Source organism: Planomonospora alba, assembly GCF_039534085.1.
GTDB classification, from domain to species: domain Bacteria; phylum Actinomycetota; class Actinomycetes; order Streptosporangiales; family Streptosporangiaceae; genus Planomonospora_B; species Planomonospora_B alba.
Genome location: NZ_BAAAUT010000004.1, coordinates 120,375 through 178,045, shown reverse-complemented (window position 1 = coordinate 178,045; position 57,671 = coordinate 120,375). Strand labels below are relative to the sequence as shown.

Here is a 57,671-nt window from a genome sequence, read left to right as displayed (position 1 = left end):
GCCGCCGGGTGAGGTGCCCGGCCCAGCCGCCTGACCGGCTTGATCGACAGCAGTGCCGCCACCACGCCGGCCGTCACCAGGGCCGACCCCGACATGAAGGCGCGCGGTTCGACCAGCGCGGTGACCGGACCGGCCAGTGCCTGCCCGACCGCCATGCCCGCGACCGACCCGGCCACCTGGTAGGCGTTGACCCGGTTCACCACGTCCGGCGCGACCTGCGTCTGCACGCTGGTCGACCACATCACCGACCAGAACGCCGACGCGCACCCCCCGAGCAGGTGCCCGGCCATCAGCAGCGGCAGCGGCAGCCCGAGCGCGACCGTCAGCGGCACCGCCGCGTACCCGCTCAGCCCCACCGCTCCGGCCGCCAGCGGCCTGCGCGGCCTGAGCCTGACCGCCACCAGCCCGCCCAGCACGGTGCCGAGGCCGAGCGCCGCCATCACCCAGCCGTAGTCGGCCCCGATGAGCTGCGACGACAGCGGCACGTACGGTCCGATCACCAGAACGCCCCAGAACACCCAGACCAGGATGACCGACCACATCCAGCTCCTGGCCGTGAACTCCTCCCAGCCCCTGCGCAGGTCGTTCAGCACGTCGGAGGGCTCCGCCCTGGGCGCGGCGACCCGGACCAGCAGCAGGCACACTCCGCTGACCAGGAACGTCGCGGCGTCCACCGTGTAGACGACGACCGGTCCGGCGGTGACGACGAGGACCCCGGCCAGTGCCGGGCCCGCCAGATGGGTGACCGCCTCAGCGATCTTCAGCGTCGCGTTGGCCCGCTGCGGATCGTCGGCGACCAGGGGGACCATGCCGTTGACGCCCGGTTCGAACACCCCTGCGGCCATGCCCGACACGGACGCCGTCGCCAGCAGCAGGGCGTACGGCGGAGCGCCGTCCAGGAAGGCGACGGCCACGACTCCCTGGGTGACGACCCTGACCGCGTCCGCGCCGATCATCAGGCGCCGGGCGCCGATCCGGTCGGCGACGACCCCGCCGAACAGCATGACCAGCACGGCCGACGCGGTCCAGAGCGCCAGCACGTAGCCGACGCCCGCGATCCCATGGGCCTTCCCGATGGCCAACGCCGAGGCGACGGGCATCATCGCGTCACCGAGCAGCGAGATCGTGCGCGCCCCGAAGTAGAGGGTGAAGTTCTTCGTCCGCATGGGCCCCGATTCTGGTTTTCCCCAGATCAGAGCACCGGTGTCTCAAATGACATCATTAGGTACATTTACGCCATGCTCCTGGAATGCCCGCAGACGCCCCCGACGCCTCCGGGTCCGCATCGCGTGATCGCCCTGGTCGCCCCGGACCAGGAGCTCTACCCGGTCACCTCCGCCGCGGCGGTCTTCGGCTACCACGGCCCCGACATCACCCAGCACTACAGCTTCAGCCTGTGCGCCGAGCGCCCCGGTTCCCTCACCACCACCCTCGGTGTCCCCGTCCAGGTGGACAGCGGCCTCGAAGCCCTCGACGACGCCGACACCGTGGTCATCGAGGGCTGGACCGTCACCCCCTCGCCCGCCGTCCTGCACGCGGTCTCCCGCGCCCACGCCCGGGGCGCCCGCATCGTCGCCGTCTGCGCCGGGATCTTCATCCCCGCCGCCCTCGGTCTCCTGGACGGCCGCCGGGCCTCCGTGCACTGGGAGCTCTCCGGCGAGCTCGCCGCCCGTCACCCCCGCGTCATCCCCGACGACACCGTCATCTACGTCGATCACGGCGACGTCGCCACCGCCGGAGCCTCGGCCGCCACCCTCGACCTCTGCCTCCACCAGGTCCTCCAGGAGCACGGCGCGGCCCACGCCATGCGCATCGGCCGCCAGCTCGCGGCCGGCCCGCACCGCGAGGGCTGCCAGCGCCAGTACCCTCCCCTCCCCACCACCGGCCCCATGCCGGACTCCCTGGCCCCCCTGCTCGAATGGCTCCTGTCGCGCCTGCCCGACCAGATCACCGTCGAGGACATGGCCGCCTACTCGGGCGTCTCCTCGCGCACGCTGACCCGCCAGTTCACCGAGCAGCTCGGAGTGCCGCCCGCCCGCTGGCTGCTGGAACGCCGCCTGGCCGCCACCCGCGCCCTGCTGGAGGAGACCGACCTGCCCGTCGAGACCATCGCCACCCGCGTCGGCCTCTCCTCGGCGGTCAACCTCCGCCGCCGTTTCCACACCGCCCTGAACACCACCCCGGCGGCCTACCGCCGTTCCTTCCGCTGAAGGTCCCGGGCGGTCCGGCCGTTCGGGTGGCCCAGGGAGAACCCGCTGCGGGGCATCGCCGGATCACCGGGGAACGGCCGCGTCCATGGACGTGGTGTCCGATCGGTGCCGAAGCCGCAGGACCCCTGCCCGGACAGGCTCCACTCCGCGTCGTCCCGGGCGCAGCCGCAGGGCGGCCCCGCTGACGGCGTCGACAGCGAAAGGGAAAGCCCGATCGCGTCATACCCAGGTCTGAGGCGGAAGAGCAGGCCACGGTCCGACGCGCCGGGCGGGTCCTCCGCGAGAGGGTCGCAGACATGACATCCGGCTTTCCCGGCCGCTGGGCCGGCGGCGCGACCACGGTGGTGGCACCGCTCCTCCTCCTGGCAGGAGCCCTGCTGCGTGTGCCGTACGACTTCTTCTACCCCGCTCAGCTCGCCGCGCACGAGAGCGCGCCCGCGCTGCTGGCCACCTCCTACGCCCTGATCGCGGTCGGCACGTTCCTGCTCTGGCCTGCCGTGGCTCTGCTCGCCGCCGGGACCGGCCCGGGATGGGGGCCGGTGGGCGGGCTTCTCGCCATGTCGGGGCTGTTCGCCCGCGTCTTCCACGCAGGCGCCGACCACATGGCGTTCCGGCTGACCGACGCCGTGGGCGCGGACCTCGCCACGGAGGTGGTGTCCGAGACGTACGGCGCCTTCCAGCCGCTGTCGTTCCTGAACGTCGCCGCCCTGGCGGGCTGGCCGATCCTGGCGTTCGGCGCCTGGCGCGCCCGGGTACTCGGCCCGGTCCGTGCGCTGGCCCTGGCGTCGGCGGCGGCGCTGCCGCTCGGCGTGCTGAAGGGCACCACACCGCTGTCCCTGATGGCCTTGGCCGGACTCGCGATCGCGTTCGTTCCGTACGGCTTCACCGTGCTGACCGCCCACCCGCGGCCGAGCAGGGCGGCCGTGCTGCGGTGGGTGCCCGTTACGCTGGCCGCGGTGGGGCTGATGGTCGTACTGGGGCAGGCGGGATGACATGGAACGATACGGCCGGCACATGAAACGGTTGCCGTATGCCGCCGATCTGGTGGCAGCCGTCGCCGTGACCGCGATCTACCTGGATTTCGCCCGCACGCCCGCCACGGACGGCCTGCCCTCCTACAGCGGTCCGGCGTGGCCGGCCTGGGTCGTCGCGGCGGCGGCCGGCCTGCCCATCGCGGTGCGCCGCCACCGGCCGTTGCCGGTCTTCGGCGTCGTGCTCGCCGCCCTCACCAGCGCGTCGATCCTCGACCTGACGCGCGAGCCGTACATCTCAGGAGGGCTGGCCGCCTACCTGGTGGGGCTCGCGGAACCCGCGCGCCGTTCCGTGCCCGCCCTGGCCGTCGCGCTTGCGGTGGCGGCGGCAGGGGTGTACCTCGGTGAGGCGGTGATCACCCCGTCGGGCGGCGCGCAGGACGCGGCCGGACCGGTCGCCCTGGTACTGGTGGTGGTCGGCGGCGCGTGGGCGGCCGGGTCAGCCGTCCGCTTCCGCCGGGCGGAAAGCCACCGGAAGACCCAGCACGCGCTGGTGGCCGAGCGCCTGCGCATCGCGCGCGAGATGCACGACATCGTCTCGCACAACCTCAGCCTCATCGCCGTCAAGGCGGGTGTCGCGGCGCATGTGGCAGCGGACGACCCGCAGGAGGCCGTCACGGCGCTCAAGGACATCGAGGAGACCAGCAGGTCGGCGCTGACGGAGATGCGCCGCACGCTCGGCGTCCTGCGCACCGACGGCACCCCGATGGGACCGGCGCCCGGCACCGCGGGCCTGGACGGGCTCGTGGAGGAGGCGCGCCGGGCGGGAATCGAGGTCGTCTCGGAGGTGCGTGGCCTGTCGGGCCTCAGCGAGGGAACGCAGCTGACGGTCTACCGGATCGTGCAGGAGGCGCTCACGAACGTCGTCAAGCACGCCGCCCCGACGCGCTGCGGTGTCACCGTGACGGCCCGCGAAGGGAGCGTCGCCATCGACGTCGTGGACGACGGGCCTGCAGGCCCGCGCCGCAGGCTGCCGGGCGGGCACGGTCTGCTGGGCATGCGGGAGCGGGCCCTCATGCACGGCGGGACCTTCACCGCCGGTCCGCGTGAGGAGGGCGGCTTCGCGGTGTCCGTACGGCTCCCGTCCGAGGGGGAGGGCAGCCCGTGAGCGGTGTCCGCGTTCTGATCGCCGACGACCAGGCCATGGTGCGCGGCAGCTTCCGTGTCCTCGTCGAGCACACACCCGGCCTGCAGGCCGTGGGTGAGGCGGCCACCGGAGCCGAGGCCGTCGAACTGGCCCGCGCGCACAAGCCGGACGTCGTCCTGATGGACATCCGGATGCCGGACGTGGACGGTATCGAAGCCACGCGCCGCATCTGCGGCGATCCGGCGACGGCAGGCGTCCGCGTGCTCATCCTGACCACGTTCGACCTCGATGACTACGTCTACGCGGCTCTCCGGGTGGGAGCCGCGGGTTTCCTGCTCAAGGACACCCCTCCGGCGGAGGTGCTCAACGCCATCCGCGTGGTCGCCGGCGGGGACGCGCTGCTCGCGCCCTCGATCACCCGGCGGCTCATCGCGGAGTTCACCGGCCGCCCGCGCCCGGGACGTCCGCCGGCCACGAGCCTCGACGGCCTCACCGCCCGCGAGCGGGAGGTGCTCACGCTGATCGCCCGCGGCTTGTCCAACGCCGAACTGGCCGCGCACCTGCAGCTGAGCATGGCCACGGTCAAGACGCACATCGGCCGGCTGCTGGCCAAACTCCAGGCGCGCGACCGCGCTCAGCTGGTGATCGTCGCTTACGAGACCGGCCTCGTCTGACATGTCGGAGCATCGCCGCGCTGGTCCCGCGGCAGGACTCGCCGGCCAGCCGGCGGAGTGGTTCCCGCACGCTCAGCGGCCTCAGCCGCCTCAGCCGCCGGTTCAGGCCGCATCGGCAGGGCTACCGGTTCGGCGGGGAGGTGCCCGGCGAGCAGCCGGGGCGGGAGCGCGCCGTCGCCGACGCCGCCGGGAGCGGCGGGCGGCTCGACCTTCTCGCAGGGCGGGGGCAGCTTCCTCACCGCACCGGTCGTGAGGTCCCAGAGGCTCTGGCTCTGCCCGGCGGTGACCAGGAGCCGGTCCTCGGCCTGACCGAAATGGACGACGAAGTCGGTGTCGGCCGCTCCCGGGAAGTCCCGGGCCCGGCCCACCGCCTTGCCCGTCGCCACGTCCCAGACCTGCACCCGCGCCGTGCCGGCCAGGGCCAGCAGCGCGCCGCTCGGGCTCAACGCCGCCGAGCGCAGCCCGTCACCGACTCCGGTGAAGCCGCCCAGCTTCTTACCGGTGCGCATGTCCCAGAGCCGGACCCGGCCTCCGCCGGCGTTGACGAGTCGGCACCTGCGTCGCCGTGCAGCACCTTGATCGCCACGCGCCGGCCGTGGAGGTCGTAGGCTTCGTAGACCACTTCCTGCCCTCCGGCGCCCAGCCGTCCGGCGAGCCAGTAGCCGCCCGGCCGTCGGGGGTCTCCGTCGATCAGTTCCGTGCTCATGCCCCGTCCTCCGCCGGTGCCCCGGCGCGCAGTGTGATCCGTCCGGTGCCGGGCCGTTGCCGGCGCTCAGGGAGTGGAGTCGCAGATCAGGTCCGTTCGCTTCCAGAGCCGCAGCAGCTTCTTGGGTACGGCGGGGCAGCCGCCGCTGTCTCCGAGGTGCTTCCACGGGCCGCCCGCGCGCTTGCGCCACACGTGCGGCCCGTCCTGGTAGCTGACGGGGTTGCCCTTGATGCCGATGGAGCCGATGGCCCAGTAGACGTCCTTGCCCCGTGTCGCGCCGGTGATCTTCCCGTAGTAGACCTTCCTGGGGCCGTCGACCTTGCCGCGCGGGAAGTCCGCCGCGCGGTTCCAGTAGGCGTCGGCGAGGGCGGTGCGGATCGTGCCGGTGATCCGCAGGTTGACGGCCTTGCCCGGTGCCTGGGCGTCAGCGGCCAGGGCGCTGCCCGCACCGCCCGTGATGGTCAAGCGCGGTGAGAACGATGAGTGAAGTACGACGCATATCGGCTCTGACAGCCCGCCGGAAGGAAAGGTTCGCAGCATTTCTGCTGAGATCGCTGACCGGATACGGCGCGTCGAGCCGTTGATGGCGAGACGGCAGGCGTATCCACCGGTGAGCTCGCCGGAATCCGGTGGATACGCAGGCGACCGCGGACGCGGTGGTGGCACCGGCCCGGACCGTGGCAGGGACGGGACGCGGCCGCATGCCACGGGGGCGGGTGAGGGGCGGGCCGGCCGCTCAGTCGCGCGGGCGGACGTGGATGTCCAGCCCGGTCGCCCCCGGCGCCTCCACCCCCGGCAGCAGTCGCATGTCGCGGTCGTAGCCGCCGCCGACGAGTGACCGGAACGGGACCGGCTCGTCGGTGAAGAGCCGGTCGAGCCGTCGCCCGTACTCCTGCGTCACCGCCGTGAACCGGTCCTTCGACACGTCGATCGAGTCGTATACCGCGAACGGCTCGAGCGGCGCCATGCCGGTGAACCAGAACAGGCCGTGCTGGAGGGGGTAGAGGAGATCCGCCAGCCGTCCGTGGATGCCCCGGTCGGAGAACGCCGACTCCCGGGCGCCGATCGTCACCGCGACCAGTGCCCGCCGCCCGGCCAGGGCGCCCTCGCTGTAGGGCGGGGGAACGGACGGACCGTGGGCGAACTCGTAGGTGAACACCCGGTCGATCCAGCCTTTCAGGATCGCGGGCACCGAGAACCACCACATCGGAAACTGCAGGATCACCGCGTCCGACCAGCGCAGCTTCTCCTGCTCGCCCGCTATGTCCGGCGACAGCCGCCCGGCCAGCGTCGCCTGCCCCGAGACGGCCAGCACATCCAGTCGCCGGTCCGCGGTGTGGTCAGGGAAGTCGTCGGCGTCCACCGCAGCCTTCCACTTCATCCCGTACAGGTCGGACAGCCGCACCTCGTGCCCTGCCGCGCGCAGTTTCCCGGCGGCGAAGGCGGCCAGGGCGGCGTTGAGCGAACGGGACTCGGGGTGAGCGGTGACAATGAGGATCTTCTTCCGCTGCTGCGGCGTGGTGTCAGTCATGCCACCACGTTCTCGGCGGCGCGCCCCGGTAGCCAGCACCCGGTTCAACCGGCGGAACGGCAGTCATGGTAATGCGAGGATCACCCATACTTGAGACATGGACACCGTGGACCGTGTCGGATACGCGAACGGAGTCGGCGGCCGCAGCGAGGACAGGGAGGAGACCGGTCGCACCGGCGGGATCGGCGACACCCGGCGGGCGCTCGGCGTCTTTCTGCGCGCCCGCCGCGAGCGCGTCACGCCGGATCGGGCCGGGCTCGTCGGCGGTCGCCGCCGCAGGGTGCCGGGGCTGCGCCGCGAGGAACTGGCCCAGCTCGCCGGGATCAGCGTGGACTACTACGTCCGCCTGGAACAGGGGCGGGCCACCCAGCCGTCCCCTGAGGTGCTCGACGCGCTGGCCAGGGCGCTCGGCCTCGACGCGGCCGAGCGCGGGCACCTCACCACCTTGGCCGGTGCCAGGCGTGGATCCGCGCCGACGGCCCGGGTCAGCCCTCTGTTGCAGCGGATTCTGGACGCCATGTCCGGCTTGCCGGCTTTCGCGACGAACCACCGCCTCGACGTGGTGGCCTGGAACAGCCTGGGCGCCGAGCTGATCGGCGGCCTGGGCGACCCGGGCCGCCGTGATCGGAACCAGGCCAGGTACCTGTTCCTCGACCCCGCCTCCCGGGTCATCCACCCCGAGTGGCAGGACAGGGCGGGGGAGGCCGTGGGGCAGCTGCAGGTCTCCGCGGGGCGTTACCCCGGTGACGCGGAACTGACCGCGCTGATCACCGAGCTGTCCGAGCGCAGCGCCGAATTCCAGCGGATCTGGGCCACCGGCGAGGTCGTGATGTGCGGGGCGGGACGCAAGCGGCTGTGGCACCCGGTGGCTGGACTGCTGCACCTGGATTACGAGACGCTGCACGTTCCGGCCGCGCCCGGCGAGACCGGCCTGGTGGTGCACGTGTTCAGCGGCGAAGAGGGGAGCCGGGAGGCGGCCGAGCTCGCACGGCTGGCCGCCGCCTGACGGAGGCGCCGGAGCCGTGTACCGGCCTCGGAGGCGCATTTGCCCTGGCGGGGCCGTTGCCGGACGCCGTGGGACGCCCGTGAGGCGTCGGGACGCACTCCGGCGCCGCGCCTGTGATGAGGACCGGTTCGGGGGGACGGCGTCGCCGGGCCGTCCTCGGACAAACCGGAGCGCATCGTCCACGGGTCCCACGCCGGAGCGTGGCGAGCCGTGCCGCGTGACGCGAGCCGTACCGTCTGGTGATCGCTGAGGAGCGGTGAGAGCGGCCCTGCCTGAAGGAAGACGATCCGCGGCGCCTGAAGGAAGACGATCCGCGGCGCCTGAAGGAAGACGATCCGCGGCGAAGAAAGGGCGGGAAAAGGCCTACGACCATGGCGGCCACCGCGACGGCCGCGGTGTTCGGCCTGGTGGCGACGGTGGCCGCGCTGCTTCCGGAACCGGCCGGGAACGGCGTGGCCACTCCGCGGCGGGCGGACGACACGGCGCCCGGCCTGCCCGACGGCAAGGTGGGATCGCTGAGTCACGCCTACCGGACCCGCTGCGAGGCCGATTCGGAGGACCGGCGGCCCGGACTGCAGCGCCGTCAAGTGGCGGGTGGTCACCAGCAGGGTAGGACCTATGGAACTTCCCCCTGTTGGCGGAGACGCCAACCAGGGTCGTTCATGTTTTCGTAGGACGTGACCACTGCCGGGTGACGCTGTTGTGCAAAACGACCGGTGCGCGCTGACGACGCGTTCACGAGGTGTTCTGACCTGGAGGTCAGGCTTTGTGGGTGAGTGCGCGGCGGCCGCACCGCATCGCTCCGCGGGCACCGTCGTCTTCGCGCGGACAGCGCTCACGCCAGAAGGGCGAGCAGGCTCTTGGGCGCGACGGTCCGGTAGGCGTCGGTGACGAGCTCGGTGATCTCGGTCCAGTCCCGGGGGACGTCGAGGTAGACGCCGAGCCAGCCGCGGTGGCCGACGTAGGGAGGGCGGAAGAAGCGCTCGGGGCTCTCGGCCACCAGGGCCTCCTGGACGCCGGGTGGTGCCGCGCACCAGAAGGCGAGCCGGTCGTCGTGGTGGTGGTCGGCGTACATGACGAACGCCTTCCTGCCGCGGACGAACCAGGTCGGCTCGCCGTGGCTGAGGCGTTCGGTGGTCTCGGGGAGCGCGAGGCAGAGCCGGCGCAGCGACTCCAGCGGATCATCGACCATGGCCGGACGATACTCCGTGGATGATGACCGTGACCGGCAACCGTGTTCCCTCCGAGTGCTTTCACTCCGTGTGGCGCCGGTATCGGGTGGTCGGTGCGTGGACTGTCACCGCAGCGCTAGTTTCTGTCAATTTGACAAAAAGCTAGTGTCGCCGCATGACCGACGATCGATGGGAACCGCCCGTCGTCCTGCTCACCGTCGACCTCGTGATCCTGACGTTGCGTGAATCACGTCTGCACGTACTGCTCATCGAGCGCGGCATCGAGCCGTACCAAGGTGCCATGGCCCTGCCGGGAGGCTTCCTCCAGCACCCCGAGGAGGACCTCGTCACCGCGGCTCACCGGGAGCTGTCGGAGGAGACCGACCTGGACGCCGAGACTCTGCGCCTGGAGCAGCTGGGGGTGTACGGCGACCCCGGGCGTGATCCGCGCGGCCGGGTGGTGACTGTGGCGTATCTAGCGATCGCCCCGCGCCTGCCGGAACCGGCCGCCGGAACGGATGCGGCCGACGCCAGGTGGCAGAGGGTCGATCGAGTGCTCTCCGGAGACCTGGAACTCGCCTTCGACCATCGGCGAATCATCGCGGACGCCGTTGAGCGCGCTCGCGTCAAGCTCGAGCACTCCGCACTCGCGACGGCCTTCTGCGGACCGACTTTCACGATCACCGAGCTGCAGGAGGTGTACGAGGCGGTATGGGGGATCCCGCTCGATCCCAGGAACTTCTACCGCAAGGTCCAGAAGACCGACGGATTCATCGTCCCGGCCGGACCGACGCGCAAGACCACGGCCGGACGACCGGCCCGGCTGTTCAGAGCCGGACCGCGCGAGGTCCTGCATCCGCCGATGGCCCGTCCCACCGAATCACCGAGCGTACAAGGAGCAGCACCATGAGCCGCACGATCGTGGTCCTCACCGCGCTGGACCTGGAGTATCAGGCGATCCGCGCGATGCTGGCCGACCCCCGCCTGCATCGGCATCCTCAGGGCACCCGTTTTGAGATCGGCCGGCTCGCGGAACGCCGGTGCCGGGTGGCTCTGGCCCACGTCGGCAAAGGCAACCACTCCGCGGCGGTTCTGGCCGAACGAGCCATCGCCGAGTTCGCTCCAGCCGCGCTCCTCTTCGTGGGGGTGGCGGGCGCCCTGCACTCCCATCTCTCCCTCGGAGACGTGGTGGTGGCGACGAACGTCTACGCCTACCACGGCGGAACAAGCGAGGACGACGGGCTCAAGAGTCGCCCCCGCAGTTGGGAGACCTCGCACGCCGCCGATCAGATCGCCCGGCACATCGCCCGCAACGGCTCCTGGACGCAGGACCTTCCTCCCGGTCGGCAGGCCCCCAGCGTGCACTTCGGACCGATCGCCGCCGGCGAAGTGGTCCTGAACTCCAGGATCTCCGCACACGCCCAATGGATCCGGAAGCACTACAACGACGCACTGGCGATCGAAATGGAAGGCGCCGGTGTAGCCCAGGCCGGACATCTGAACAAGGCACTGCCGGTGGTCGTGATACGCGGCATGAGCGACCGGGCCGACGGAACCAAGGAAGTCACCGACCGCGAACAGTGGCAGCAACGAGCAGTGGCCAACGCGGCGGCGTTCGCCGCGGCACTGGCCGAAGGACTGGCCGTCGAAGGACAGGACGACGACCAGCCCGTGGCAACGGCGACGATGAGGAGCCTGGCGATGCGTGAGACGACCCGGAACATCGCTAAAGGAAACGCGCGGGTAGGGGTGCAGGCAGGCACCGTGTACGGAGGCGTCAGGATCACCTCCGAGTCGGACTCGCCCACCGACCTGGCGGAGGCCCTCACCGGCTTCCGCACCCGGCTCCAGCAGGCGCGAGCAGCCGGCCACCTCGACGAAGACACCTACACGGCAGCGCAGGCGGAACTCGCCGTGGCCGACGAGGCGCTGCAGGAGAACACGCCGCAGAGCAGGAGCACGCTGACGCTGGCGCTCAAGAAGCTACGAGGACTCATCAGCGACGTGGCTGAATTGGCCTCGGGACTGGCGGCCGTCATCGCCCTGGCTCAGGGTCTGTCATGACGGATCCGGGTGCCACCACGACGAACGTCGCGGGTGATTCCGCATACGTCGGGATGCAAGCGGGGACCGTACACGGCAACGTCCACATCTACACGGTGTCCGCGGACGCCTCTCCCGAGGAGAAGTTCCGGACGGGCGTTCGGGTCCTCAACGGCGGTATGCCGAGACGGGCGTGGCAGCTCATCCACGAAGCCTTCGAAGCCCGATACGTCACCAACGAAGTCTGTTTCTACTGGCTGCTCGCCCTGGTGAGCGGAAGAACTCGGCATGAGTTGTCCGAGGAAGAAGCAGCCAGGCTGCGGCACTCGAAGAGGATGCTTCATCTGGTCGGTGACGATGCATGGTCCGACGGCGTGAAAGCCGTTCACCGATTGCTGGAATCCGTGGAGAAACCCGGGGAGGACATCCGTGTCCTGCTGAAGGAATTCAACGAGCTCGGTGACACCCAGCGCACTCTGATCGTGCGGCATCTGGACTCGTTCCTGGACGGGCCGATCGAGGACCAGATGTGGCACCATGCCCTGACACGGGCCAAGCTGGAGCAGATGGCCAGGGATCGGGCCGATCGCGTCTGGAAGTTCTTCGAACCGATCCCTGCGAAGCCTCGGGTGCGTCCACCGCAGCCGGTCGACGTTCCCTTCGCTGTTTGGGCTCAGGCCGTGGCGGCAACTGTCGTCTTCGTCATCGCGACACTCCACATCGGCTATCTGCTGGCACAGGCAGGCCGGGTCGTCGAGTTGCTCGCCTACCTGCTGAGTGTCATCGGGGGTTACTTCGGTGCGCGCAACGGTGCGGAGTGGCGCTTCAGAACAGTACGCCGCCATGCGAAAGACATGGAGTACGGAACGCTGCAGCGCAGGAGCAGCGCGCCTGCCGGCGGTTTCGCCAGCAAAGTGGATGAGCGATTCGGCTACTACTTCGCCAAATACGTTCCGCATGGTGTGGGCCGTGACATCTGGCTGGCCAGAACAGCGGGAATCCGCAACAGCCTGCGAAACGAGATCGTCGATGCCTACCGGGAGAGGAGGATCGGAGCCGAGGAGATCCATTGGCTGATCCGGCATCGTGTCCAGGACGTCAGAGATCAGTGGAGGAAGGGCACGCTGTGGAACTACCGTGAGGAGCTGGCGACACCTCTGGCGACAAAAGCAGTGACCATCCTCGGGGTGACCGTCCTCCTAGTCGGTGGAACCTGGGCAGCAGGTGGTGCAGTGCAGACCGCCCCTCTGAGTGCGGCTCGCTCGATGGCCCTTGTCCTGGCAGGCGGATGGATCGCCTGCCGTGCCTGGCTGTACATCACCCTTGAACATCGACGGCATACCGCCGACAAGTGCGAAGCCGATCAAAGATCGAAGAAGAGCTGGGCGGCCTTCGACCGATGGAAAGAGAAACTGGCCGACAAACCTGACGACCGGGAGATATCCGCCTGGCTGGACTGCGATCGGAAAGTGCTGCTGGACGAGGCGTTGCAACACTACAAGCTGACTATGAGCAACGTCATTGCTCACGCCTTCATCGAAGCACCCGCTCCCTCGACTAAGAATGCCCGGGTGCTGAATGGGCCTTGGCGCTATAAGAAATACCAGCTTCTGGTCTTCCTTCTCACCGTGGACGGAGTGCGCCAGCTCGCCGTCGCCCTCGACTTCGAGCGGGGTACGTTCCACGACCGGCAGCGGATGAACTACCGCTTCGAAGCGGTCGCGGCCGTACGAGTAAAGCAGACAGATAGCGATGAACGGACTTTCGAGCTCGCGCTCGTCGACGGGCAGAAGATCGCTGTCCAGGTGACAGGTCCGGAAATGGAGAAACTCCAGCAGGATGAGAAGCCTGGAACGGTGTCCGAGGTGACGCTGGATGCTGCAGGTCTTAGCCATACTCTGCACATTTTGGAGGGGATCGCTGCGGAAGGGAAAGAGTGGATTTCGCATGAGCGCAGGCGTGGAGAGGAGCGGGCGGGAAAACTTGCATCCGCCATGCAGGACTCCGAGTCCTGACTGCGAATGATACAGCCGCCGCATTGTCTTTCAGGATCCAGATGTTCGGGTGGGTGATACCGCCGGGACGAAGCAGAACAATCAAGAATGCCGAGATCGCGGCACTCCGTCGTGATGCGACGGCGTTGCGGTATCAGACCCTTGTTCCGTGCCGAACCAGGCTGCGGCACAGGACCTGAGCGGTTCGACCACCTGGTTGCTTTCAGCGTTGAGAGGCCGGCGGGGTCCCTCTCTGTCGCCGAGGGCATGAGAGAACAGGCGTGCTCGCAGAAGCACTGCGGACCCGGAAGGTGCTGTGACGGACGAGAGCGGAGGGTCGCACTCCTGTCGATCATGGTATGTGCACGCCACGAGCACGCAGGGACCGGAACTTCATTCCAGAAGAGGCCTGTCCTTCGAGTTTTCGCAGGTCAGGCCATGATCAAAAGCGCGCCCTGCAGGATTCGAACCTGCGACCGTCGGATTAGAAGGCGGTTGCCCGGTGCGGTGATCAGGGTTCCCGGATGCCGGTTGGTGGTGTTTCGTCCGCACTCTCCCCGGATCCAATGCCGGGGTGTGGCGGGCCCTGACGGCGCGTTCCGGGGCATGCGAGCACGCCGCGAGCACGCGTGATCGGGACCGTCGGCGGCACGGCGGGGCCGCGGCGGGCGGAAAAGGGATGGATCAGGGTTTTCCCGCTCCGTAGTCTGCCGTCATGGATCGTCTGGAGCGTGCCGCCGGTGCGGTGATCGGTTCGGCGGTGGGCGACGCCCTCGGTGCCCCGTTCGAGTTCGGCCCGGCGGGGGCGTTCTCCGCGCGGTTCCCGGCGCCGGGTGTCGGGGAGATGCGTGCGGGTGGCGGCTGGGAGGCGGGGGAGGCCACCGACGACACGCAGATGGCCGTGCACGTGGCCGAGTCGCTGCTGGAACGCGGCGGCCTGGACTTGCCGGACGTCTTCGCCCGTTTCCAGCGGTGGGCGGCCGACGACCCCAAGGACATCGGGCTGCAGACCGAGGACGTGCTGAGCCGCGGCCTGCCTTGGGATCAGGCCGCTGACGCCCACTACCGCAGCAGCAACCGTGCCGCCGGCAACGGCGCGCTGATGCGGGCGACGACCTCGGCGGTGTACTTCGCCCGCGATGGACGGCAGGTCACGATGCAGGCCGGTCGCCGCCTGGCCGCGCTCACCCACGGCGATTCCGCGGCGTGGGAGGGCACCGCGGTCTTCCACGAGCTGGTGCGCCTCGCCCTGGACGGCGCCGACCCGCTGGCGGCGCTGCCGGAGATCCTCGCCGCCGTCGATCCGGAGCACCGGGAGCGGTACGCCGTCGTCCTGGGCCCCGCCTGGCACCCCGATCAGGCGACCGAGTTCAACGGCGCCGTCTGGCCCTGCCTGGGCTCGGCGGTGTGGGCGCTGCGCACCACCTCTGCCTTCGAGGAGGCACTCCGTACGGCAATCGATCTGGGCGGGGACACTGACACCGTCGCGGCGGTCACCGGCGGCCTGGCCGGCGCCGTGTACGGGCTCGGCGCGATCCCGGCCCGCTGGACGGAACTGCTGCACGTCCCGTTACCAGGCGGAGGCGGCCAGATCCTACGCCTGCCGCACCTGCTCGATCTCGCCCGTCGTCTGGTGAAGCGGATCCCTGGATCGAGGTGACCTGGTCGGCTGACAGGATCCCGGGGAAGGCGGGATACGTCGACGTGGTTCGCGCTGGGCTCCATGCAGGCCGGAGCGCAATTCGACTGCGGTGCTCAAGGAGGAAGTCCTCTGGTGGTCGAGGCCAGGCTGCTCGTGACCTCCATGCACAGCCGGGTTTCGTTGCCGTAACCATCTTCGGGAATGGACCGTTTTACGGCGCTCCTGCCTGCCATCCTGTTCCCTCTGAAGGGAACCCGATGGAGGTGCCGCGATGATCGCCTATGGTCAGCTCACCCGCAGACAGGGGATCGACCCGCGGAGCTTGACCTTCGCGGTGGTGGACCTGGAGACCACCGGCCTTCACCCCGCCAAGGGCTCGCGGATCTGCGAGATCGGAATCGTCCGCATGCGCGGCGACGGCACCGTCCTCGACGAGTACTCCACGCTCGTCGACCCGGGGCTTCGGATCACCAATGACGAGTACCACGGCATCACCAACGCCGACGTCAAAGGCGCTCCCGCTTTCGAGCACGTTGCCGGCGACGTGCTCGCCTACCTGAGCGGTACGGTCGTGGTGGGGCACAACGTGGAGTTCGAGGACGCGTTCCTGACCGCCGAGTTCGGCCGCCTTGGGATCAACCTGTCCGGCGTCCCCGGCCTGTGCACGTTGGTGACCTCACGCAGTCAGCTCGACCGGTACGGCTATCGCCTGGGTGACATCGCCAGTCTGATCACGGGGGAGTGGCCGCGTGCCTCGCACTCCGCGCTCGGTGACGCCCGGACGCTCGCCTGGACCCTGTCGAAGCTCATCGCCGAGGCTCCGCAGCCCTTGGCATGGGCGGGGCCGGCGCCGGTGGTGCTGCCGCCGTACCCGCGTACCGGGTTCATCGCCCCGCGTGCCGCCGGGCTGAGGAAGGGCACCGACGGCTGGCTGGCCATGTTGACCGCGAGACTGCCGCTCATGGTCCAGCCTCCGACACCGCGCCTCGACGCCGTGGCCGACTACCAGGCCATGCTTGCGCATACGCTCGCCGACGGCCGCATCGTGGGGGAGGAGGCCGGGCAGCTCGCCGTTCTGGCGGCGCGTGCTGGCCTGACGCAGTCGACGGCCCGCCAGGTGCACGAGCGATTTCTCGCCGATGTCCGCGCCCGTGCCGAGGCGGACGGCGTGGTGACCGCGGCTGAGCTGAAGGAACTGCAGCGGGCGGCTAGGGAACTCGCCTCCTCCCATCTGATCAGTGACCTTGAGGAGGCATCCGCTGCGGATCGCGCGAGGCGGAACGGGCCGCTCAAGGGCTGGCGCCTACTGCCGGTGGGCGATGCCTCCGGCGTTGTGGACGTGATGGATTTCGCCGTCTCCCACGGAGCCACGGTCGCGGTGAACGTAACCAAGACCGTCCGCCTGGTCGTCGCCACCGACGACGCTGAAGACGATCCCCGGCTCGGGAAAGCAGCGGCTGCCGGCATTCGGGTCCTTCCTCCTGAGGAGGCGCTGCGCCTGCTGGAGAAGGAGGTCGAGGACGCCCGCGGTGGACTGTTCGCCAGCGCGGAAGGGCAGGCGTTGTCGGAGCAACTGGCCGCCGAGCGCGAACAGCAGGCGAGGACGGGCCGTCCGGAATGGCATCAGTTCTGGCGGCGAACGGAGTTGAGTCCGGCCGAGTACAAGGCGCAGTTCGTCGACCGCTACAGCGACTGGGAGGTGGGAGGCAACGGCAGAACCGCGATCTACGTGTCCGTGCCGGTGCCGCCTCGTCCAGTCGCATCTCCTGAACGGGGGAAGCGAGGAGCGGCCAAGCAGGGTAGCGGCTGCGCAGGCGCCCTGCTGATCTTTGGAGGACTGGCGGCAGGTCTTGCGGAGGCTCTCCGTCAGATTCTCGTGTAGCTGACCTTGAAAGGTTAAGTTACCTCGCCGAGGCGTGACGATCGCCCCAGAGCGGTCATACTGGGAACACGAGGTATCCCAAAGGTGGTGGGCTGACCGCCGCCGCACGCGCCAGATGAGAGCAGCTGCGCTTCGAGACGGCGAACTTGTTCGCCCACGGAGTGCCGCCACCGGAGGTGGCCCACCGGTCCTGGGGCAGCCGGATCTCGACCAACCACTGGTACCGGGCCTGGCGAGCCGACGGCATCGAGGCCCTGGACTCCAAAGGCCTGGGTGGAAAAGAGCCTCGGAGTACCATTCCCGCTGGTCAGAAGCTCTTTCGTGTTTACGTGGCTTCAGGATCAACGATGCGGACGATCGCGCGAGCAGGTTCTCCCATATATGTATCGATATCTTCTCCGGTGCTTACGGTCCATCGCGGCTGGCGACTCGGCAATTTCCCTGATGCATTCACCGGGATGCAGCTATATAGACCGACTTCATGAGTTTCGAGGAAGAAGTCTTCGTCGTCAAGGATGTCGATCGAGATTTTCGGTACTTCTATCTCGAAAGGATGATTATCATTGAGCGTCAAGCCTGGATTGTGCCAGTCCTCTTCGAGGAGTTCGTCAACGGAACCGAACTCAAGGATTCCTTGAGCGTGAACGCGGAGTTCCTCTTTGTATTTGTCGCGGAGAATGTATGCTAGTACATTTTCTGGCTTCAATAGAACGGATCTAAGGGTAGTCTCGTCCACTATTTCAACTGGTAGAATTGAAGACTTTTTGGGGGGCAGGCTGAAATCAGAACCTGTCGTCTGAATTATGTCATAGGCCGTGATCCTTAGGTCAAGGTCGTGCGGCGTGTAGGGCTTCTTGCATTCCCATGGATAACTCGACTCTATTATCCGTACAGGCGTATTCTTTGCGGTCTTAATGCTTTCGAGGGTGGTTAGCTTATAACTTGGAGGTGTGACAGAGTCGCGCCGGTTGAACGTTATAACTATTGGAGGGACGAAAGGGCTCCTACTGAATCTGTCAAGCCAATCCTCTGAATGGAAGCGAGCGGTTCCGGAGACGTCGACATACTGGACGTAATTGTTCTTCCCGTCGGGTATGGTTACCAGGCGGGCTCGGATATCTTCGATCCTCCAACCCACAAGCGAAAGGGCTGGATCGTCTACTTCGACATTAAGGGCCTCTGTAGTCCTCTTGGCCATCACTACAATCCTTTCATGATCATTTTTGTGTCTCAGGTAAATGTCACCCGGGGTCGGCTTTGAGAAGACGGAATCCGTATGGAAAGATAGCGATCAGTAATTCTAGATCGAAATCGCAACGGTCGGATCGTCGCATGTATGCTAACAGTAGGCGGTGAATGCTCTGGACGGTCTCAGGCAGTCACACGGGGCGCCCAAGAATTCATGATCGAGTTTTGCTGGAACAGTCCGGCAGTAGCTGGGGCTGAAGGGCTGACGTTACGGCGGCTCGAGGATGAAGCCAGGCTGAGCGGATGAAGTCGTCCAGCAGGCCGAAGCAGTATTGAGCCACGTACGTGGAGCGTCGATCTGCTCGCTGTCGTGTCGACAATGTGTGCATCGCCGTACGGAAGGACTCCTGCCCGGCTATACCGTCCTCGACGGCACGCTCGTTCCGATCGACCAGCTGGCAGACGATCCGCTTCCAGCGCATGCCGTTGGAGACGTTCCTGGGTGGACTGCTGACCGCCGGATTCGTCCTGGAACGGCTGATTGAGCCACGGCCGATTCCTGAGCTGTGAGACATCAACGAGGCCGCACACAACAAGTTGCACCAGGCGCCGTGTTTTCCCACTGTCAGGCTGGCGCGTCCTTGATCATACGAGATGAAAATAGCTCAGAGATCCGGCACGGATCGCCGTTCTGAACATACGCCGGCGGGATCGGCTCAGTGAAGCCTTCTACGGGTACTTGCGTACTGCATGAGCTGTGTCGAAGCAATTTTCGGCAGGCGCAGGAGAGATCTAATGGGCTGTGGTCTCGGACCATAGTGGCAAGTTTGATGCTGTTAAATCGTTGAGGAGTTCGGGATCGAGACCGAGTGCTGCAACGATGACATGGGCGGCAAGCAGCGGTGGGATGGCGTTTCCTATCTGCTGAGAGACGTCGCTGCCGCCCCATGGGTAATCAGGAGGGAAGGTCTGCAATAACCCTGCCTCGGCGTTGCTGAAGCGGGAAAATGTGCCATCGGTTAACACCCGATTGCGGGAGATTTTTCCGGTGACGGTGGCAGACGGCTCGGTGGAATTGCGCTGCCCCCGAACTTTGGGATCGCCGCCGGTGCCGTAATTGGATATGACAACGAAAGGCTTCGGTCGCCGGAGGACCTCACCCATCGCAACCCAAGGCTTGATACCTTCGGCTTCCTCGGGCCGGGGGGCTCCCTTGCGGTAAGGATGATGGGTCGCCGTGGGTAGCGTCACGCTGCCCTTGTCTCTACGGCGGGCGATGAGGACTGCACGACGGCGAGTCTGCGGCACTCCGTATTGCTCCGTGCGCAGCACGCCATGGTCCACGGAGTAGTCCAAGCCCACGAGGATCTCGTCCATCACTGCCCAGACGGGCATGACGGCCGGTACTTGTTCCAGGATGATCGCGTCGTATGGGCGTCCGATTTCTATCGCCTCGAGCACCCATCGGAGAGGTTCCAACACCAAAGCCGTCCGCGGGTCCGACAGCTTCGCCAGGTCTGCGGTGACGTCTTCGCCGTTAGCCATGCGCTTGGCAAAGCTGAGTACGTTGTCCAGGTCCTGACGCCCGGTACCGGATCCTGCCACGGTATACGTCTGACATGGGGGCCCGGCCGCAAGAATGTTGGCTTCTGGGAACTTTTCCGGTCCCCAGTCCCGCACGTCCCCTTGCTCGGTGCGTAGCCCAGCTGCTCTACGGGTGGTGCACGCGTTGTCATCCAGCTCGATGCCGATCGCGGGGATACCCAGCCAGGTAGCCGCCACATCCAGTCCACCGGGTCCGGCGAACAGATCCACAATTCCGTGGGCGTGCACGTGCTCTCCTGGCTTCGAGGGGGTCAGAGGCGGCAGGGTCTGCATGCGCTGACTACCGATGCACCTTTGAAGCTCCCCATGACCGGGTAAGCATACTCTCTGTTCCCGGTGGCCGGCCACCGTGACATGGTGGATCCATGCCCAACAAGCACAAGTACGCTTCCGCGGTGTACCGACCGGATCCGGAGCTCCACAGGCGAGCGAAGGAGGCCGTCGCCGCGGTGGGCTCCAACATGAACGCCCACATCATCGGCTTCCTGTCCTGGCTTGTCGGGGATACCGATGAACTCCCTCCCCGCCCGACTCCGATCTGCTCAGATCCTTCGTGCGCTGCAGAAGCAGGTGGCGACAGACCTTGAGGGCTTTCGGCGGTCCAGGCGGGAGCTCGACCTCATGCGGATATCCATCGTGGGAGCCGGATCAAGCCCGGGAACTCCGAGGGGTGTCGTCGCTTCTTCCGCTGATGCGGCGAGAAACGGAGATCTCCCTGCCCGTCGGTGCGGTCGACCGACGGACTCCCAGGTCGCAGAGAGCGCCCGTATAGCAGGTGATCTGTGAGATGGCTGGGTAGATGGATCTACTCCAATTTGTGTCTGCTCTATCACATATAGTGATGATTGGGCTGGAGTCGTCATCGCTGTGCATGTCCAGGTGATGATGCTGAGTGTCGGGGGCGTCGCTCGAGCGCCTGCGGTGGGCCCGGTGCTCGTAGTGCATGCACCTGACGAACGACGACTGGTCCGGATGCTCGCCTCAACAAGACTCATCTCGGTGCCGGCGGAACCGTCTCATGATCTGATCACTGTGCTGTTGTACGTGTTCTGAACGAGACCGCCTCAGATGAGCCGCAGAAGTTTGTCGGTGCGGAACCTTAAGCTGCCGTGGACTAAGCGCATAGGGCACGATTGAGAGTCGCGGGAGAAAATATGGGCAGGACGCTGAAGGTCGGAGACGTGCTGCGCTATACCAGTGCGAAGGACGAGAGCCTTCCGGTGATCGATGGTTACCCGAACTTCCACTTCGTCACGCACTGTCCTGGCCAGAAGCGAGCGTTGCTTGAGGCGGGCATCAATGGGATGGCGCGTGTTCAGAGTGCTGCCGGTGCGCGACGGCCCGCTGTACTGATTCGTTCGAGCCCGTGGAAGGCCGGCAGTGAGCAGACACCATGGCATGACGTCTTCGACCTCGACAACGGGCATGTCCGGTACTTCGGAGACAGCAAGGCGGGTGTCTCGACACTGCCGGGAGAAGTGAAGGGTAACGCTACGCTGCTCGAGGCATTCGACGGTCACCAGGCTCCCACTGCGGAACAGCGCATCGCGACCACCCCGCTCATGTTGTTCCGTGCGGTGTCGAGGAACGGCAAGGTCAAAGGGTATGTCGAATTCTGCGGCGTAGGCCTCATCGAGCGAACCGAAAGGATCGTTCAATGGGCGGGTCGTGAGAGGACCACCTTCACGAACTACGTCTACGACATAGCGGTCATAGATCTTGTGGCCGAGGGCGATCGGGTTGATTGGGACTGGATCAACGCACGTAGAGATCCGTCGGTTTCGGATGAAGAGGCACTTTCCTTGGCTCCCCAAGCATGGCGGGAGTGGGTTGAGCGCGGGCATTCGGCGTTGCCGCGGGTGCGCCGGAGAGTCGCCCGTAACCGTGTAGTCAAGGTGCGCGATCAGCGCCCGGAACCCAGGAGTCGGGACGAGTCAGACCTGCACCTGATATACAAGTTCTTCGATGGTCGCAAGCATGATTTCGAAGCCCTCGCTTCGGCTGTGGCGGCCCGTGTGCTCGGTGGAGGCGGCCGGAACTACCGCGAAGGTTGGCTGACCCGTAGATCCGGAGACGGTGGGGCGGACTTCGTCGGCAGGCTGGACATCGGCAGTGGCCTGGCCGGCACCGGCTTGGTGGTTCTCGGACAAGCTAAGTGCATCAAACCCGATAGCACTGTTTCCGCTGAACAGATCGCTCGAGTCGTGGCGAGGCTCCGTCGGGGCTGGATCGGCGTCTACGTCACCACTGGGGCTTACTCCGAAGCGGCTCAGCTCGAGATGGTCGAGGATCAGTACCCGGTCCTGCTCATCAACGGCATGGACCTCGTCCGCGAACTGCGAGGCATGGCTCGCGATGATCATGGCGGCGACCTGCAGTCCTGTATTGAACACATAATCGATACGGGAACGGTCGAGGTGACCAGTCGGCGGCCGGAAGAAATCCTGCTGGCGTGACGAGGCGAGATCGCGCGTCTGATCCGAAACGTTTCCTTCCGCTTCCGCTGTTGATGCACACATAGGTGATCATGCGGCGCGGCCTCTAGGGGAATGACCGATGCCCGTGGCCGACTGGAAGGGGTGCTTATCTCCAGGATTGCTGGAGCCTTATACGTATGGTTTCCGGAGGGAGTCGCATGCGACTGGCGGCTCCCTCTCCTCCTCGCTGACCGATGATCTCGTTCGCCGAGATGCTTGTGGAAACCGCGGTTGGCACCTGCTTATGCATACCTCCGGTGCTCTGCCGCCGTACCTTGGATCTCATGGGTTCGAGAGCGGAGTCGTGGGCTTCAAGCGATGCTGTCCGGGCGAGTATGAAGTCCAACAAGGGGCGTGATACCAAACCGGAGCTTGCCTTGCGACGAGCCGTGCATGCTCTCGGCTTGCGTTACCGGGTCGCCGTTCGTCCTCTTCCTGGACGTCGCCGGACGGCCGACCTCGTCTTCCCGAGGCTCCGCATCGCGGTCTTCCTCGACGGCTGTTTCTGGCACGGATGCCCCGAGCATCACAGCGTGGCCAAGACCAATTCCACTTATTGGGCGGAGAAGGTCCGCGTCAACCGGGAACGGGACGCGGACACCGACCGCCTGCTCAAGGAAGCAGGCTGGTCGGTCATCAGGATCTGGGAACACGAGGACCCCACGGAAGCGGCGCAGCGCGTCGCGGCGGCAGTCCATACCGCCCGAGCCGCACAGACGGCGAGACGGGATCAGTGATCGCCGTCTCGCTGGAGCTCTCCGCACGGGCCAAACCGGACCACCGGTGCCGGTGATCCGTTCCTCACCGCTCGACGACGGAGACGGACGAGGGGCGGCGCGGCGACCGCCGAGCTTCAGCGCCCGGCTGCAGGCACCTCGGCGGGAGGCATCCCCGCTACGCCGTCTACGAGCTCCTGCTCAAGCCGCAGATCCGGGACCAGTCGCAGGTGACGCAGCGATGCCCGCCGTTCTTGTCCGGCTTGTGAGGACCTGAGCGGAACTGGCGGCGCTGAATGCCGCCCGCGAGGGCTTTCACCGTCGCCAGGCTGTCGTCGATGGTCTTCTGGTCGAGGGGGACGTCCAGCTCCTTGCGTGAACGGTCCTTCTCGCCCAGGTAGCGGACCAACCCCCGCTCGGGTTCGTACTCGAGCTCCTGACGGGCCGCTACGGCGTAGAGGGAGACCTGGAGCTTCATTTCGTCCTCGTCGAGGGCGTCGTGCTTGTCGGTCTCGCGCTCCCCGGACTTGAAGTCGATGATCGTGACTCGAGGCGGGGAGTCGAGGCGTACGACGTCGATGGCGCCGGAGACGAGCACGTCCTCGCCGGGGACGAGCACCTCGAACTCCCGCTCGGGCTCGAAGGTGAGACGGCGGAGCTCGTCGACGTAGGTCTGCACGTAGTCGGTGACGATCTCGACCCCGCGACGGCGCATGTTCTCGGCCGGCTCGCCCGTGGTGTGCCGCAGGTAGAAGAGGCCTCGATCGATGAGGTCCTGGACGGCTTGCCGGAGGGCGGCTGGGTCCCGGGCGAGTTCGGCCCAGTGCCCGGGGTCGGCGTGGACGGCGCGCATGAGGTTGTGGACGCCGCGCCCGTAGCCGAATGCCTGATCGATGGTGGGGGTGAATCCGAGGACCTTGCGCAGGTAGAAGTCGTGCGGGCACTCCAGGTAGTAGCGGAGGTCGGAGAACGAGGTGATCAGGCGGTCCTCGCGGCTGCGCTCGCCGGTGATCGGACGGATGTTGGGGATGGCGTGCGGGACCTCGTCCGCGGAGTCCCAGGCGTGGGAGCCGGCGTCCTCGATGATCCGCTTGAGCTCCTTGAAGAACTTCGAGGGCTTGGACGCGGAGACGTAGAGGAACCGCTCGGCCCGGGTGATCGCGACGTACATCAACCGTCGTTCGTCGTCGTTGTCGTCGTTGTCCGCGAGCGAGGCGGGGTCGATGACCTGAGCCAGCGGGCCGTTGAAGGGGAGCTTCGGCGCCTTCTTGGCGTTGTTGCTCGGGAAGCGGGCGGAGCACACGTCTGCCACGAACACGGCGGCGTACTGCAGGCCCTTGACGCTGTGGATGGTGGTGACGGTGACCGCGTCGGGTGTGGAGAGGAGCGGCGCCTCCTGCGGGCGGGCGGACTCGGTCCCCCACAGCAGCAGGCTGGTGATCTGGTGCTTATAGGACTTTGCCCGCGTCCATCCGGGCGTCTCGATGCCCGTGATGAGGGAGCTGAGCTGACCGAGGTGGTACATCGCGGCGACGGCGCGGTCGTGCTGTGTGTCCCACGCGGACACGCCGGCTTCCGACATCAACCACTGAAGCATCGTCTGCGGGAAGACTCTGCGGACCGGGTCACGGCCGGACAACCACTTCCGGAGCTCAGGGGTCTCGAGGGCGACGATGTCCGCTCGGTCGACGGGGGTTCCGGCGAGCCGGGCCTCCATGCTCTTGGCGGCGCGGATGACCCTGTCGGCGGAGCCCGGGGCGACGGTCAGCCCTTCGCCGACGAGGGCGTTGAAGGCGGCACGGACGGCGCGTTCGGCGGCACCCGGAAGATCTGCGTCTGTGACGCCCAGGACGTCCCTGAGCCGGCTGGGCAGCGAGCGGTTGTTCCAGGCGGCGCCCACGAAGGTGTCGCGTCCGCCGGAGAGGGACAGCGCTGCGGCGAACAGGAGGACTTCGGGCTGGGCGAAGAGATCCGGTCCGGCTTTCACGACCGCCGGGATGCCGGCGTCCCGGAGAGCCTGCAGGTAGGTCCGGGCGTCGGTGCTGCTGCGGACGAGTACGGCGACGTCCGAGTAGGTGATGCCGCGCTCGCCGTCGGGAGTGTCGTGAGCGGCGCCGAGGTTGTGGGAGGGGACCAGTTCCTTGACGGTCGCGGCGATCCACGCGGCCTCTTCCCCGCGGTCTCCGTTGAAGTCGACGATTCCGATGTGCTGGGTGTCGGCGTCCACACGACCGACTCGACCGTGGGACATGTCCGGGCTGGACATCGTGCCCGGCACGTTGATCGTGGCGTTCCAACGGTTGGAGACGTCGATGATCCGTGGTGTCGAGCGGTAGTTCCTGGTCAAGTCGAGGACGTCGCCGTCCTCGTCGGCCGTGAGTTCGGCGGCGAGGTCGGCCATGATGTCGATGCGACCGCCGCGCCAGCCGTAGATGGCCTGACGGTGGTCGCCGACGGCGGTCAGCCAGCCGTCCTGATCGACGAGCATGCGCCGGATCTCGTCCTGGACGGGGTTGATGTCCTGCACCTCGTCGACGACGAGGTGGGTGATCGATGTGCGCAGTCGTGCCAGAGCCGCATCGTTGGCACGGAGCCGGCGGGTCAGCTCAGACTGCGCCGTACTGAAGTCCAGGAAGTGCCTGCATCGGAGGTAAGCGTAGTAGCGGGCGGCGGACCGGGCGAAGGCTTCGGCCACGTCGCCCTCGCCGACCTCCGTCAGGAGCCGGGCCTGCTCGCACCACTCCTGTTCCGCGCCGATGTCGGGACGGGGCTCGGAGGAGAGTTCGACGTCGAGCCGGTCGTATTCGTTCAGAAGGTCGTAAGCCTGCAGGAAGTACTCGATCGTCCGGCTGCGGGAGGAGTACGGCTTGCCCGACTCCGCCTGCAGAGCCTTCTCCAGTGCGTCGAGTCCGAGAAGGTAGTTGTACCCCTCCTGGATGAGGGCGTAGCGGGCGACGTCGTCGACCACGTCGTCGTTGTGATATTCGTCAGGCCACAGCGTGCGCAGGGTGTCCAGGCAGAAACCGTGGATCGTGCCGACGTACATCCCTCCCAGGCTGGAGTCGGCGCCGGGCTCCTCCACGACCTGGATGTACTTCCGGATGCGGAACTTCATCTCCTCGGCGGCCTGCTCGGTGAAGGTGAAGGCCACGATCTGGTCCTTCGGGATCCCGTCGCGCGCGTGCCACCAGGCGATCCGCCTGGCCATCGCTTCGGTCTTGCCCGTACCGGCGCCGGCGATCACCAGCAGACGTCGGGCGTCGGACGTCACGATGGCCTGCGCCTCGGGACTCAGCCCTTTCAACAGTTCGGCGCGGACAGCCGCGGAAATGGTCATGATCGATCAACTCGCTTGCGCATGTGTGAGATCACTGAATCCGGGGAGCGCCAGCCTAGCCGCGCCGCCCGACACTTCCGGATGAAGTCCAGCGGGACCTCGTCCGTCGAGCCAGGCGGAGCGGTGCGTCCGTCCGTGGGATGCAGTTCGGTGATCAGATGAGGTCGGCACGCTACAGACCGTGTTTCTGCAGGGCTTCGGCGAGGATCTCCTTGAAGCGCTCCGCGGGTCTCTCGTCCCCGAAGAGCAAGGAGACGCGTTCCGCGAGCACGTCGTGGTCCTGTGGCGGGCCCTCGGCCTGCCGCACCGAGCGCGCAGCCGTCGCCAGCTCCCGACCGGGGATCTCGTCGGGCTCGCGCGGGCCGCGGGTCCGGAGAACGCAGACCGGCCGACCGGGCAGCCGGAGCGTCGTCTCGGGGTGAGCGACTTGACCGACCTCGTTCTCCGCTTCGACCAGCCCGATGCGTACGGCGTATTTCGTCGCGCTCACCAGGACGCCGGTGACCGCGTCATCCAGCGGCATCCCGGCCAGCCGGCTGATGATGCGGTAGACACGCAAGGCCTTGACCGGGCCCTCCGCCGCCACGACGGTCGCGACGGCCTCGGCACGTTCTCGAAGGCCGAGTTCGAAGGGGTCTCCGAAACCCTGGCCTCCGTACGCGTCGTACGGCATCGGACCGACGACGGGCTGATCGATCTCCTCGGTCTCTCCTGGCGTCGGTTCCGGTGCCGGTCCGTCCGGAGAAACGCGGTCGGCTCGAGCGGACGGGGGCGATACGGGGATGACCTCGTTCTCAGGAGTCGATGTCGTTCCTGCTGATCCGATGTCCGCGACCTCTGCTGCGGAGCCGCCGAAGACGGCGTCGATCCTGTCCTGCCGCTCGTCGGTGGTCAGCGGTGCAGTGCTGAGCAGTGCGCCGACGGTCTCCCTGGCGGCCATGCGGAGTTCGTCGTCGAGCGACTGATCGTTGAGAGCCTCGAAGAGCACGAAAGGGCTCAGTCGGAGCAGCCGCTTGAGGAAGTCCCGCAGGGCGTCGCGTTCGTCGATTCCGCGGAGATCGAGTTCATCCCAGACCCGCAGGATGGCTTTGACCAGATGAGGGCTGTTGCCGAGCGCCTTGCGGCGCGCGTAGATCTGGTCGAAAGCGGCCTCGCCGAGGATCTTCAAGGCCGCGTAGGGGTCGGAGTCGCCGGGCGAATGCACGAGCTGGGCGCGCCACCACATGCGGCCGAAGACGTGTCGGGTGAGGTCGGTGCCCAGGACCCGGTCACCCGGAGGCACCGGGTACCGCCAGTAGGCGACGTCGGGGAGCAGCACCAGGGCGAGGAAGGCCCACACGTCTCCGGATGCGGCTTCTGCGGGTACGAGCCTCATCTCGGAGTGCAGAGCGGCGGCGAGACGCAGATCGAACGCCGCGCGGAGCTCACGGTTGGACTCGTTGGGGAAGCCGGCCTCTTTGGCGAGATCCACCACCAGGTCACGCAGTTCACGGAGCCTGGCCTCGGAGACCCTGTCGCCTCCCGTCGCGACGTACACGGCCGAGTCATGGGCGGTGGCAGCGCGACCCATCAGATCGGTGATCTGCATGTTCCGGTATTCCTCATGCAGAGGTTTGGCCTGGCCAGCCAGGAGCCGGGGGTAGAGAAGCCCCATCACGCCTCCCCGAAGATCTTGACTGCCGCCTGGAGCTCCGAGGTGAAGAGGCTGGGCGAGTGGTTGAACCTGAGCCGGACGTCATTGATCGATGAGCCCGGGAACAGCTGATGGAACAGTGACAGCAACGTGGAGCCCAGGGTGTCGTCGGGGAAGGTCGCTCCGTCTTCGAAGTCGTCATGGCGTAGCGCGTGCTCGATCATGACGCGTGCGGCGTCGGCGTAGACGGCGGAAAGGACGGCCCTGTCGACGGGGCGGGGTCTCGCCGCGTTCTGGAACGCGGTGGCCGTGACGGTGTTCTGCTCGTTGACCAGCAGGAGCAGTGAACCCATGGTGGCCGCGTGCAGGTTGCCGCCGATCTGGAGGTGCCAGGCTGCATTCTCGGGGAACGAGGTCTTGGCGAAGTCGATCACCGCCATCGGGAACTGCGGGGCGTCGCCCTGCAGCCTCAGGGACCGGCGGTCACTCCAAAGCACCGAGCCGGCGCGGCGCGGTGTCGACGGCTTGCCGTTCGGGAGGGCTTCCGAGAGCACCAGCGCGGTGTCCAGGATGAGCACGCCGCCGAGGTCGGACCCGCGGAGCCGAGCCCTGATCTCGATCTCATCGAGGCCGGTCCCCGTCATCCGGATGTGATCCGCGGGGCCGCGGAGGTTCGATCCGGTGGCGGTCCAGACCGCAGCCAGAGTCAGAGCGGTCTCCGCTTGGAGTCCGGCTTCGGACCTGGCGCGGTCCAGATCGACACGCACCTTGCGGCGGATCTCGAGATCCATCTGGTAGTCCCAGTCGGGCAGGGACTCAGGCAGCGCCAGATCACCGTCTTCGGTCACCAGGAACCATGAGCCGGCTTCCACGGCGTCCTCGGACGGACGGCGGTACGGCAGTGCGCGGCGGCTCATGACGGCTGCACCGCCTCGGTGAAGATGTCGATCTCGGTCATCGTGTCGGGCGCAGGACGGACGATCGCACGCCAGGTCGAACCGTCACCGCCTTCGATGACATGAGACGGCGTCGTGTGCAGGGAGCCGTCGGGACCCTCCCAACCGAGCAGGGTGGGGGTTGCGGCTCCCAACGGCGGATCGGTCTCACGCCCGCCGGGGCCTGCCAGGGCCACGGCCAGGTCGATGCGCACCTGCTGAGAGCCGGGAGCGGGCAGCCGGAACTCCTGGATCAGCACCGGGACGCCCAGACGATCTCCGTAGTAGGGGGCGTCGACGTACTCCACGCGGGGTCTGCGCCGGGTCGCCTTGTCCGGGATCTTCCCTTCGTTCGATCCGGATGGCGTCGGCGAGGGGGTGGGGGACGTCGGTTCGGTGTCTCCGGGTTTGCTGTAGTCGGTGGCCCCACCGGTTCCCCACACGCCGCCGACGAGGGAGGCGAACCTCGCGCTGGCTGCTCCCAGAGCTATCCTGGCGGAGTCCCCCTTCGTCGCACCGCCGAGGTCGAACAGCGCGCTCACCGCCTCGTCGATGCGCCGGAAGGTGGTGTTGACGTAAGTCCTCTCCCGGGATTCGAGAGACTGCGGATTCCACGCGTCGTGCGTCGGGGGCTCAGCCTTGGCATAGGTCTCGTCCAGAGCGGGATCGGCCCGGAACACCCCGGCGTAGTGCAGATACTCGCTCGGCGGCTTCGGCCCCGGGCGGTACGTGACCACGAGCTCCGCCGGACGCATGAGGCAGACATGGTGAACCGCGTCCTCGATGTCCACCATCCGTGACGCGGCGGTTGCCTCCGGAGCCGGTGCGGGGCGCTTGACCAATCCGAATCTGCCGAGGAGCTTCTTGGGACTCAGGCAGCGCAGGTCCTTCCCTTCAGGACCTTCCATGGCCTCGTAGGCTGCGACGAACAGGTTGAGCGGTCGGGTCGTACGAGGGTCGGGCACCGGGTGGTCGACGCCGTCGCAGGTCACCGAGAAACGCATCGCAGGCCGTCCGTCGGAGGACTCGAGCATCTTCGGCCACAGGTGCCAGGCGATCGTCTCCGCCAGGTAACCGGCTACCTCTGCGGGGGACTCTCCACCCTCCAGGAGCGGATCGACGACGATGATCGTGGTGCCCGTCTCGTCGTCACCGAAGGGGCGCAGCCCGAGGCGGTGAGCCATGGCGTCCGCTTCCGCGCCGACCAGCGGTTCGACGACGTCTCCGGTGGTGTCACCCCACCAGTGCCGGCCGGTGTACCGCCTCTCTCCGTCCGATGTATTGGCCACGTAGCTCTTCCAGAGCGCGCAGCCCATCAACCGGGTCTCGTACCCGCCGTCCACTCTGCATCGTGTGTGGAGCAGGATCGTTCCGACCTGTGAGACCAGGTAGAAGATGCCCTTGCCGAACCCGTAGGTGCCGCCGCCGAGCTCCGTGTCACGGGGCTCTCCGATGTTGCGTACGAAGGACACGAAATCGTGGCCCTCGGCCACGGCTTCATCCGCGCGGGTAGGGCCGCCGAGCCCGCTGGTGCCGCGATCGGAGATCGCCATCACCTGGATCGTCGGCTGGCTCAGGGATCGCCGGAGCGGCAGATGGTCGTTGAGGGGTGCGCCCTGGGACAGCAGGTCGCGCCAGGCCGTCGAATGTGCGGGACTCACGGTCCGCATGTCGATGGCGTATTCGACCGGCTCGGTGCGGCCGGGCAGGCGGGCGTCCCAGCTGTTCTGTGCCGACTCCCGTACGAGAATCGTCAGCAGGTCCAGCTCGGGGCGGCCGAGTTGCTTGCGGATCCCCTCGGCCGCGCTCGCGCCCTCGGGCGGGAACGGCTGGGAGAACCAGGACGCCTTCGTCATGAGGACTCCCGGAGCATGCTGGTCAGATGTTCGTTCACTCGGTCTGATCCCAAGGGGGTCGGTGGCTCGTGGGACAAGTCGATCGTGTAGGCGACGTCCGCCACAGTGATCGGGATGCCTGCCGCTGTGAGATCGTTACCTGTCAGCTTGGGGAACACGGCGTCCACCTCGTACCAGAGCTCCTCGGCGGCTGAGAAGCGGACGTCGCGGTAGAGGTCGACGTCGGACGAGTGGTAGCCGACGGCGGCGAGCAGATGGAGGAGGGCGCCCTCGTCGTCGACGAGTTCGAGTGCCCGCTCGATCAGCTCGGGGAGGGACTCTCCGCGGTCGGAGGACCGCTCCAGGCGGTACCAGACCAGCTGCAGGGATCCGCCGTTCGGTGCCTCCAACTGCTCCAGACCGTGGATGCGTACGCGACTGCCGTCACCGCCGACCGACGCCTTCACCTCGACCGCGGTGCCGCTGGCGGAGAAGTCGTGGTGATGGCCGCCGGGCCCCCGCCACAGCCGGTGGGCGCTGCTGTCTTCCTCCAGCAGCCGTACGAGCACCGTCAGTTCGCCGAACAGCCCGGCGAGCTGTTCGGGGCCGAGCGGCGTCCCCGTGGTCTGGAACAGCGCCTTCCACCGGTCCAACACGCGGTAGAGGGCTTTGAGCGGTGTGCCGGGCATGGTCTCGGTCGTCTTCAGCACGTCCGTGCACAACAGGGTGAAGAGATCGTTCAGATCGGGACGCAGACAACCGAGATCCGCGTACGTCTGGTAGGTGTCCTCTCCTTCGAGAGGACGTTTCCGCAGTACGAGGACCGGTCCGTCGGGACCGCGCCGTACGCCCTGATGGGAACCGATCGGCACCAGCACGTGGCGGTGCCCCTCGTAGTCGACGGCGACGGCCAGGCGGCCGTAGGCGATGTCGAAGGGGAGCTCGGAGACGCGCACCTTGCGATCTCCGGAGGCCCGCTGAGTCTCCAGCTCCTTCCAGCGCTGATCGATGAGGTCGCGGAGGCCGTCGTTCATGCGGTCTCCTCGGCGTCGATCGGGCTGAGGTCCACCTCTTCGATGTCGACGTCGACGCCGGAGAGGTCCGCAGAGATCCATTCGATGCTGCTGTCCTCACCGACGGGCAGCGGGAAGACCAGACCGACACCGATCACGTGTTCGGCGGCGTCGAGCGGCTTGCGGCGCTGCTTCTCCCGCTGCGGAGGCGCGGAGAGCTTGTCGATCGGGTACAGCACCAGCAGCCCCGTGTCGGGCAGCTGCTTCCGCCGCTCGCTCTCGATCTCCTTCTCGGTGAGCTGACCGGTCTCACCGGCCAGATCGACGGCTGCGTCTCGGCGGCTCATCAACGTCTTGATGTCGGCGAAGCCCGGCTCGGAGGTGTCCAGCCGCGCACGGACGATCCGCTGGACCGCCACCCCGGGGGCGAACTCGAACGCACCGGCGTCGTCGCCCAGCGGGTTCCCCACGATGGCGACGTTCCACCGCCGGAGGGATCCCGCGTTGCGGACCCGCTTCTCGATGTAGCGGGTCAGCAGGTCGGTATCGCACTCCTGCGACTTCTCGTGGAAGCGGTACTGCTTCAAGAAATCGATCACCAGGTCGTACGGGACGTCGCGGAAGATGAAACGACCGTTCTCCGGACGTTCGTCGTACCGGGTCGCGTGCTTCACGGCCTCGGCGACGAGTCGCCTGGCGGCGGCCTGGTTGCCGAGGAGCCATTCGGCATCGGTGTGGAAGTAACGCGTCTGCACGCGGCGACCGCCGTATGCGGATGCGGCCGTCACCGCATCCTTCATCTTGGCGGCCTGGGTGACCCGCAGCGCGGGATGGGTGCGCAGACGCACCGCGAAGGTCAGCGGCGTGTGGTCTTCGGTCATGTAGACGTCGATGTCCCGGCGCATCTCGGTCTCGACCGTGGCCAGGTGCCGGAACCATTCGTTGAGCTCGGCCGTCATCCAGATCCGAGGCAGGTCGGCGTAGCCGTTGCGGTAGCCGAACCAGCGACCCATCTGCAGCAGGGTGTCGTACGCGGATACGGCGCGCACGAAGTAGCTGACCGACAGGCCTTCCAGCGTGAGACCGCGCGACAGGGTGTTCCCACCGACTGCGATGGCCACCACGGGGCCGTTCTCGTAGTCGAGACGGTCCTCGCTGCTGGAGTTGTCCATGACGATCCGGCAGTCGTCCAGGACGCCGGGCAGCTCGGGGAGCAGGTCGTCGAACTCCACCTTGATCTCGCCGAACTCCTCGGCCGGGACCCGAGCGGTCTCGTCGTCCCACAGCTTGCGGAGCTCCTGGAGGACGGTCGAGTCGTCGAGGGAGGCTCTCGTCTGCTTCCGGAGGCCCTTCAAAGGGTCTTGGAAGCTGTTGTGCACCGCGGTGTTGACGCTCGTGTGGATGAGCATGGTGCTGTGCGGGTTTCCTCCGCCGCGCACCCGCCGGGCCGCGGTGACCATCCAGAAGTAACGGATGGCGTCGCGCAGGGTCTCGGTGATCTCGGGAGTGAAGCCCTCGACATCGGTCCGCCTGAGGGGGCGTACGAGCTCCACGTCGCCGTCGGGGACCTCGCGGATCATGTCGTAGCCGTCGTCGACGTCCTCCGGGTCCTCCCCGTCCAGGGCGTACCGGCCGAAGAGGACCTCCGTGCCGAAGTGCCCCTCGGGCTTGGGCAGGTTGACGATGAAGTCCTTCGGGTAGAGGTCGCCGGCGCTGGGGTCGATCAGCAGGTTGGCGAACGGCGAGGCGGTGTAGCCCACGTATGCGGACTTGGGCAGCCGGTCGAGGATCTCCCGGATCCGCGGATTGATCGTCTTGGTGGCGACCGTCGCCTGGTCCGCCTCGTCGTCGATGATCAACGCGGGGCAGTCCTGGAGGTAGTCCGACGCGGAGGCGAGCCACTTGCTGAACTTGCGCAGGACCGTCGAGTTCTTCTTGATGACGCAGAGCACATGCGCCTTGTTGCTCTTCCCGAAGAACGATGCGGCGTTGGCGGTCGGGACGAAGTCCCGGTCGAGGTCGGTCAGTTGGTGCCAGAGCGTGGGGTTCGGCTCGACGAGCTGCTGGACGAGCCGGGCCTGAGTCTGTCGGCGCAGGCCGTTGTGGATGCCCGCCAGGACGATGAACAGCTTGTATCCCCGGTCGGCGGCCTTGGCCATGACCGCGGTGAAGTTGGTCGTCTTGCCCGACTGCACGTAGCCGACGACCAGTCCCTGGGTGGAGAACTTCTTCTCCTTCGGGTGACTCAGCAGCGAGACGATCCGAGTCGAAGCGGTGTCGAGACTGCCGATCGAGGACGAGGACCAGGCGGCCTTCTCAAGCTGGCGGACGATCGCCGGCCAGCACTTGTCCTTCGGGGACGGACCGGTGTACCAGGTGTCGCGGTTGCCCAGGACGACGGAGTGGGGTTCCTCGAGTTCCTTGATCTGGATGGTCTGCTGCTCGTGCTGCTCCCTGATCTGCTGGATGACGGCCTGGTCGACCCGCATGAGTTCGAGCCTCTTGATCGCCTCGGCGGGGGTGAAGGCGTCGAGGAGAGCCCTGAACGTGTCGTATATGTCTGCGAACTCGTCACTCATGGGGCCTCCCGACGGCAGGGCTCAGCGAATATAGGCATGCGGGCGCCAAGTCGACCCTCGCTCGGCGCGGGCATCGCTACGGAACCGATTCGGGCCGTGACTCTGTTCGGCCGGCGAGGGTCAAGATATGACTAAGGCACGACAATTATCTCCCCTGGGGGCGGGAAGCCGACGCGAGACGGACGGAGTGTCGCCGGGTTCATCGGATCACTGTGTCATCTGGCGGGACGCTCGCCTCCGGGCGCCCGACAGCCTTCCGGCCATGGCCGTATCTGCGGATAATGCGCATTCGGGCACCTCGGCTGCGGCCCTGGGTGGTTTTTCGGACTGGATACCCCGTCGTAGGCTTCAGTGGACTGATTTTCAACGCAGACTCATCAGATCGCTGGTTGGGAGTTTTTGTCGGTGGGCCGACTCGTGCCTCTGGCCTGTCTGAATAGTGAAACCCATCTTGTAGCTCCTTGCGCACAAATGCCGGTCCCGAGTGAAGGAAACAGGTCGTGGGAGCTGTCCCCTCATGCCGGAGACGGCCGTTGCTCTTCAGCAAGGCGCTGATCGTCCTGGCGCTGTTGGACACGGATGGGCGGGGGACGAGTCGGCTTCCTCGGTCGCTGTCTCCGGGTTGCGTCCACGGAGGCGTCGTCCAAGCCCCCTGAGAATTCAGAGGAGGATGCGGTGATCGCTTCCTGCAGAGTTCTCTACCCTGCTCGGCAGCGCGCCGAATCCCCAGAGGCTGGGTGAGACTGTTCTCGCTCCCTCAGGGAGAAGCCGACCTGCTCTATCCGTTACCCGAGACCGTCACTCGAACAGGATCCGGAACACGCCTACCCGATCGACGGGCAGCTTCGGCTGAACCGGCACTTGGAGAGACTCCGGCAGAATGGGCGACACGCTATCTCTGATCACGAGGGCCGTTACCTTTCCCCGCCCGCATCGCCGAGGCACAGACAGTCGTCATGAGGGGGAGGGCATGATCCAGCGGTTCGCACTCGCGAGGTCAGCCCCGCTCCTCCAGCCCTTCCGGAGAAACGCCGGCCGTGATAGGAGTCACTCTCACCGTACTCGAGGTGATCGCCGCCTGGCGACTGTGCGGTATGGCTGGCTACCGCACCGCACCGCACAGTCGCCAGTCAGGTGTTCGGCGCCGACCTGCCCACGGTGACGGTCGGCGCCGAGCCCAGAGTCGGTGGAGCGTATCGATGACAGGCCGGAGTCATCGGCAAGCACACCGCGGTAGATCTCAAGGTCGGGGCGCTGCTCGCGCCCTCCGAGTTCACTGACGGACTGGTCCTGACTCCGGCCAACTCATCGTGCCAATATGGTCAACCGGAACTGACTGGCTGCTTGGGGACCGCGCCCCGGGGACAGGCTGATTGCGGGGTGTCGAAAACCCGCAACTGAACTCGGAGCTCTTCTGCGCGTCCGAAGGCTCCGATGAGGGATCACGTCCAGTACGGCTTTGCTTGACGAGCCCACTCCCCGATCATGGAGCCGTTGATGTCGCTGAAGGTGAGCGGGATACCAGCCAAGGGCCACTCAGTTACGAAGTGGAAGTCCTCCTCCGGAGGAAGAGGCCACAACCAGAGTCCGTAGCGGGCCCGCTCGAACTCGTCGTCATCGGTCGTGGCGATCGAGCTGTTCTCGTACTTCATCAGGTAAGGACTCTGGGGCGGTTCGTCGTCGTCCCAATGCCTCTCATCGAGAGTGGTGGCCTTACGTCCGTTGCTGAGGCTGACGCCGAAGCGTATGGCTTGTGCGAGGTCTTGCTCATCTATCCAATCGCGGGACTGAGGGCCGTCACTCAGTGCTTCGCTGAGCTTGTCCCACTTGCGCTCCTTCATCCCCATGCGACGGGCGACGGCTTCCACCTCGAAGAGACATCCGTCAGGGTGAGCCACGATCTCCTTGAGCACGACTGCCACATGGTGACTTGTTGCGATCAGCTTACCGATCGGGATGACGACTCCCTGGACGTCGTCCGAAGGGCCCCGCCATGCAGCGCGATCGAACTCCTGTTGCTGCGCCCGAGACTGGCCGACATCGAAGAATCCCACCTGGGTTCCCCTCTCGGATCGACGAAGCGGATGATGATCTTGAAAGGACATCAACGCCTCGTATAGACATCAAACGGTATCGAGGGACAAAGTACTCGATAGGTATGACATGTCTTCAACCCGCGCGGCACTGGTCTCCCGTTGGGGCCGTCCTCTCGCCTGAGGGCTCGGGTGCCGTGGTGATGATCCCCGCCGATCGAGGACGTGTGAGATCTGCTAGGTCGTGCGTGGGGTGGTGTGGTCCGCCGTATGCCACTGCATTGAGTCGCGTGGAAGCGGGCAGGGGGGGGCAAGATCGGAAATGCTCTCCGGGCCTTCGGCCGGCTGCAAATGGGTGATCCGCTTCCAAAGTGTCAGTAGGAGGGTGCATGATTCGGCGCACAGGAAAGTCCGAGGTCGCCCCGAGCGCCCCCTTGATCCATGAAGAGGTGTAGATGTGCTTGAGTAGTGATCGTGTGAGTCGAGGGTCGTCTCCTGTCTGCAAATAGAACGCTTGTTCTATTTGCAGACAGGTTGGATCGGTGGACTTTCAAGATCCAATTCCAGTGCCGTCGGATGGCGTCTGATTACTCACCATGTTGTCCTGTCTAGACTCGTATGGGGTTATTGCTGATCACTTATAGCGGTGACAAGTCCGCTGAGCACGGCAAGCAACCCACGAATGATCGTCCCCCACGTCCCTTGAGTCGGGAGGCACTCGCCTCCCCGGCTTCGGGCGAGCCCCCACCTGTGAATGGTCCACGATGCAGATCTCTGACGACCGACTGAAGACGGTTCTTCGAAGCTGGCGCGAGTCGCTGATCGACCTCAGCGGTAAGAACCGTCTTCTCAACTTCAGGCACACCCAGTCGGCCACGTTGGAGATCGTCTCGCCGGACGCGACGCGTCTGCTGGCCGGGATCGCGAAGGGCCTCCGCTTCGCGGAGATCGATGACGTCGCCGAGGGCGAAGACGAGGGAGCCGCCGAGGCGACACCTTCCGTTGCAGCGCGTGAAGGTGAGATCGTCACTCAGAAGGCCACTCAGAAGACGCTCGAGAGCGCCCTTCGCAAACTGTTCCGCGACTCGAACCAGATCTTCGCGGACACCGGTCTGTGGGTGCTTCAGTTGGGTGTCGGCTTCCTCGACTGGAGCGAGGAGCGTGGTTCGACGACCTTCTCTGCGCCGCTTCTTCTCGTTCCGGTCGTTCTGGAGCGCAGGATCGACGGATTCCGTCTGCTGGCCGCAGAGGAAGAGGACGCGACACCGAACCCCGCGCTCGCCGTCAAGATGGAGCAACTCGGGATCGAGTGGCCCACGCCGGAGCAGATGGAGGACCTCTCCTCCGCTCTGGCGTCCGTGCGACGGGCCGTCTCGGGACAGAACTCGTGGAAGGTCAGCGATCGGGCCGTGCTGGCGACGTTCCAGTCGCACAAGGAGGCCATGTACCGCGATCTCCTGGACAACGAGGCGCGGCTTCTGGAAAACCCCCTCGTCCACGCCATCGGCCTCGGCCCTCAAGCGAGTATCGGCCTCACCGAGCTCGACTTCGATCCGGTGCGTCTCGAAGAGCTGGACGACGTCCAAGCGCCGGAGGACACGCCGCTGGTGCTCGACGCTGACTCCTCGCAGCGCCAGTGCTTGGCCGCTGCCCTCCAGGGACGCACCTTCGTGATGGACGGGCCTCCCGGTACGGGGAAGAGTCAGACCATCGCGAACATGATCGCAGGTCTCCTGCACGCCGGTCGTACGGTGTTGTTCGTCAGTGAGAAGGCCGCTGCCCTCGATGTGGTCCGCAACCGTTTGGAGCACATCGGGCTTGGATCGTTCCTGATGCCGCTTCACTCGCACAACACGAGTCGCAAGCACGTGGCTCAGGAACTCGGCCGTGCCCTCACGGAGAGGCCTCGGGCACGTACGGTGACGCCGGCGCGCGAACGCGTGCGCCGGCTGAGGGGGGAACTGTCCGGATACGCGGAAGCCATGAACGAGATCCGGATACCGCTGGATCGTTCGTTGTTCGACGTCGTCGGTCGACTCGCCGAGCTCGAAGACGAGGCGTCTTTGGCACCCGATGCCCGATACCGGGCTGGGGACCTCTCTGCCCAGCGGCTCCATGACATCCTCGCGGCGGCCGATGCCGTTTCCCGCGCCTGGAGGCCTGCCCTCGAAGGTGATTCGTTCCTCTGGGCGGGGCTGGAGAAGAACGAGTCTCCGCGTCCATACCTGGAGCGGGTGACGGAAGAGCTGGAACTGCTCCACCGGGCTCTTCAGCGCCACGAGGAACTGACCGCGGCCCTGGGGCTGGGTGATCTCCCCAGTGTCGAGACACTGATCAAGCTGTTGGATCTGACGGCCACCCGTCCTGCCGTCCCCTCCGACTGGGTGAGCGTCGACGACCTCACCCCCCTCCTCGGCGCGCTCTCCGATTTCGAGACCAGGAGGAGTCGCCTCATCGCGGTGGAGGAATCCGTCGAAGAGGAAGTCGGGCCGGCATGGAGAGAACTCCCTCACAGCCTGAGCACGATCACGCCTGATGCTGATGCGACGTTGGCGGCACTGTCGGTTCCAGGCATCGATGTGGCCTCCCTCACCGCCGGACAGGCCCGCACCATCGCGGAGAGCTTCACGGGGACCGCCGCGATGCTGCGTAGCCATCACGCCTCCCTCGCCGACGTCGCCGGCCTGTATGGCGTAGCCGAGCCGAACGACTTCGATGCGGCCGCCGACCTGTGCGAGATCGTCGAGTTCTCGACCAAGGACCCGAAGCCTGAAGCCGACTGGCTGGAGTCGCAGTCCCTCCAGGCCGCGCGCTTCGCGGCCGGGGAACTGGAGACGGCGCTCACCCGACTCGACCAGGCGCGTACGAAGGCGTCCGACTTGTTCAGCGAGAAGGTCAGGACCTTCGCTGATCTACGGGATCTCGCTCGGCGCTTCGCCGAGGAGCATCACGGCATGGCGAAGCTCTCCGGTGCTTACCGGCGGGACAAGAAAGCTCTGGCAGAACTCACGGTGGACGGCAGATGGCGCAAGGCCGCCGCTGCGCGTCTCCCCGAGGCGGTCGCGTGGCGTGAGGCCGATGAGCGTTTCCAGGCCGTCGAACGGGAGCACGCGGAGAAGCTCGGTGGCTACTGGGCAGGCGAGAAAACCGATTTCGAAGCCGTCCGCCGCGCTCTCCAGTCCGCCGAACGGATCAGTAAGCTGGCCGGAGCCGCACGGAGTCGTAAGCTTCTGGCCGACCAGGTCGCAGTGGGCGGCACGCCCAATGCCACTGCGTACGAGGCCGTCGTATCCGTTCGAGAGGACCTGGCCGCCTGGCGTAACGGCCTCGTTCCCGCACCTCGGTCGGGGGGCCGCCCCGCACTGGCACGGACCACGTTCACCGAAGCAGCCGAGTGGTACGAGGCCCACCTGCCCGTGCTGCGAGCCGCGGCCGAGCTCGTCCAGACCGTGGACGCGGTGTCGCGGAACGCTCCGTTGACGGTCGCAACGGCACGCGGTGTCATCACTGCGGTCGGTGAGGCTCGGAGGGAGCGGGCGGCGTTCGACGTGCACCGGGTGTCCGACGAAGCGTTGCTGGGAGGCCTCTACCGGGAGGAGCACACGGATCGGCAGGAGATCGACGCCGCCGTCGGATGGGTCAGAGGGGTGCATGAGGTCCTCGGCGTCCGCGTGCCGCCTCATGCCGCCGAGTTGCTTCTCGAAGCGGAGCCGGATCCCGACCTCGCCGTCCGGCACAAGCTGTGGCGAGAGGCGACGGAAGGCCTGGTCCGGCTCTGGGGAGAGGCTGATCGGCATGAACTGCGCGCCACGCTGACCGGGTCGTTCGCCGAGGCCGAAGAGCTGATCGCTCGGATGAGGGCGGACAACGGCGGGCCCGAAGAATGGCGTGCGTTCAAGCACGCGCACGAAGCCCTGCAGGAGCACAGCCTGAGCGATCTGATCGATCGTGCGGTTTCCCGGGGCGTCCCCGCCGAGCGATTCGGTCGGGTCGTCGAGAGGTCCGTCCTGCAGGCGTGGGTCGAGCATCACCTCGCCGATGACTCCCGTCTGGCCACCGTCAGGGCCGTCCAACGGGATGCGCTCGTGGAAGAGTTCCGCAGGCTGGACAAGGAGCTCATCGACAGCGCATACGCACAGGTGATCGACGCGTGCAACGCCCGGCGCCCGAACAGCACGATCGGCCCGGCGGCCGTCATCCGCCGCGAGGCGGAGAAGAAGACCCGGCACATGCCGGTGCGGACGCTCCTCTCCCAGGCGGCGGAGACGGTTCACCGGATCAAGCCGTGCTTCATGATGAGCCCTCTCACGGTGAGTCAGTTCCTACCGCCCGACTTCCGGTTCGACGTGGTCATCTCCGATGAGGCGTCCCAGGTCCTCCCTCATGATGCGATCAACTGCATCTATCGAGGTCGATCGCTCATCGTCGCAGGTGATCAGAAGCAGATGCCGCCCACCAACTTCTTCGGCAGCTCGGAATCGGAGAACGGTGAGTACGACGAGGAGACCCCGGACTCCTTCGAGTCGCTGCTGGACCTGTGCAAAGCCAGCGGTGTGATCCGGAGTCTGCCGCTGCGTTGGCACTACCGGAGCCGGCACGAAGACCTGATCGCCTTCAGCAACCGCGAGTTCTACGAGAGCGAGTTGGTCACCTTCCCAGGCGTCTTCGAACGGGGACCCGACATCGGTGTCGCCTTCGAGAAGGTGCCGGGTGTCTACGGCCGGGGAAGGAGCCGGAACAACCCGATCGAGGCGCGACGGGTCGCCGAGAGGGTCATGGAGCACTTCACGCACCGGCCCGACAGGAGCCTGGGAGTGGTCGCGCTCTCGGAGGCCCAGGCCCGCTGCATCGACGAGGCGATCGAGGAAGCCCGCCGTACGCGGCCGGATCTGGACCGCTTCTTCGGAGAAGACCGACTCGACGGCTTCTTCGTGAAGAATCTGGAGACCGTCCAGGGCGACGAGCGAGACGTGATCATCATCTCGATCGGATACGGGCGGGACGAACACGGCAAGCTCAGCATGAACTTCGGTCCGCTCAACAAGAAGGACGGCTGGCGACGTCTCAACGTCGCCGTCACCCGTGCCAGGTACAAGGTCGAGGTGATCTCTTCCATCATCGGCGGAGACATCTCGGACAGCGACAACGTCAGCCGTCAGCATTTGAAGCGTTACCTGGAATACGCGGAACAGGGGCCTGCAATCCTCGCTCAGCACCTGGTTGCGAGGGAAGGGCGCCCAGAGAGCGCTTTCGAGGAATCGGTCGCCGCCGTCATCCAGGGGTGGGGGTACGAGGTCGTTCCTCAGGTGGGGGTCGCCGGCTACCGGATCGATCTGGGCGTGCGCCACCCCGAACAGCCTGGCCGTTACGCCGTCGGCATCGAGTGCGACGGTCCGATGTATCACTCGTCTCCGGTGACCCGTGATCGTGATCGCCTGCGCGACCAAGTCCTCCGTGGTCTGGGCTGGGAACTGCATCGTGTCTGGGGCGCCGACTGGTATCGGAACCGAACCGAGGCCGAGCAGCGTCTCCGTGCGGCGATCGAGACCGCCGTGGAGAAGCGCCGTACCGCAGTGGCGGAACCTGCGCCACAGCCTGAAGCCGGAGTCCCGGAAGAGGAAACCGTTCCGGTCGCCGCGGAATCCGGATCACCCCGGGTCCGGATGGAGACCGTGGACGACGAAGTCGACCGCAGTTGGTCGGCCCCGTACCGCACCGCGCGTGTGCGACTGATCACCGGCCTTCTCCCCGACATGCACCTTCCGGAGGCGCAATCGCAGATCCGGAGCCTGTTCTCCCAGATCCTGGAGGTGGAATCGCCGATCCACCGTGATCAGTTGTTCCAACGAGCGCGTGACGCATGGGGTGTCAGGCGGTTGGGGGAACGCATCCAGAACAATCTGGATGAGGTGCTGCGCAAGATGAAGAGCCGCCGAGAGGTCGAGGTGGACGGCCTGTTCGTATCTCTGGCCGGTGCCGAGGTCATCGCCCGCTCTCCGGGCGACGGGATCGAACGGAAGATCGCACACATCGCCCCTTCGGAACGTGAGGCGGCTCTCCTCTCGATCATCCGGGAGTCCCCTGGAATCTGCGAGAGTGACCTGATCACTGAAGTCTCCCGGTTCTTCGGTTGGAGGCGCAGCGGTGCGGAGATCACCTCTACCCTCACGCGGGACATCCGCCGATTGGGTAAGCGGGGACGGATCTCCACCGATCCAGGGCGGATCGTCCTGACTGACGAATGACGGAAAGCGTGCGGATCGGTACACGAGTGACGCCGGAGGAGGCCGCCTCCCTCCCGGCGTCACTCGCCCGTCACCTGGATGGGGACGAGCAGTTGCTCGGGCTCTTCAGTACCCGCTTACTGAAGCCCGCGCTGAGTCACATCGCCGTCAGCGACCGTCGAGTCTTCGGAGTGGACAGATCATCGATGGGCTCCGGCGGTCCCACGATGGCTCTCACGGCGTCCGACATCGCGGCCTGCGACGTGCGGAAGGGCGGTTTCGGCCGTCCCAACGTCCTGTCCGTACGACTGCGTGACGGCTCCACGGTCGACTTGGGTGACATCCCGCCCGGTGACAACGCGGTGCTCCGCCGGATGATCCGTGATGTCTCCGCTCGGGCGGCGCCGACACGGACACGGAGGTTCAACTCTCCACCCGGGTGGCCTCCGGTTCCGGCTGATTGGACCCCTCCGCCGGGATGGGAACCCGATCCGGCGTGGCCACCCCCGCCTCCGGACTGGGAGTTCTGGACCGAGACGGTGTCGACCGTGCCGGTGTCGTCCCCGGTCGCCGTCACGGCGACCGCTGAGATGGAGGAGACGGCTGTCACGGCGAGAGGGCCGGGAGTAGAGGTTAAGGTGCCGGCCGTCCCGTCCGATATCCCGCTTAGGGCCGGATCCTTCTCGGAGGGAGTGGATCCGAACTCGCTCTGCCCATCTTTTACTTTAAGTTCCATTACGTTGCAGAGCGTAAGTATTGGAGAATCAACTATGTCCACTTGGCGTGAACAGGTCCCGACGAGCGGCTCCGTCGAGCTCCCACCAGACCCCCGCGCTCTCGAAGGGCTCGGCCGCAACCACTCGTTGGAGACCGCTGTCGCAGACCTCGTGGACAACTCCATCGACGCCGGTGCGAGCCAGGTGCTGATCCGCTTCGTGCGGGTGGAAGGTCGTCTCCGTGCACTGTATGTGGTGGACAACGGCCACGGCATACCGGCGTCGAAGATCGACTCTGCGATGACGGTCGGCGGCCGTCGTGAATACGGCACCGGAGACCTCGGCAAGTTCGGTCTCGGTCTGAAGGCGGCCTCGTTCAGCCAGGCACGCAGCCTGACCGTCATCTCGAAGGCTTTGGGATCCTCCGCCGTCGGCCGACGCTGGCTCCTCGATGAGAACCGCAAGGGTTTCCACTGCGACACCGTGCCCACGGACTTCGCAGAGGACGAGTTCTCGCGGGATTGGGGAGTCGAAGAGACCTCCACCGGGACGGTGATCCGCTGGGACGGTGTCACAGGGTTTCCCGCCACGGACGACCAGAGCCGGGTGGAGCGTTTCATCTCCCACACGATCGGTTTGCTGCGCAGCCACCTCGGTCTGGTCTTCCACCGCATCCTCGAAGCAGGAAAAGCGGAGATCTCGATCGATGTGGAGGACGTAGAGGCCGATGGACCCGGGCCTCGGATCCCCGTGGAAGCCCTCAATCCCTTCGGATACACCCGATCGGGACGCACGGGCTACCCGAAGGAGCTCCGGGCTCGGTCGGGCGACGTCGAGCTCGCTTTCAAGTGCTACATCTGGACTCCCCGTTCCAATCTGCCGCAGTTCAAACTGCCGGAAGGTCCGGAGAAGCGGCAGGGCATCTACTTCTACCGCCGTGACCGCCTGCTTCAGGCCGGCGGAGGTTGGCACGGTGTACACCAGACCGACCGACGGCTGCAGCTCGCCCGTGTGGCAGTCGAGATCGATGACGACATCGTCGGCCTCTTCACCATGAACCCGGAGAAGTCACGGGTCAACGTCGGTCCTCAGTTCACCCGGTTGGCCGAGCAAGCCATAGCGGAAGACGGCACGACCTTCGCCGACTACCTCAAGGCCGCCGAACAGGTCTTCAGGGAGTCACGCAAGCGCAGCAACGAGCGTCGGAAGATGGCTCCGCTCGGCAAGGGCATCGCTCCGGAGCTGCGCAAGGCCATCGAGCGTGAGATCCCGTTCGCTGAGGACGAGGACCCCATCGACATCCGGTGGAAGCGTTTCCCCGACGCCAGCTTCTTCGAGGTGGACCGGGAGCGGCGCACCCTGTGGCTGAACGAGAGATACCGTCCCGACACGAAGGGGGAGCGGCGCAGCGTGAACGACGCGCCGTTGCTCAAAGCGCTGCTGTACCTCGTGGTCGAAGACTTGTTCCGAGGCGAGTACCACGGCGTCCGGGACAAGGACAACATCGAGCTCTACCAGGAGATCCTGACGGCCGCAGCGAGAAGTGAGCAGGCATGACGAATCCCGACCGTCATCTCAGCGCAGACAGTTTCGAGGAGTTCGTACGGCAAGCCGTCCCGATCGAGCACCCCATTCCAGGCGATCCTCGCCTGACCTTGTTCATCGACCCGAAACGGCAGGAGATCGGCCTCCGCATGCAGGCCGCGCCCGACACGACCGCGTCGGAGACCCGGCTGGAGCATGTACGGCTCCGCTCCGTCCAGCGGAAGGCGGGACGGAGCCTGGAGGTCGTGGTCACCGACCCTCGGTTGTTCGCCGAGGCGTACCCCGTGTTGTGCGCGGTAGCCGATCGGGTGCAGCTGCAGGGCCTCACCCTCGGCATCGCGCTCGACGACACGCTCCGTATCCTCGGACGGCTGCTCGAGCGGGTGGAGACGCTCTCGGTTGAGAAAGAACTGGGTCTCTTCGGGGAGATCCTGCTGTTCCTCGGGCTGAGCCGTCAGCTGGGCCCGGCAGAGGCTCTGGAAGCATGGCGAGGTCCCGGACGGGAGGAACACGATTTCGGCGTCGAGGGATACGACATCGAGGTCAAAACCACGGCTGCAGAGCGCCGTTCCCACTGGATCGGCTCCCTGACCCAGCTCCTCCCCAACCGGGATCGAACGCTCTGGCTCGTCTCTCATCAGTTGACCAGGGCAGAAGCCTCTGACGGGAGCACCTTGCCCGCACTCGTGGAGATCGCACGGCATCGTGTCGGAGATCTGCGGCCCGTCTTGAACCGGAAGCTCCACGCCGCGGGCTGGCACGATCACTACGCGGATACGTGTCGTACGCGGTGGCGGCGTCGCACGCGTTCCATGGCGTTCGCCGTCGTCGATGACTTCCCCTGCCTGACCCCTCCGAAACTGCAAGGTGTTTCTCTCACCCGCATTCCGGACGTCCGCTACCGAATCGACTTGACCGATCAACCCGTCGGTGAGGTCGTACCCGATTTCCTGGTCGAAGCCCTGAAGCACGGAGTGACCGAATGACTGAAACCTTCCGCAAGGCGTATCGGGGTGCACTCGATATGTTGAAGACCGCCGGACTCGAGCGAGGCTTGCACGATGCAGCGGCCTTCATCTGCAACGACCCCTCCGTCACTTGTGACGACGCCGCGCTTCGGACTTATCTGTCGGATGCCCATCCAGACGACGTTCTGAGCAAGGAACTTCATCTCCGACTGGCCACATGGGACAACGCGGCGGAAACAGAGCCGTGGACGATGGGTACGAAGGCCAACAGCGAGGAGCGCCGCGCGGAAGTCATGCGGCGGCTGAAGGTCGACGATCAGACCGCTGCTCTGTTCCGTGAGCGATTCCCCATCGCCGGCGTCGAAGAGCCCATCACGATCGCCGATCAGTGGGAGCCGTGGTACACCGACACCGTCCGTCAAGAACGCAATTTCTACTGGGATCACTACAGTCGTTTCCTGAACGAGAAGCGTGGCTGGGCGCCCGAAGCGGTCGCGGCTCTCGACGTCGCGACGGATCGGGTGGTCGAACGGCTGTCGGATCCGACGCGGGAAGACGCCTACCAGGCCAAGGGTCTCGTCGTCGGGTACGTTCAGAGCGGGAAGACCGCCAACTTCACCGGTGTCCTCGCCAAGGCCATCGATGCCGGCTACCGTCTGGTCATCGTCCTGACCGGCACGACGGACCTTTTGCGCGCTCAAACACAGCGTCGTCTCGACATGGAGCTCGTGGGCCGGGAGAATCTCCTCCGCGGCATCGACCTCACTGATAGTGAAGCCGCCGAATCGGTGGACTATCTGGACAGTCCGGACTGGATCGAAGAGAGGTTCGTGCAGCACGGTGCGCGTCCCTCTGATGCGGGCTTCCCCGACATCCACCGGCTCACCACTCACCGCTTCGACTACAAGAGTCTCCGGCAGGGAATCGCTGCACTCGACTTCGAAAAGCGAGAGCGTAACAGGTCGTTCTTCCATCCTGAGAATCTTTTCTTCAGTGACGCCCGTCTTCTCGTGGTGAAGAAGAACGCCACAGTTCTCGGCAAGTTGGCGAAGGACCTCAACAAGATCACTGCACGCCTGGGTGAGATCCCCACGTTGATCGTGGACGATGAGTCGGATCAGGCTTCGATCAACACCAGCAATCCGAAGAAATGGAAGGAAGATCAGGTCGAGCGGACCGCCATCAATCGATTGATCTCACAGCTTCTCGTGATGCTGCCGCGTGCGCAGTACGTCGGATACACGGCGACTCCGTTCGCGAACGTCTTCATCGACCCGAGTGATGCCGAGGACATCTTCCCCAAGGACTTCCTGATCTCCCTAAGTCGAACGCCCGGGTACATGGGGGCTTCGGACTTCCATGACCTCGACTCCGATTTAGAGCCGTCGCAGCGCACGGTCGCAAACTCGAAAGAGAAGGCCCATGTCCGTATCCTCGATGAGGGTGGCGACGAGGGCGACGGTGAACTCATCGAAGCGATGGACGCCTACGTCCTCGCCGGCGCGGTCAAGGTGTATCGCGAGCGTCAAGGGCTTCCTCCGTACATGCATCACACGATGCTGATCCACGAAGCGATGAAGAAGAACGTACATCGCGATCAGGCGGAGAAGGTCCAGGACCTGTGGAAAACGCAAGGTTATTTCTCGACAGCCTCGCACGAGCGTCTCCGTGCCCTTTATGAAAAGGATGTCCTTCCGGTTTCTCAAGCCATCGGATCGGATCTGCCGATTCCGGCGACCTTCGATGATCTGGTCCCTCACCTCGGTGAGGCCGTCTCCCGGATCGGTCGCATGGGCAACCCCGTCATCGTGGTCAACAGCGACAAGGACATCGAGCAGGAGGAGCTCGACTTCGATCGGAACAAGGTCTGGAGGATCCTGATCGGTGGGAACAAGCTCGCGCGGGGATTCACCGTCGAAGGGCTCACGGTCTCCTACTACCGTAGGCTGACCAAGCAGGCGGACACCCTCATGCAGATGGGCCGGTGGTTCGGCTACCGTAAGGGCTTCAAGGACCTCGTCCGTCTCTACATAACACGTGAACTCTATGAGGCGTTCGAGGCGATCGTCCTCGATGAGGAGCACTTCCGGTCGGAACTCCGACGTTATGCGGAGCTGGTAGAAGGCCGTCCCCAGGTGACTCCCAAGCAGATACCCCCTCTGGTGGCCCAGCACCTTCCCTGGCTCAAGCCCACCACGGCCAACAAGATGTACAACGCCGTCTTGACGGAACGTTGCTCGCCTGGAGTCGGCATCGAGCCGACGGGTCACCCTGACAAGCCTGAACTCATCCATGCCAACACGATGTCCTTCTTGCCGATCCTCCAGGCCGCGCAGGAGAAGGTTGAATTCCGGACGACCACAGGTACGAAGTTCCCCGCCTTCGTGGGTACGGTGGATCACCCCGCGTTGCTCGATGTCCTGGAATCACTTAAGTGGGTGAACCCCGAGCACTTCGAACCGGATCTCGCGTGGCTGCGGAAGCTCCGCCCCGACCAGATCGAAGACTGGATGGTCATCCTGCCTCAGCACATCCGTGCCAAGGAGGCACACGGGCGCCTCGTCGGCAACGGGCCGTTCAGTCTGCACATGCGTAAACGGCGTCGTGGGCCTTACTTCGGAGCCATCAGCACGCCACGTCACCGAACGCCGGCAAAGCGAATCGCAGGGGTCGAAGGATCGATCGGTGACCCTGCCGCGGATGCGCTGGCTCGCGATAGACGGGGTGCGATCCTCCTTTACCCACTGATCGAGGAGGACCTGAAGAACCCCGAGTCAGTCGAAGAGATCGAACCCGGCAACGTAGTCATGGCGTTCCACCTGGTCGCTCCCAAGGGCTCTCAAGGGACCAACCGTCGACTCCTGACGTTCACGACCAAGGACAGCAGCAAGGGCGATGCAGTGATCATCGATCTGCTTCAAAAGTGATCCTGCAGGTTCTGCGAACGGGGTCCCGACGACTCCGTATGACTTCACAGGACCGATCATCGTCAGCCGGCGGCACCGCCTCCATCTGGTGCATACCTTCTGATGTGCTGGTGGAGCACTGTCGTGAGGCGGTGGGTCGGTGAATCCGAGGTGAAAAGTCCGGCGCTGCTTGACCCGAATGATCAGGGTCAAGCAGCGATCCGGATCGCTTCAGGCTGCCGTCTCCACCTTCTCGTGCCTCTGCCCTCGCGGTCATGCCGGTCGGACCTGCATCGACCCCTCCGATGACGGCTGCTGGGCCCGGAGGAACTCGGCGAGTGTCGCGATGCGTCGGAGCGGGGCCAGATCCGGGGGCGGGACGGGGTCGGGGCCGGTCAGGACGGTGACGGCGTGCCGGATGGAAGTGTGCAGGGGTGAGTCCTGGATCACCTCGTCGTGGAGGATCTCCCCGGCCCGTTCGACCGTCACCCGGTGGTGGTTGCGCTCCAGCTGCCAGCCGCCGGTGGCGGTCACCGGGTCCAGATGGGCGGTGAACCGGGTCCGTCCGGCGTGCACGGTGACGTGCCGGTGGCGGTTGTCGGCGGAGCGCAGGCCGCGCTGCCAGAGGCCGGGCCGGTCCAGCCCGGTGCGCGGGGTACTGCCGAGCACGACGGTGGGGCTGGTGATGCTCGACGTCAGCTCGATCCGCAGGTGTGCGCCTCCGGCGGCGACGCCGGCGCGCTCGGTGAGCGCGGACAGGAACAGACGGTCGTCGTAGGTGGCCCACAGCTCCATCTGCTGCGGGGGCGTGGCGAGATAGGAGGCCAGGGCGTCGTCCGGCAGAAGGCGGCGCAGGACCGCGAGCATGTGCAGCCACTCGTAGCCGAGGACGCCGTAGAAGCGGTCCACGAACCGCCCTTCGGCGATGTCGGCGGTGCGGTCCTTGCTGAAGACGATGCCGATGTGGTCGATCGGGGCGTCGGGCTCGAAGCCGGCGATGAGACCGGTCAGGACGTCCAGGACGCGGGCGTGCCGGTACTGGTCGGTGACCACGACCCTGGCGTTGCGGTGGCTGGAGAGCAGAGCCGCGAAAGCGTCGATCTCGTGGCCCTGGCAGGCGGGCTTCTCCAGCAGGACGCGGGCGTCGGGAGCCTGGCTGAGGACGGAGCGCAGGACCGGGAGGTGGTCGGCGGTGGGGCAGCAGACCGACCACAGGCCGATGCCGGAGGCGACCGCGGCGGGCAGTTCGGCCACGCCGTGGGGGAAGCTCCGGTAGGCCCTCGGCAGGTCCTGGTGCTTGGGGTCGAGGACGGTCAGCGCGGCGCCTTCCGCGGTGAGGATCTCGGCGTGCAGCCGCCCGGCGGCGCCGTAGCCGACCACGCAGGCCGAGACTCCGGCGAGCGGCCGGGCCGCGGCCGGTCGCGGAGCCTGGGTGGTGGCGAGGTAGGTGTCGTAGTAGGCGTCGTACAGCCCGGCTTCGCGGATGATCCGGTCGACGAGGCCGGTGTGGACGCCGGGCGGCAGCCGGTCGGCCTGCTCGCACAGCGCGACGGCGGCGATCAGCGTTCCGGCCCGGTAGGCGTCGTACCCCTGGTTGGGGATGGCGTCGGCCTCGAAGAGGTTGAGGGAGCGGCCGTCTCCCAGGAGGGTCACCCGGTTCCCGGAGTCCAGCCGGTAACGGCGTCCGACGCCGGGGATCTCCTCGGTCCGGTGCCGCGGGTCGGCGAGGAGACTGAAGTCCCGGGTGGCGAACGGCGCGAGGAAGGCGCCGTCGGGCAGCAGTCTCAGGTCGTCCGCGCCGAGGGCGTCCTCGCCCGTGGTGCCGACGACGAGGAACGGCCGGGCCGCGCGCAGGGCCTCGGCGACGGTCCGGTGGGTACGGTGGCCGGTCTCGGCGGCGGCGATGAGCGCGAGCGGGTCGGAGTCGACGACGTGGACCTGGCAGCCCTGCGCCAGCAGCGCCCGGGCCAGGCGGGAGCCGAGCGTGCCGTAGCCGATCACGAGCACCGGCCGTCCCGTCACCTTGACGGCGGGCAGGAGCTCCCGCAGCCGGCGCAGACAGGAGTCGGCGATCTCCGGGTAGCCGAGGCCGGTCTTCAGCTCGGACCGGGCCAGGTTGAACACCGGGACGTCCACCTCGGCCGACGCGATCCTCTTGAGACCGGAGACGGTCAGCTCCAGCGCGGCGTCGATCCGCCGGGGCGCGTCGGCGCGGCCGTACCCCTGGGCGAGGAGACCGCCGTCGTCGATGACCAGCACACGGCGGCCCGCGGCGTGGGCGGCGTCGATGAAGGCGTCCACCTCGGTCAGAGCGCGGGCCAGCTCGTCGGCGTGGATGTCGGGCGCGTTGACGGCGGTGTTGTCGAGCACCCCGCTGGCGCACCCGCGGTCGAGCAGGGTGGCGTGGACACGGTCGCGGTTACGGGTGCGGTCGCCCTTGGCCAGCGCGTGGATCCACCCGGCGGGCACCCCGGCCCGTTCCAGCGCCAGGAGGAAGCCGAGGGTGTTCTCGACGTAGTGGTCGCGGAAGATCACCGCCCAACCCGCCAGCGTCGGGGAAGGCACGGCGTAACGGGCGAGCAGGGGCATGGAGGCGACGATCTGGTCCAGTTCGGCCTGGCTGAACCGGCGGAGCCTGACGGTCAGCCGGTCCGCGAGCCGTCGGGTGGTCTCGGCTCCGTCCGGCTGGGGATCGAGGAGGATCTCCAGGTACGGCTCGGCCGGCAGGACGTGGCTCAGCGTGTCCGGTCGTTCGGATGCCGAGCGGCGCCAGCGCAGGACGATGCGGGCACGGCCGTCTTCCTGTGCGGTGATGATCAAGCCGTGCGAGTCGGAGACGGTGACCTCCAGCCCTTGGGAGGCGGCGAGGCGGGTGACCTCGGCCCTCAGGTCGGCGGGGTGGATCGGGCCGCGCAGCACCTGCCACGCCGGAGCGGATCGCGGGTGCGGGGCGATGTCCGTGGTCATGGTTCCCCTCGGTGGTCGAGCCCGTACGGCGGGCGGGTGGTCAGGTCGTCGAGGAGCGCGTCCGTCTCCGGCAGGTGGCGGAGCATGATGTCGGCGGTGCGGTGCCGCATCAGCCAGAACTCGTCGAGGTCCTCCTGGAAGAGCCCGGGCTTGAGGTAGTGCTGTTTGACGCCGTAGAGGCTGCCGAGCAGTTGCAGCAGGGCGACCCGGCCGCAGGCGCGGACGTCGGCGGCGGGCACGGCCGGGTTGGCGGCGCGGTAGGCGGCGACGAAGGCCCGGGCGGCGTCCTGCCAGTGCGGGTCACCGGTGACGGTGTTCGGGTAGAAGGCCATCCGGCCCAGGTCGTAGGAGAGCAGGAACGGCTCCGGCGGGCGGAAGTCCAGGACGGCCGAGAGCGCGTCCCCGGTGAACAGCAGGTTCACCGGGCTGTAGTCGCCGTGCAGGACCTGCGTGGTGAGTTGCCGGGGCAGGCCGGCGAGGAGTTCCGGGATCCGGGGGAGCACAGCGCGGCGTTCGGTGAGGGTGCGTTCGGCCTCGACGTCGAACGTGTCGGTGAGGCCGTCGGCGGCCCGCTTCGCGATGATCCCCAGGAGCTCGTCGACGGTCGCGGTCAGCTCTCCCGGGTCGATCGCGCGCCACTTCTCCGCCTCCGGTGAAGGCCCGGCGCCGGCGGGCAGGTCGGCGAAGAGCGCGTGGATGCGGCCCAGCGTGTGCCCGGCCTGCTCGTACTGGGCGGTGTTCAGGTCGGTGACGACCCGGCCGGGCATCCACTCCCATACCGAGACGGCGGTGGAGGTGGTGGCGTCGATGACCTGCCCGTCACGGTTGCGCAGCACCGTCGCCGCGGGGATGCCGTGCCGGCGGGCCAACTCGGACAGCTCCACGGCCTCCGCCTCCGCGCGGAGGTCGGTGCCGGACGGGTAGTTCTTGACGAACACCTCCCGGTCGGCGCAGGCGGCGCGGTAGTTGACGGTGCCCTGTCCGATGGGCAGCTGGACCAGATCCGCCGCGGCCAGGCCGTACCGGTCGGCCAGGACGGCGGCGATGCGTTCGGTGGGGTTTCCGGACACCTGACGGGTCTCCTCGCTGGATGGGGATCGTGGCCGCCGACGGCGTCCGCCGGCTGCTGCGGCCACTCCCGGTGATCGGCTCGCCACACTAGCGAGCAGCTCCTGCGACAGCCGTTCGTACGCTGCGAGGACGGCCTGCCAGCGGTGCGTGCCGTCCGCCGTACGGCGCGGCAGGCGAGCGGCCTCCGCCTCGGCCAGTGCCAGTGCGGCTCCCGGGCCGGTGCCCGGCGGGTAGAGCCACCGGGGACGGCCCGCGGTCATCTCGGCCACGGCGGGCAGGTCTGGGGCGATCACGGGTGTGCCGAAGGCGACCGCCGTACCGACCGAGCTGGGGTGCAGTACCCGCGTGAAGAACTCCCACGGCCCGTCCGTCCGGTAGGGGCAGAGCGCGGCGTCCGCGGCCCGGTACAGCGCGTGGACGTGCTCCGGAGGGACGCGTTCGAGGTGGAGATGGACATGGTCGACGCCGGTGAGCCCTGCCATGTCCTCCTCGCGGGAGGGGCCGACGACGAACAGGTGCGCGGTCCGGGTGCGGGAGGCGAAGGCGCGCACGGCGGCGGCCACGTCCTTGTAGGCGGTGAGGTTGCCCAGCATCAGCACGGAGACCGGAGCCGCCGTGATCCGCGCGGCCAGCTCACGGACCCGCGGCGGGACGGTGGACGTTCCCGCCGTCAGTCCTGCCCACCCGGCGACGGTGACCGGCGCGCGGGTCAGCGTGGCGAGGTGGCGGGCGTCGGCGCGGGTGTGGGTGATGACGGCGTCGGCCAGGTCGAGCACGCCGTACGCCGCGCGGCGGTCCGCCTCGCCCGGCGGGCCGCCGTCGATGGGGAACAGGTTGTGCACCGTCCAGACCACCCGCCATCCGGCCCGGCGGAGAGCGGCGAGCCGCGCGAGCACCGCCTCGGCCGCGACGAGGGTGCGGGCGCCGTCCGCTCCGCGGTACAGGCGCTTGAGACGGTGCAGGTTGACGACACCCGCGGGCCGGCCGTCGAGGTCCTCCAGGCGGGAGGCGAACTCCAGACGGAGCCGGGCGGGCGCATGCCGTTCCAACTCGGCGAAGTACGGGCTGGGCCAGGCCGGGTAGTCGCTGACCACCACCCACGGCCCGGTCCCCGTCACGATCCCTCCCTGGCGGCCCACCACGCGACGGCGGCCCGATAGCGGGCCAGGCACGCCTGCGGGCTGCGGTCCGCCCCGGTCCACTCCACCGCCACCTCGACCCGCCGACCGGCCGCGATGCGGCACGCGACGAGATCGGCGACGGGTTCGGAGCCGCCGAACCCCCGGCCGTCGTCGGACAGGTGCAGGACGTCGGCCCGCTCGACCACCTCGGCCAGGGCGGAGGAGACACCCGCGAGCTGCCGGGTGTCCGCCAGCAGCCTCATCCCGGGAGGGGACACGAACGCCCCCGGGACGAGCCAGCCGGGGTGGTGCGGCTCGACGAGCAGCGGAACCGCCGTGGCGGGCGGCTCGCGCCGGGCCCATCCCGCCTGGGGCGGGGTACGGGAGAGCAGGCGCAGCCATCCGGCGCCCAGCTCGGCGGCGGCTCCGGCGAGCCGCACCACCTCTCTCCCCGCCCGCAGCCGGGTCTCCGGGTCGTCGGCGAGCAGATCCGCGAGATCGGTGTCCGCGGTGACGCCGGTGATCGGCACGGTGTCGTCGGCGATCCGCCGCCACTCCCGCAGAGTGGAGAGCGGATAGGTGACCAACTGGTGTCCGCGGAGTCCTCCGCGCAGATGCACGAAGGGGATGCCTTCGGCGGCGGCCCAGTCGAGCAGGGCGGGGACGTCGAACCCGCGTACGGAGATGCTGTAGAGACCGACTTCCGCCATGTCAGACCTCCCAGGAGAAGACGACGATCGGTTCGTCCGGGCGTCCGGGCCGTCCCAGCGACTCGAAGACGCGGGGTGCGAGATCACCGGGCACCGTCCGGCACCAGGAGGCGGTCAGCTCCGCGTCGAGCCACGCGTTCAGCCAGGCCGCCGTCTCGGCGTACGCGGCCCGGTAGCGACCGGGGTCGAACGCGGCCAGCTCGTGCATCCCGACCACCGTGCATCCGCCGCGGTGGAGCTCCAGCGCCGGCAATGTGCCGCACTCCTCCGGGGTGCCGAGCAGCCCCAGCACCCCGCCCCGCCGGACCAGCCCGGCGGCCCGCTCAGGCCGACCTGCGGCATCGACGACCAGGCCCGCACCGGCGGCCCTCACCTCATCGACGCACTCCGTTCCCGGCGCCCGACCGATGGGGGCGTTCCGCCGGGATGTCAGCACCCGTACCCGGCGGACGCCCCGCCGCCGGAGCTCCAGCACGCAGCCCAGCGCGACCGGCCCGGACCCGGCCACCACCGCGTCCTCCAGGTCGACGTCATCGGGCAGCCGGGCCAGCCCCAGCGCCGCCATGAGCTGGAACCGGGCCACCGCCGCGACGTGCAGCGGTGTGCCGGGTGGGGCGGTGACCGTTCCCTCAAGCCGCGGATCGAACGGCGCGCCGTGCGGCACCGGCGCCAGGAGCCATCCGCGTCCCTGCTCGCCGCCGACCGTCATGTATCCGCTGTCCCTGGCGGGACCCCTCACCGTGGCGGCGAGGTGGCGTCGTTCCGTGCCGGGGCTGAGCACGCTGAACCTCGCGGGCGTCAGGCTGTCCGGGACCGGTACGGCGGGCAGCAGCCGGGCCCGCCCCGCGACCAGCCGGATCCGTGCTCCGTCACCGAGCATGGAGACCCTCCAGATAGGAGGGGAGCTCGGAGAAGCGCCGGATCACACCGATCGACGGGTCCAGGTCGGCGGGGCGCTCGTCGGCGATCAGGACCGACCGCATGCCGTACGCCGCCGGCGCGACGGCGTCCTTGGCCGGGGTGTCCCCGACGAACAGGATCTCTCCGGCCGGGCGACCGACCGCCTCCACCACCGCCGCGTAGAACGCCGGATGGGGCTTGCGGACGCCGAGCGTGCTCGACAGGACCAGAGCGTCGAAGCAGTCCAGGATCCCGGCCGCGTCGAGGGTGCGGCGGCGCACGCTCTCCGGGCGTCGGCTGTCGCAGGCCAGCACGCACACCAGGCCGGAAGCGTGCAGCTCCCGGAGCGTCCGGGCCGCGCTCGGGTCGATCTCCGCGTCCGGCACCGCGGTGAAGACGGCTTCCTCGGCGGCGTCGAGGTCGGGCAGGGTGGCACCGCATCCCTCGGCGGCCCGGTGCAGCTGCTCGGTGAACGGGGTCTGCCCGCCGCTCTCCTGATCGGTCCGGCGCACCCGCCGGGTGACGGCGTCGAAGGTCTCGGCGAACCCCTCCGGGACGACGGTGCCCGCGAGCTTCCGGAGCGCGGCGGCGACCGTGTGACCGTCCGGGTCGGGACCGGGGCGGGCCAGAGTGCCCCCGAAGTCGAGGGCCAGCGCGTGCACGTCCGTCATGCCGTCACTCCTCTCCTCATCGCGAGCTGCTCGATCCGCTCCGCGATCCCCACAGGTGGGCCCAGCGCCGTGTGGATCGGCATCCGTGCCGCCAGCGTGCGGACCAGCTCCGTGCGCCGCCGTGCGGCGGGGCCGTCCTCCAGCAGCCGCAGGACGGTGTCGGCGCCGTCGAGGACCCGGTCGAGCAGGTGTCCGCTGGCCCGCAGCCACAGGGTCCGCGCGGTGTGCTCGTCCATCTCCTCCGATGCCTCCACGGCCTCGCCGACCTGGACGGACACCGCCGCCAGCACCGGCACCGGCTCTTCCGGCCGGGAAACCCACCGGGGCCCCAGGTCGACCTTCTCGGTGCCCGACGGGACGAGGCCGAGTTCGGGGAACCAGCGGTGGGCCGGCCTCCGCCGTACGAGGAAGGCGGCGGTGCCTCCGAGCACGGTTATCTCTTCGGCGTCCAGCAGCGCGACGTCCCCGGCCAGCACCCGCCAGCCGCGCGCGACCATCGCGACGGCGGTCAGGGTCTTGCCCGCGCCGTGCCCGCCGAGCAGGAGCACCGCGCCGTGGCCGCCCTTGTGGAGCGCCACCGCGTGCAGGCAGAGCGTCCCGTGGCCCAGATGCAGCACGTGCAGGTGCGCGTTGATCAGTCGCCGGCCGTCGCCCGGCCCGAGGCCGTGCGGCAGGGAGAGATCGGCCTGCGCGTCGACCGGTTCGAGCGGAAGGTCCGGGCGGACCCCGGGAAGGTGCGGGGCGATGCGCGGCCAGGAAGCGGCGAGCCCGTCATCGGCGGCCACCCGCAGGAGCCGACCCGCACTGGCCACGGCGAACACCCTCCGGTACGGCGGGGCGTTCATGGAGCCCCCAGCGGGGACAGCAGGTCGGACAGCGCCTCCCAGACCGGGGCGTGAGGCAGGGTCCGCAGATCACCGATCCGCAGGCGGGCGGCGGGCACCCCGCCGAGCAGTTCCCGCGTGACGGAGACGCCACGTCCCGCTGGGCGGGGACCGCCGGTCAGGCCCAGCAGGTCACCGGTGTGCAGCCGCTGGGCGGGGATGTCCAGGGCGGCCGACTCCTCCGCCCGCAGTGAGTCCACGCGCTCGACCGTGGGAGCCTTGCCATCCGCGGTCGGAACGACGGTGACGACGGCACCGAGCGGGACCGGTGACGAGCGCTCGCCGTTCAGCAGAGCGCGGTGGTCGGCCGGGCTGAACACGATCCTGCGTCTCCCGGGCGCTGTCCCCGCCGGACCGGTGACGAGTTCCTCCGGGAGCGAGACCCGCGTCGGCCAGCCCACCACCGTCCGGTCGGGACCGAGCAGTACGAGGTCGTCGGCGAGGAAGGCCGCACCGAGCTCGGTGCAGGCCCGATGGGCGAGCGTCGACTTCCCGCCGCCCTGCCCGGCCAGGAACAGCACCGCCGAGCCGTTCACGGCGACCGCCGACGCGTGCAGCATGCGCCAGCCCGAAGCCAGCATCCGTGAGGCGAAGAACACCCGGACCAGCCAGTCCGCCCAACGGACGCTCGCCTCGTCACCGGCGGGCAGGACGACGCG

At 67.3% G+C, this 57,671-nt stretch carries 37 protein-coding genes (2 of these 37 cut by a window edge); 16 read left to right on the top strand and 21 right to left on the bottom strand.

Translation table 11 applies throughout. From position 1 onward, the window contains the following. Positions 1-1,166, bottom strand: partial view of an MFS transporter gene (locus ABD823_RS03730; RefSeq protein ID WP_344855895.1) — the 5' portion only. The gene continues 91 nt to the left of window position 1, outside the view; the window shows 1,166 of its 1,257 coding nt (coding positions 1-1,166); it begins with the start codon at positions 1,164-1,166; its stop codon lies beyond the left edge, outside the window. 72 nt (positions 1,167-1,238) lie between these two features. Between ABD823_RS03730 and ABD823_RS03725 the strand changes: the two genes are divergently transcribed. From ABD823_RS03725 to ABD823_RS03710, 4 genes are all read left to right on the top strand, one after another. Then, the gene (locus ABD823_RS03725; protein WP_344855893.1) at positions 1,239-2,210 is read left to right on the top strand and encodes a GlxA family transcriptional regulator; all 972 of its coding nucleotides are present in this window, start codon (positions 1,239-1,241) and stop codon (positions 2,208-2,210) included. 296 nt (positions 2,211-2,506) lie between these two features. Beyond that, the gene (locus tag ABD823_RS03720) at positions 2,507-3,202 is read left to right on the top strand and encodes a hypothetical protein (RefSeq protein ID WP_344855891.1); all 696 of its coding nucleotides are present in this window, start codon (positions 2,507-2,509) and stop codon (positions 3,200-3,202) included. 22 nt (positions 3,203-3,224) lie between these two features. After that, positions 3,225-4,349, top strand: coding sequence for a sensor histidine kinase (locus ABD823_RS03715; RefSeq protein WP_344855889.1), 1,125 nt, complete (start codon positions 3,225-3,227; stop codon positions 4,347-4,349). Beyond that, complete coding sequence (locus tag ABD823_RS03710) at positions 4,346-5,002, top strand: response regulator (protein ID WP_344855887.1); 657 nt, start codon at positions 4,346-4,348, stop codon at positions 5,000-5,002. The genes ABD823_RS03715 and ABD823_RS03710 overlap by 4 nt, the downstream gene beginning before the upstream one ends. On the opposite strand, the gene ABD823_RS03705 is transcribed toward ABD823_RS03710, so the two are convergent. The 3 genes from ABD823_RS03705 to ABD823_RS03695 all read right to left on the bottom strand — a co-directional run bounded on the left by ABD823_RS03705 (position 4,981) and on the right by ABD823_RS03695 (position 7,239). Next, on the bottom strand, positions 4,981-5,511 hold the full coding sequence (locus ABD823_RS03705; protein ID WP_344855885.1) for a WD40 repeat domain-containing protein: 531 nt from the start codon (positions 5,509-5,511) through the stop codon (positions 4,981-4,983). The genes ABD823_RS03710 and ABD823_RS03705 overlap by 22 nt on opposite strands. Positions 5,512-5,774: 263 nt before the next feature. Continuing rightward, positions 5,775-6,173 (bottom strand): hypothetical protein, encoded by a 399-nt coding sequence (locus ABD823_RS03700; protein WP_344855883.1) that lies wholly within the window; start codon positions 6,171-6,173, stop codon positions 5,775-5,777. 271 nt (positions 6,174-6,444) lie between these two features. Continuing rightward, complete coding sequence (locus tag ABD823_RS03695) at positions 6,445-7,239, bottom strand: NAD(P)H-dependent oxidoreductase (RefSeq protein ID WP_344855881.1); 795 nt, start codon at positions 7,237-7,239, stop codon at positions 6,445-6,447. Positions 7,240-7,336: 97 nt separating this feature from the next. Here ABD823_RS03695 and ABD823_RS03690 point away from each other — a divergent pair, with 97 nt between their 5' ends. Beyond that, positions 7,337-8,245: a helix-turn-helix transcriptional regulator gene (locus ABD823_RS03690; RefSeq protein WP_344855879.1), complete on the top strand. Its 909-nt coding sequence runs from the start codon at positions 7,337-7,339 to the stop codon at positions 8,243-8,245. 835 nt (positions 8,246-9,080) lie between these two features. On the opposite strand, the gene ABD823_RS03685 is transcribed toward ABD823_RS03690, so the two are convergent. After that, positions 9,081-9,437: an MmcQ/YjbR family DNA-binding protein gene (locus ABD823_RS03685; protein ID WP_344855877.1), complete on the bottom strand. Its 357-nt coding sequence runs from the start codon at positions 9,435-9,437 to the stop codon at positions 9,081-9,083. A gap of 155 nt (positions 9,438-9,592) precedes the next feature. Here ABD823_RS03685 and ABD823_RS03680 point away from each other — a divergent pair, with 155 nt between their 5' ends. From ABD823_RS03680 to ABD823_RS03660, 5 genes are all read left to right on the top strand, one after another. Next, the gene (locus tag ABD823_RS03680) at positions 9,593-10,327 is read left to right on the top strand and encodes an NUDIX hydrolase (RefSeq protein ID WP_344855875.1); all 735 of its coding nucleotides are present in this window, start codon (positions 9,593-9,595) and stop codon (positions 10,325-10,327) included. Continuing rightward, positions 10,324-11,481: a 5'-methylthioadenosine/S-adenosylhomocysteine nucleosidase gene (locus ABD823_RS03675; RefSeq protein WP_344855873.1), complete on the top strand. Its 1,158-nt coding sequence runs from the start codon at positions 10,324-10,326 to the stop codon at positions 11,479-11,481. Before ABD823_RS03680 ends, ABD823_RS03675 begins: the two co-directional genes overlap by 4 nt. Then, positions 11,478-13,475, top strand: a complete 1,998-nt coding sequence (locus ABD823_RS03670; RefSeq protein WP_344855871.1) for a hypothetical protein — start codon at positions 11,478-11,480, stop codon at positions 13,473-13,475. Before ABD823_RS03675 ends, ABD823_RS03670 begins: the two co-directional genes overlap by 4 nt. A gap of 694 nt (positions 13,476-14,169) precedes the next feature. After that, complete coding sequence (locus ABD823_RS03665; protein ID WP_344855869.1) at positions 14,170-15,114, top strand: ADP-ribosylglycohydrolase family protein; 945 nt, start codon at positions 14,170-14,172, stop codon at positions 15,112-15,114. 253 nt (positions 15,115-15,367) lie between these two features. Further along, positions 15,368-16,978 (top strand): exonuclease domain-containing protein, encoded by a 1,611-nt coding sequence (locus ABD823_RS03660; RefSeq protein WP_344855867.1) that lies wholly within the window; start codon positions 15,368-15,370, stop codon positions 16,976-16,978. A 325-nt stretch (positions 16,979-17,303) separates the two neighbouring features. Here the strand turns inward: ABD823_RS03660 and ABD823_RS03655 are convergent, their stop codons facing one another. After that, entirely contained in the window at positions 17,304-18,176 is an 873-nt protein-coding gene (locus ABD823_RS03655; RefSeq protein WP_344855865.1) for a hypothetical protein, read from the bottom strand. 782 nt (positions 18,177-18,958) lie between these two features. Continuing rightward, positions 18,959-19,999 carry a DNA cytosine methyltransferase gene (locus tag ABD823_RS03650; RefSeq protein ID WP_344855863.1) on the bottom strand — a complete coding sequence of 347 codons (1,041 nt, stop codon included), beginning with the start codon at positions 19,997-19,999 and terminating at the stop codon, positions 18,959-18,961. Between the two features lie 926 nt (positions 20,000-20,925). Here ABD823_RS03650 and ABD823_RS03645 point away from each other — a divergent pair. Both ABD823_RS03645 and ABD823_RS03640 read left to right on the top strand, forming a co-directional pair. Continuing rightward, on the top strand, positions 20,926-22,227 hold the full coding sequence (locus tag ABD823_RS03645) for a restriction endonuclease (protein WP_344855861.1): 1,302 nt from the start codon (positions 20,926-20,928) through the stop codon (positions 22,225-22,227). Positions 22,228-22,583: 356 nt separating this feature from the next. Beyond that, complete coding sequence (locus tag ABD823_RS03640) at positions 22,584-22,985, top strand: very short patch repair endonuclease (RefSeq protein ID WP_344855859.1); 402 nt, start codon at positions 22,584-22,586, stop codon at positions 22,983-22,985. Between the two features lie 166 nt (positions 22,986-23,151). Here the strand turns inward: ABD823_RS03640 and ABD823_RS03635 are convergent, their stop codons facing one another. The 7 genes from ABD823_RS03635 to ABD823_RS03605 form a co-directional block, all read right to left on the bottom strand. Continuing rightward, on the bottom strand, positions 23,152-26,301 hold the full coding sequence (locus ABD823_RS03635) for a UvrD-helicase domain-containing protein (RefSeq protein ID WP_344855857.1): 3,150 nt from the start codon (positions 26,299-26,301) through the stop codon (positions 23,152-23,154). 172 nt (positions 26,302-26,473) lie between these two features. Beyond that, positions 26,474-27,955 (bottom strand): DUF6339 family protein, encoded by a 1,482-nt coding sequence (locus ABD823_RS03630; protein ID WP_344855855.1) that lies wholly within the window; start codon positions 27,953-27,955, stop codon positions 26,474-26,476. Beyond that, entirely contained in the window at positions 27,955-28,851 is an 897-nt protein-coding gene (locus tag ABD823_RS03625; protein WP_344855853.1) for a hypothetical protein, read from the bottom strand. The genes ABD823_RS03630 and ABD823_RS03625 overlap by 1 nt, the downstream gene beginning before the upstream one ends. Next, a complete protein-coding gene (locus tag ABD823_RS03620) occupies positions 28,848-30,725 on the bottom strand; it encodes a hypothetical protein (RefSeq protein WP_344855851.1) in 1,878 nt (625 codons plus the stop codon). Before ABD823_RS03620 ends, ABD823_RS03625 begins: the two co-directional genes overlap by 4 nt. Next, positions 30,722-31,738 (bottom strand): PD-(D/E)XK motif protein, encoded by a 1,017-nt coding sequence (locus ABD823_RS03615; protein ID WP_344855849.1) that lies wholly within the window; start codon positions 31,736-31,738, stop codon positions 30,722-30,724. Before ABD823_RS03615 ends, ABD823_RS03620 begins: the two co-directional genes overlap by 4 nt. Further along, positions 31,735-34,296, bottom strand: a complete 2,562-nt coding sequence (locus tag ABD823_RS03610) for a Z1 domain-containing protein (RefSeq protein ID WP_344855847.1) — start codon at positions 34,294-34,296, stop codon at positions 31,735-31,737. Before ABD823_RS03610 ends, ABD823_RS03615 begins: the two co-directional genes overlap by 4 nt. A gap of 1,442 nt (positions 34,297-35,738) precedes the next feature. Continuing rightward, the gene (locus ABD823_RS03605) at positions 35,739-36,350 is read right to left on the bottom strand and encodes a hypothetical protein (protein WP_344855845.1); all 612 of its coding nucleotides are present in this window, start codon (positions 36,348-36,350) and stop codon (positions 35,739-35,741) included. A 743-nt stretch (positions 36,351-37,093) separates the two neighbouring features. On the opposite strand from ABD823_RS03605, the gene ABD823_RS03600 reads away from it, so the two are divergent. The 4 genes from ABD823_RS03600 to ABD823_RS03585 are packed head-to-tail and all read left to right on the top strand — an operon-like array spanning position 37,094 to position 48,709. Further along, the gene (locus ABD823_RS03600; protein WP_344855843.1) at positions 37,094-42,574 is read left to right on the top strand and encodes a DUF3320 domain-containing protein; all 5,481 of its coding nucleotides are present in this window, start codon (positions 37,094-37,096) and stop codon (positions 42,572-42,574) included. Next, positions 42,571-44,826 (top strand): ATP-binding protein, encoded by a 2,256-nt coding sequence (locus ABD823_RS03595; protein ID WP_344855841.1) that lies wholly within the window; start codon positions 42,571-42,573, stop codon positions 44,824-44,826. The genes ABD823_RS03600 and ABD823_RS03595 overlap by 4 nt, the downstream gene beginning before the upstream one ends. Next, the gene (locus tag ABD823_RS03590; RefSeq protein ID WP_344855839.1) at positions 44,823-45,800 is read left to right on the top strand and encodes a PD-(D/E)XK motif protein; all 978 of its coding nucleotides are present in this window, start codon (positions 44,823-44,825) and stop codon (positions 45,798-45,800) included. Before ABD823_RS03595 ends, ABD823_RS03590 begins: the two co-directional genes overlap by 4 nt. Beyond that, positions 45,797-48,709: a Z1 domain-containing protein gene (locus ABD823_RS03585; RefSeq protein ID WP_344855837.1), complete on the top strand. Its 2,913-nt coding sequence runs from the start codon at positions 45,797-45,799 to the stop codon at positions 48,707-48,709. The genes ABD823_RS03590 and ABD823_RS03585 overlap by 4 nt, the downstream gene beginning before the upstream one ends. A gap of 252 nt (positions 48,710-48,961) precedes the next feature. Here ABD823_RS03585 and ABD823_RS03580 read toward each other — a convergent pair whose 3' ends face one another. The 7 genes in view from ABD823_RS03580 to ABD823_RS03550 are tightly spaced (at most 29 nt apart) and all read right to left on the bottom strand, a layout consistent with a single transcriptional unit that may run on beyond the window. Beyond that, a complete protein-coding gene (locus ABD823_RS03580; RefSeq protein ID WP_344855835.1) occupies positions 48,962-51,655 on the bottom strand; it encodes an NAD(P)-dependent oxidoreductase in 2,694 nt (897 codons plus the stop codon). Continuing rightward, complete coding sequence (locus ABD823_RS03575) at positions 51,652-53,844, bottom strand: phosphotransferase (protein ID WP_344855833.1); 2,193 nt, start codon at positions 53,842-53,844, stop codon at positions 51,652-51,654. Before ABD823_RS03575 ends, ABD823_RS03580 begins: the two co-directional genes overlap by 4 nt. After that, positions 53,841-54,557: a hypothetical protein gene (locus ABD823_RS03570; RefSeq protein WP_344855831.1), complete on the bottom strand. Its 717-nt coding sequence runs from the start codon at positions 54,555-54,557 to the stop codon at positions 53,841-53,843. The genes ABD823_RS03575 and ABD823_RS03570 overlap by 4 nt, the downstream gene beginning before the upstream one ends. 1 nt (position 54,558) lies before the next feature. Further along, complete coding sequence (locus tag ABD823_RS03565) at positions 54,559-55,437, bottom strand: hypothetical protein (protein ID WP_344855829.1); 879 nt, start codon at positions 55,435-55,437, stop codon at positions 54,559-54,561. Beyond that, complete coding sequence (locus ABD823_RS03560; protein ID WP_344855824.1) at positions 55,427-56,128, bottom strand: HAD family hydrolase; 702 nt, start codon at positions 56,126-56,128, stop codon at positions 55,427-55,429. Before ABD823_RS03560 ends, ABD823_RS03565 begins: the two co-directional genes overlap by 11 nt. After that, entirely contained in the window at positions 56,125-56,940 is an 816-nt protein-coding gene (locus ABD823_RS03555) for a hypothetical protein (protein ID WP_344855822.1), read from the bottom strand. The genes ABD823_RS03560 and ABD823_RS03555 overlap by 4 nt, the downstream gene beginning before the upstream one ends. A 29-nt stretch (positions 56,941-56,969) precedes the next feature. Next, positions 56,970-57,671 carry the 3' portion of a hypothetical protein gene (locus tag ABD823_RS03550; RefSeq protein WP_344855820.1) on the bottom strand. Its footprint extends 366 nt past the window's final position, so only the last 702 of its 1,068 coding nucleotides appear in the window; its start codon lies off the right edge, out of view; the stop codon is at positions 56,970-56,972.

What these genes read in the sequence shown, in the direction of transcription:
- ABD823_RS03665 (WP_344855869.1), top strand. Translation starts at nt 14,170, where the DNA reads ATGGATCGTCTGGAGCGTGCCGCCGGTGCGGTGATCGGTTCGGCGGTG.
- ABD823_RS03645 (WP_344855861.1), top strand. Translation starts at nt 20,926, where the DNA reads ATGGGCAGGACGCTGAAGGTCGGAGACGTGCTGCGCTATACCAGTGCG.
- ABD823_RS03690 (WP_344855879.1), top strand. Translation starts at nt 7,337, where the DNA reads ATGGACACCGTGGACCGTGTCGGATACGCGAACGGAGTCGGCGGCCGC.
- ABD823_RS03695 (WP_344855881.1), bottom strand. Translation starts at nt 7,239, where the DNA reads ATGACTGACACCACGCCGCAGCAGCGGAAGAAGATCCTCATTGTCACC.
- ABD823_RS03570 (WP_344855831.1), bottom strand. Translation starts at nt 54,557, where the DNA reads ATGGCGGAAGTCGGTCTCTACAGCATCTCCGTACGCGGGTTCGACGTC.
- ABD823_RS03660 (WP_344855867.1), top strand. Translation starts at nt 15,368, where the DNA reads ATGATCGCCTATGGTCAGCTCACCCGCAGACAGGGGATCGACCCGCGG.
- ABD823_RS03630 (WP_344855855.1), bottom strand. Translation starts at nt 27,955, where the DNA reads ATGGGGCTTCTCTACCCCCGGCTCCTGGCTGGCCAGGCCAAACCTCTG.
- ABD823_RS03615 (WP_344855849.1), bottom strand. Translation starts at nt 31,738, where the DNA reads ATGAACGACGGCCTCCGCGACCTCATCGATCAGCGCTGGAAGGAGCTG.
- ABD823_RS03685 (WP_344855877.1), bottom strand. Translation starts at nt 9,437, where the DNA reads ATGGTCGATGATCCGCTGGAGTCGCTGCGCCGGCTCTGCCTCGCGCTC.
- ABD823_RS03610 (WP_344855847.1), bottom strand. Translation starts at nt 34,296, where the DNA reads ATGAGTGACGAGTTCGCAGACATATACGACACGTTCAGGGCTCTCCTC.
- ABD823_RS03625 (WP_344855853.1), bottom strand. Translation starts at nt 28,851, where the DNA reads ATGAGCCGCCGCGCACTGCCGTACCGCCGTCCGTCCGAGGACGCCGTG.
- ABD823_RS03585 (WP_344855837.1), top strand. Translation starts at nt 45,797, where the DNA reads ATGACTGAAACCTTCCGCAAGGCGTATCGGGGTGCACTCGATATGTTG.
- ABD823_RS03590 (WP_344855839.1), top strand. Translation starts at nt 44,823, where the DNA reads ATGACGAATCCCGACCGTCATCTCAGCGCAGACAGTTTCGAGGAGTTC.
- ABD823_RS03705 (WP_344855885.1), bottom strand. Translation starts at nt 5,511, where the DNA reads ATGCGCACCGGTAAGAAGCTGGGCGGCTTCACCGGAGTCGGTGACGGG.
- ABD823_RS03565 (WP_344855829.1), bottom strand. Translation starts at nt 55,437, where the DNA reads ATGCTCGGTGACGGAGCACGGATCCGGCTGGTCGCGGGGCGGGCCCGG.
- ABD823_RS03600 (WP_344855843.1), top strand. Translation starts at nt 37,094, where the DNA reads ATGCAGATCTCTGACGACCGACTGAAGACGGTTCTTCGAAGCTGGCGC.
- ABD823_RS03720 (WP_344855891.1), top strand. Translation starts at nt 2,507, where the DNA reads ATGACATCCGGCTTTCCCGGCCGCTGGGCCGGCGGCGCGACCACGGTG.
- ABD823_RS03640 (WP_344855859.1), top strand. Translation starts at nt 22,584, where the DNA reads ATGAAGTCCAACAAGGGGCGTGATACCAAACCGGAGCTTGCCTTGCGA.
- ABD823_RS03725 (WP_344855893.1), top strand. Translation starts at nt 1,239, where the DNA reads ATGCTCCTGGAATGCCCGCAGACGCCCCCGACGCCTCCGGGTCCGCAT.
- ABD823_RS03680 (WP_344855875.1), top strand. Translation starts at nt 9,593, where the DNA reads ATGACCGACGATCGATGGGAACCGCCCGTCGTCCTGCTCACCGTCGAC.
- ABD823_RS03580 (WP_344855835.1), bottom strand. Translation starts at nt 51,655, where the DNA reads ATGACCACGGACATCGCCCCGCACCCGCGATCCGCTCCGGCGTGGCAG.
- ABD823_RS03655 (WP_344855865.1), bottom strand. Translation starts at nt 18,176, where the DNA reads ATGGCCAAGAGGACTACAGAGGCCCTTAATGTCGAAGTAGACGATCCA.
- ABD823_RS03620 (WP_344855851.1), bottom strand. Translation starts at nt 30,725, where the DNA reads ATGACGAAGGCGTCCTGGTTCTCCCAGCCGTTCCCGCCCGAGGGCGCG.
- ABD823_RS03635 (WP_344855857.1), bottom strand. Translation starts at nt 26,301, where the DNA reads ATGACCATTTCCGCGGCTGTCCGCGCCGAACTGTTGAAAGGGCTGAGT.
- ABD823_RS03595 (WP_344855841.1), top strand. Translation starts at nt 42,571, where the DNA reads ATGACGGAAAGCGTGCGGATCGGTACACGAGTGACGCCGGAGGAGGCC.
- ABD823_RS03670 (WP_344855871.1), top strand. Translation starts at nt 11,478, where the DNA reads ATGACGGATCCGGGTGCCACCACGACGAACGTCGCGGGTGATTCCGCA.
- ABD823_RS03675 (WP_344855873.1), top strand. Translation starts at nt 10,324, where the DNA reads ATGAGCCGCACGATCGTGGTCCTCACCGCGCTGGACCTGGAGTATCAG.
- ABD823_RS03560 (WP_344855824.1), bottom strand. Translation starts at nt 56,128, where the DNA reads ATGACGGACGTGCACGCGCTGGCCCTCGACTTCGGGGGCACTCTGGCC.
- ABD823_RS03715 (WP_344855889.1), top strand. Translation starts at nt 3,225, where the DNA reads ATGAAACGGTTGCCGTATGCCGCCGATCTGGTGGCAGCCGTCGCCGTG.